The following is a 55,388-nucleotide window of genomic DNA, read 5'->3' as shown; positions in this document are numbered from 1 at the left end:
CGCAAGGGCGCCAGCAGCCCCTGCACCATCTGCCGCGCCACCAGCCGCAACTGTTCGGGATCGCGCTCGATCCGCCCGGTCAGCAGCCGCTGCCAGATGAACCCGGCCAGCATGTCCGCACACAGCCCCACATCGACATCGGGCCGCAACTCGCCCCGCTCGACGCCGCGCTGGAAAACTTTCCCGCTCTGGATGCGCCGCTCCGCTGAATATTCAACCAGCGCCGCCGCCGCCACCGCGTCGCGCTGCGCTTCGGCAATCACGAAGCGAAACACCTGTCCCGCGCCGGTGTCGCCCCAATGGGCAAACACCCCGGTCAGGAAGGCGAACACGTCACCCTCCACGGTGCCCGTATCCATATGAACCGAGGCGGGCTTGTGCCGGTGATAGACGTCAAGCAGCAAGGCCGTCTTGCCCGGCCACCACTTGTAGATGGTCGGCTTTCCCGCCCGCGCCCGCCTGGCCACGGCGTCGATGGAGAAGCCGGCGATCCCCTCCTCGGCCATGATCGCCTCGGCGGCTTCGAGAATGGCCTGTTCCGTCTCGGGGTTGCGGCGTGCGCCGATAGACCGGCGGCGCTCGTTGGTGTCTTCGTTCATGGCCCCAATATGGGTCAAAAGAAACGCGAAAGAAAGCACTTGAACGAAACGTGCCGTTCCGATACTTAACGGAACGTACCGTTTCTATTAGGAGCATCATAAATGCAACCCTCCCTTGCCTCCAGGCTGCGCATGGCACTGGTCATGAGCCTGGCCGTCTATCCCATCGTCACCGTCTATCTCTACATCCTGATGCCGCTGACTCCCGGCTGGGAAATGTGGCAGCGCAGCCTGGTGCTGGTCCCCTTCATGGCCACCACCATCGTCATGCTGATCGTGCCCTTCATCAGCCGGTATTTCGGCGCCTTCATCGCCGGCAAGAGGAAATCCACTGCCGCGACGGCCTGACGACCTCCAGCCATCGCTACGCCGGGAGCGCATCCGCCATTCCGGCGCCTGGGGCCCTTGGTCCCTCCCGCACTCGATCGTTACCCTCGGGCTTGACCCGAGGGTGACGCCCGGCGACCGGGCAGATTTCGTCCCTCGATAAAACTTGTCCCCGCCAGCTTCACCTGCTGCATACTGTTCCACGTTGCCCACGTCAGAGCCCAGTCATGACGAGTGATGGTCGTGGGAATTGTCGGGGAGGAGGGGTCGCCTTCCTCGTGCGGGTTGGAAACTCGGCAGCCGGGCCTGCAATAGTGGTACCGCCTGAACCGGACCTGCAAAAAATCCCGATATGGTGGCGAGGCAATTGCCTAACACTCAAACAATTGATCGAGGCAAGCGCCTCGCCACCATCGCTCTAGCCAGAGCGAACCCTGACAAAACGACAACCGCACGACAGGCGGCGCTTTGGCATGTCTTGCGATTGCCGTACGTTTCGGGCAAACCCTTGCCACGTCGCATGAGGACTTCACCATGGCTGCCCATCCGGTTTCCCCGCTCGCCCCCAAATCTTATCCGGACCTGCCGGCCATTGCCGGCGTGCGCTTTGTCACGGCCGCGGCGGGCATCAAGTACCAGAACCGCACCGATGTGCTGCTGATGGCGTTCGACGCCGGCACCACTGTCGCTGGCGTTCTCACCAGGTCGAAATGCTCCTCGGCGGCGGTGGATTGGTGCAAGGCCAAGCTGGCGGGCGGCCTGGCCCGGGGCCTCGTGGTCAATTCGGGCAATGCCAATGCCTTTACCGGCGCCAGGGGCGCCGCCAGCGTGCAACTGACGGCCGATTTTGCCGCCAAGGCACTGGGCTGCTCGACGGACGAGATCTTTCTGGCCTCCACCGGGGTGATCGGCGAGCCGCTCGACGCCAACAAATTTGCCGGCGTGCTCGACAGCATGGCGACGCAGCTCGGCACGACGCCCTGGATGGACCCAGCCAAGGCGATCATGACCACCGACACCTTTCCCAAGCTCAATGGCGCGATCCTCGAGATCGACGGGGTCGAGGTCAAGATCAACGGCATTGCCAAGGGATCGGGGATGATCGCGCCGGACATGGCCACCATGCTCAGCTTTGTGGTCACCGACATGCCGATTGCCGCCCCGGTGCTGCAGGCGCTGCTGGCCCGCCATGTCGCCACCAGCTTCAATGCCATCACGGTCGATAGCGACACCTCCACCTCGGACACGCTTCTGGCCTTTGCCACCGGCAAGGCGGCGGTCGAGCCGATCGAGAGTCTCAATGATCCGCGTGCGGAAGTCTTTGGCGAAGCGCTGCGCGATGTGCTGTTCGACCTGGCCATTCAGGTGGTGCGCGATGGCGAAGGCGCCACCAAGCAGGTCTGCATTCATGTCGAGGGCGCGGTGACTGACGCCAGCGCCTTCCGCATCGCCAAGTCGATCGCCGACTCGCCGCTGGTCAAGACGGCCATTGCCGGGGAAGACGCCAATTGGGGGCGCGTGGTGATGGCGGTGGGCAAGGCGGGCGAGCCGGCCGACCGCGACAGGCTGGCGATCCGCTTTGGCGACCTGCTGGTGGCCAGGGATGGTGAACGCGCCCCGATCTATGATGAGGCCGCCACCAGCGCCTATATGCGGGGCGAGGAGATCGAGATCACGGCCAGCCTGGGGCTCGGCACCGGCAAGGCGAGCGTCTACACCTGCGACCTGACCCATGGTTACATCACCATCAATGGCGATTACCGGAGCTAGCCATGGGCCTGCCTGACGCGAGCGTTCTTGAACGCGCCGGGCTCGCCGCCTGGCCCGGTATCGAAGTCGAGTGGGATGGCGGCTGGGTGCGCCGCGCCGCCAATGGCTATACCAAGCGGGCCAATTCGGTGCAGTGCCTCGACCCGAGCGATGAAGGCGACCTTGACGCCCGCATCGCCAATGCCGTGGATTGGTTCACCGCCCGCGGCCTGCCGCCGGTTTTCCGCATGACGCCGCTGGCGGGCCCCGGCCTCGCCACCGCGCTGGATGGCTTGGGCTGGCGGACCATCGACGCGAGCTATCTCTATGCCATGCAGCTTGCGGCCGGCGAACCCGATCCGCGCGGCCAGATCTACAAGGTGCGCGATCCGGCCTTTCTCGCCGTGCAGCAGCGGCTGGCGGGCTATGACGACGAACGGCTCGGCAAGCTTGATGCGCTGCTGGCCGCGATGACGGTGGAAGCCTGCGGCGTGGTACTGCATGATGACGATGGCGCGCCGGTCGCCACCGCCCTGATGGCCATCGCCGATGGCATTGTCGTTACCGGCAATGTGGTAACCGATGCCAGCCGGCGGCGCCGGGGCCATGCCGGTGCCATGATGCGCACCGGCCATGCCTGGGCCCATGCGGCCGGGGCGCGGGTCGCCGCGCTCAATGTGCAGGCGGACAATCTGGGGGCGCAGGCGCTCTATCAGAGCCTGGGCTATGCCCACCAATATGACTATCATTACCGACTGCCGGGGACCGCATGAGCCAATCGATACTTCTGGTCGTTGCCTGTGCGCTGGTTGATGCGGATCGCCGGGTGCTGATTGCGCGGCGTCCCGAGGGCAAGGCCATGGCCGGGCTCTGGGAGTTTCCCGGCGGCAAGGTCGAAGCGGGAGAAACGCCCGAAGCGGCGCTGATCCGTGAACTGGAAGAAGAGCTGGGTGTAGCGACCCAGACCGCCTGCCTGGCACCGGTTTCATTTGCCAGTCACTCTTACGAGAAATTTCACCTGTTGATGCCACTCTATGTGTGCCGGAAATGGCAGGGCACGCCGCAGGCCCGGGAGCATAGCGCGCTCAAATGGGTGCGCCCGCAGGCGCTGCGCGATTATCCCATGCCGCCGGCCGACGCGCCATTGATCGCCGCCTTGTGCGATCTGCTCTAGCGCAGCGCGGGATTGGAGCTTGGGGGAATGGACATGTTGGCAGGCAAGATCAGGACATTCCTCACCGAGGAATCGGGCGCGACCGCCATCGAATACGGGCTGCTCGCCATGCTGATCGCGGTGGCTATTATCGGCAGCTTCGCGGTGCTGGGCAATAGCCTGGAAGAGCTGTTCAACAATGGCGCGAGCGAAGCGCTGGCAGCCGCCAACGCCAAATAGCTATTGCAGGCTGACGACCTTGTACTGCTCGCCGACCGTAATCGGGTCGCCGGGATAGAGGTTGTTGATGATGTAGAACAGATCCGCACCGCGACTGAGCGCGTTCATCTGCTTGGCGAGGCTCTCGGCAGTGTCGCCGGCTTTGGCCCTGACAATGCGGATCGCCAGCTTGCGGATATTGGCCAGATCGCTGGCCGTGGTGCGGCGGAAGCTCTCCAGCGTGGCGGCGGCGCCCTGGGCAAATCGCGTGCTGTCGGCCTTGGCGGCGAAGATGAAGCGATAGACCTGACCGTCCAGCCGCATCACCGAGACGCGGAAGAACCACTGGTCAGTCTGGGCGACGCCCGAGGCCATGTCGATGCCATTGCGGGTCTGGCTGGTGACGCTGTCGGTCTTGAGCCCGGCGATCCAGCCCGATTTCAGATAATCTGTCAGCGCCACATTGGCTTGTACATCGGCGCTGTCAAAGCGCACGGCTTCGCCATCACCGGCTACCCCAACCACGGCGCTCTGCGCGTTCTGCAACGCATAGCCCTGTGGCACGGTGAAGGTGAATTTTGACGCCGGATGCACGAAGCGGCGACCGATGATGGAACCCTGGGCCGGGCTGTCGCCAAAGGTCAGACCGGCAATCGAGGCCAGATAGCCATCGCGATCGACCTCGCCCAAGCCAGCCTTGCCGAACATTGAGCTGGCGATGTCGATGGCCTTCTGAATGCGGGCCGGGGTGGAGGGATGGGAGGACAGGAACCCTTCAGTGCCCTGGCCGGCGCCCGCCGAGAAACTGGCAAAGCGACTCATAACCCCCAGGAAGCGGGCCGCGGCCTGCGGGTCATAGCCGGCCTTGCCGGAAAACTTGATGCCTTCCCGATCGGACTCGAGTTCCTGGCTCTGGCCAAAGGCGGCCAGGGATTCACGGGTGCGGTTGGCAGTGGCGTCGGTGGAGGTGTCGCCGCCAAAAACGCTGGTAATGACGCGATCAACGATTTCGGTGGTGCGGGTGCGGTCGGTGCGGGCCCGGGCATGGCGCAGGGTGACGTGGGCAATTTCATGGGCCAGCACGGCGGCCAGTTCACTGGTGTCGCTGGCCAGCGCCAGAATGCCGCGTGTCACGTAGATATAGCCGCCGGGCAGGGCGAAGGCGTTGACTTCGGACGTGTCGAGGATGGTCACCTGGAACTGCGCATTGGGCTGGTCAGCGGCCGCCAGCAGGCGTCCGACAATACGTGCCACCATGATTTCGGCGGGGCGATCGGAGTAGATGCCGCCATAGGCGGCGACGATGCGCGGATGTTCGCGGCGGCCGATCACCGCGTCATCGGGATCGGTACCCTCGGGCACCACGGTGGGCGCCGGGCGGTCGCCGGTCTGGCTCACGGCAATATTGGAACTGGTCAGAGTCGTGCAGGCCGACAGTGCCAGCAGCGACGCGGCCAGCAGACCGACGCGCAAACCCTTTGCGATATGCCCGGTACCCATCATTGTATCGCCAAGACCTCAAGCTGCTCGGGATGGGTAATTTCGATGCGTGGACCATCCCGGTCATCCACCCATCCGCGCACCCGCACCAGTGCGCCGTCCAGTATCAACGGATCAACGCCATCGGCAGTGAACAGTTTCACTGCGGGCGCTTCGATCACGGCGGTGAAGTCCTGTTTCCAGAACCGGCCGAAATTGAGGTAGATCCGTCCGCCGCGCTGCTCGGCCAACAGAACCCTGCCTTCGACAAGTTCGTAATGGCCTGCCCGGGTGAGCACGTCACCGGGCGCGGCCGCCGCACGTACGCTGTAATAGGGATCACGCCAGATGCCAAGGCCGGACAGGCGCGCACGGCCCTCGGCAGCGAACAACAAGTCGAGACATTGGCGATTGTCAGGAAACGAATAGACGCGCGCCAGCCCCAGCGCGACCATGGCCTGCTGCGCCCAGGCCGGGCCCTCTGGTGTGTCGACAAACACATGGGCCAGCTGGCGGTCGTAACGGTCGATGGTTTCGCCGCCAAAGCCCAGCTGCACGGTCTTGTTGAGAACCAGAAGCTCAAGTGCCTGCTTGGCCTCGGGGGCCAGTGGCCAGGTGTCAAAGTCATCGCGACCCAGCGCCAGCTTGGGCGCCTGGGTGCCGATCATGCGCACCACGCGTCCGTCATCAAGCACCACGGTATCGCCGTCGGTGACCTGAACGACCACGCCGCCGGGCACCATGGCCAGATCGGGACAGGCCAAGGCAGCAGTCGACACTGACGAGAGCGCCGCCAGCGTGGCAAGTTGAACAAGACTGGTTGTGCGCAAATCAGGCCCCGCAAACAATGGCTTCAGCATGCACGCAAATGCGGCAAAAATCATCACGGTCGACGCGGGCCTTCAAAACACTGTCAGCAGCGCGTCCGCTTGGTTGAGCCGGGCGGTCGGCACTGCTAAGGGGGGTGGGCTATGCCTGCCTTGTGTCGGAGTTGTTTGTCCTTGTCGTTTGTTCGGTCGTTTATTCGCCAGATTGCCCTTGTGGTCCTGTTTGCCGTGCTCAGCCTGGGGCGGGCCCAGGCCAATCCGATGTTGCTGGTCGATATGGAGACGCTTGAGGTGCTCTATGCTCAGGAGGCCGGCCAACCCTGGCACCCGGCCTCGCTGACCAAGCTGATGACGGCCTATGTGACCTTCGAGGAGATCGCCAAGGGCACGATCACGCTCGATACCCCGGTGCTGCTGTCCAAGCACGCCGTCAGCCAGGCACCCTCCCGCTCCGGGCTGGCGGTGGGCAGTGCGCTGACACTGAAGGACGCGCTGTATGTTCTCGTCGTCAAATCGGCCAATGACGTGGCCATGGCCATTGCCGAAACGGTTGGCGGCAGTGAGGCCGGGTTTGTCGCCAAGATGAACGATGTGGCCGCCCGCATGGGGTTGACCGCCACGCACTACACCAATCCGCACGGGTTGCATGACCCGGCCCAATTCAGCTCGGCGCGCGATATGGCGCTGCTCTCGCTCTATATCAGGCAGAGTTTTCCGCAATACATGCCAATGTTTGGTACCGAGGCGGTGAAGCTGGGTACGGCCGAGCTGGATTCCAATAATGACCTGCTGACCAAATTTGCCGGCACCACGGGGATGAAGACCGGCTTTGTCTGCGCCTCGGGGCTCAATATGGTGGCGACTGTCGAGCGCAATGGCCGCAATCTGCTGGCGGTCGTGCTGGGCGGCGCATCCGCCCGGGATCGCAATGAACGGGCCGCGGAGCTGTTGCTGAAGGGGTTTTCGGGCGCCGCCCAGCCGACCGGGCAGCAGGTGCTGACACTGGCCAACCAGCCTGGCGTGCCGCCGGTGAACATGCGCCCGAAGATTTGCGGCAAGGAAGCCAAGGCCTATGTGGCGGCGCAGGAGGCAGCGTTTCCGCTCGGGCTGAAGGGTCAGCCGAGCTATCTCAATGATCACGTGGCGCCGCGCGCCTATGTGGCGACCGATCTGGGGCGCATCGCCGTCGGGGTCAGCCTGCCGCGTCCACGCCCAGCCCATCTGCCGCGCTTTGCCGCGCCGGGCGATGACATGGCGCTGAGCGGGGATCTGCGGCCCAGCCTGGCAAGCACCAGTTCGCCGGCACCTTTTCCGCAGCCACGTCCCAATCGGCTCTAGGCTCTTGATGGGCCGGGTTTTCGACGCGCAGGAATGGCGCCAGCGTCGCTGAAATCCCGCTGGGGCCTAGCCCTTCACAATGGTGAAGCGGATGGTGTCCGCCGCCGCTTCGAGGCTGCAGGCGTGGCCGTGCTGACGGCAGAAGAGCGGGATATCGATCCGGGCCATCGGGTCGGTGGCCAGCACGGTCAGCGTGGCGCCCGAGACCATGCTCGCAAGACGCTTTTCCATTTTCAGTACCGGCAGCGGGCATTTGAGCCCGCATGCGTCGATGATGTCACTGGGCAAGAACCAGCACCCAATGCGTACCATAGGTCGAGCTGCCATTATAGTTGACGGCAATACCGGCCCTGGTGGCGCTGCTGGTCAGCCCTGCTGCGTCCGCTGGGTTGTTGCGCCAGCCCGAAAAGGTTTCCGCAAAGGTGGCGTAGCCGGCGCTCAGCTTCATGCCGGCCAGATCCTGCGGGGTCTGCGGCGGGGTGCCGGTGCGGGCATATTGGTCGGCCAGGGCCTGGGCGGTACCGTCGAGCCCGGCATCGGGCGTCAGCGCCGGCCGGCCCTGGGTGGCGCGATAGGCATTGATCATGGCAATGGCCTGGGCGCGGTCCAGGCTGGCGCCGGGCTGGTCCATGCGGGCTGACAGGCCCGGGGCCAAAGCCGCCGCCGAGCTGCCGCCCGCCATGCCGCCCATGGAGCAGGCCGAAATCGTCAGCGCGGCAAGAAGCGCCGCAAGCGGCAGAATGGCGGGTTTGATGTGTCGCAGAGCGGGCATGAAGCAATCCTGATGGCAAAAGTGGCTGGCAGGCCGATAAAGCGGCACCAAGGCCAAATCATGGTGCGGCAGCTCCATACACCACGACGCCCTGCTGACTGACAAATTGCGACATGCGGTGGTGATCTCGGCGGGATTCGAACCCACGACCCCAGGATTAGGAATCCTGTGCTCTATCCAACTGAGCTACGAGACCACGCCCGTTCGATAGCAAATGCCGTGCGTTGGGGAAACCCTGTTTGCGCGGGGGCGGTGTGCGGAACAGCGCCTGGGTCGGCCAGATTATTTTTTGCCTGCTGTCGGTCTGTGGGCGCCTGCTTCGTCATTGCATGACAATGGGCACCAGGAGAATTGGCAAATGAGCAGGCACTATGGGTGGGTAATCGTGGCGGGGGGAGCAGTGATCTCCTGTGTGGCGATGGGGTCGATGTTTGCGCTGCCGGTCTATCTGCAGCCAATTGCCGAGGAGACCGGCTGGTCGCGCGCCGGCATTTCCGGGGCGATGACGCTGGGTTTTCTGGTCATGGGGGTGGCCGGCTTCTTCTGGGGCTCTCTGAGCGACCGGATCGGGGCGCGGCCGGTGGTGCTGATCGGGACGGTGATGCTTGGCCTGGGTCTGCTGCTGGCCAGCCGCGCCAGCAGCCTGGTGATGTTCCAGCTCAGCTATGGTGTGCTGATCGGGGCCGCAGCGGGGGCGTTCTTTGCGCCGCTGATGGCCAATGTGATCGGCTGGTTCGAGACCAATCGGAGCCTGGCCGTGTCGCTGGTGTCGATTGGCGGTGGCGTGGCGCCGATGGTGGTGACGCCGCTGGCCAGCGTGCTGATCGGGATTTATGGCTGGCGCAGCGCCATGCTGATGATCGCGGTGGGCGCGGTGGTCATCATCGTGCCGGTGGCGCTGCTGCTGAAGCGGGCGCCACAAATCGGCGATGCGAACCTGGCGCTGCCCGAGACCGGGGCTGCGCTATCGGGCCAGTCCGGCAGGCTGCGGGCCATTTTCCGGACGCCGCAATTCATCGTGCTGGCCGGCACCTTCTTTTTGTGCTGCGCGGCGCATTCGGGGCCGATCTTTCACACTGTCAGCTACGCCATGATCTGTGGCGCGTCGGCACTGGCGGCGGCCAGCATCTATAGCGTGGAAGGGGTGGCGGGCCTGTTCGGGCGGCTGCTGTTTGGCCTGTCGGCGGACCGGCTGGGCGTCAAGCGGGTGATCATCGCCGGCCTGCTGCTGCAGTCGGCCGGCATTTTCGCCTATATCTATGTCACCCAGTTGCGCGAGTTCTACATGTTGGCGGCGGTGCTGGGCCTGGCCTATGGCGGGGTGATGCCCCTCTATGCGGTGCTGGCGCGCGAGTATTTTCCCGATCATGTGATGGGCACGGTGCTGGGCGGCATTACCATGACCTCGGCCATTGGCATGGCGTTTGGTCCGGTTGGTGGTGGCTGGATCTTCGACAATTTTGGCGATTACCAGTGGCTCTATATCAGCTCGGCGGCCATCGGCCTGGCGGCTGCCGCGCTTGCCCTGGCCTTCCCGCCGGTGCTCGCCGACCGGCCGGGCGCCCCACAACCGGCCTGATGGTCATTTTCCGCTACAGCAACGGTCCAGGCGGGCAGTGCTGCGGCAGAAACTGTGGTGTGACATGTCCGCCCCTAGGCACGGAAGGTAACCACGTCTATATTAGTGCCTGAGTTCCCAAATTGGAGGCACCGCAATGTCACTGCAAGACACGTCGCAACATTCCAACTGCACGGCCATGTCCGATGTCCTCAATCGCATCGGCGACAAATGGAGCGTGATGGTGGTGGGCATGCTGGGCCGTCAGGGTACGCTGCGGTTCAACGAGCTCAAGCGCCTGATCAATGGGGTCAGCCAGCGCATGCTGACGCTGACGCTGCGCAATCTGGAGCGCGATGGCCTGGTGACCCGAACCATCTATCCCGAGGTGCCGCCACGGGTGGAATATGCCCTGACCGAACTGGGCAAGACGCTGCAGCAGCCGATCAGCGCGCTGTGGGACTGGTCCTCGGAAAACCATGGCTCGATCATGGATGCGCGCGCCATTTACGATGCGCGCAGCGCCGCGGTGGCCGAGGACGCGCCGCGCAAGGTCGCCTATGTCGGCAGCGAGGGCCGGCTGGCCGGTGCCCGCTCGATTTAGCCGCTATGGGGCGTCGCGGCGCTTTGCCTTAGCGTGTGCGTGGGGCGGTACAGCCGATCTCGGCAACGTCACCATATCAGGGCCGCATTCTGGGGCGATGTCCGGATCGGTTCATGCTGGCGGATCGCTTCATGCTAAAAGTCCTGGACTATGGAGACGGCTGCTGTGGCTGACAATTGGACCCTCAAGGGTGTTTCACGCGACGATGAGCCGGACCAGCCCGATGCGATCGCGCCACATCCGGCCAGGCGAAGACTGCAACTGGGCAGTCTGGCGCCTCTGGCGGTGGGACTGATTGGCCTCGTCGCCCTGGGCACCACCGCCTGGGTCTATGCCGAGACACAGCGCGAAATCCGCCGCATCTCCAATGACATTGCCCAGATCCGGGTGAGCCTTGAACTTTATGGCCGGCAGCAATCGGGGAGTGGGGAACCAGCCGCTGCCGACAGTGCCGATAGCGCCGCACGCCTGCTCGATCTGTCCAATCGCCTGGCGCTGCTCGAGGCCAATCAGCGTAATGGCAGCACGGCTCCCCTGGCATCGGCACTCCCGGTCGTTCCGGCCCCTGCGGACGGTGCCGTTGCCAGCAGCGGCGATTGTCTGCCCGTCGGCATGCGGTTCATGGTGGCGGCAGGCGACAATTACGCGGTGTGCGGCACCACTGCCAAAATCGCCATTGCCGCGATCGACAATGGCTATATCACCCTGGCGGATGGCACCGTCATTGCCGAGGGTGGCACCATCAATCTGGCTGATAGCGAGTGCATGCTCGGGGTGATGCCCGGCGAGGGTGATGGCCTGAGCGGCTACGCCGAAATCCGGGTGGCCTGCTGAGGTCAGCCGGCAAGCGGCCTGGACCTAGCGGTTGAGCCTTGCCTGCGGCACCGGCGCTGGCTTGCCGCTCATGACCGCGGTGACCTGCTCGCCACCGCCAAACAGATTGCCCAACCCACCAAACAGATTGGTCACCGCGCCGTTGACGGCGCCATTCACGGCGGCACTGCGCTCCTTGAGGGCGGCTTCCTCGACGGTTTTCCGCTCGGCTGCGGCCAGGGAGGCGGCCAGGGCCCTTTCGTCGGCCAATTCCTTGGCGACCAGTGCGGCGCTGCGCGTCACGGGGGGGCATGCCCCCATCGGGTTCAGCACACCATTGCCGCTGGCGTTGAAGACATATTGGCGCTCGCAGACGTCCCAGACGGGCGGGTTCTTGTCGAGCTCGAACAGGTCATAGCCTTCCTTGATGTCCTTCCAGAACGCCAGATGCGGGCTGGTCGATTGCTTGGCCAGATTGGTGGGGGTCATCTTGAAGGGGAATATCTGCAGCTGGAAGCTGGAATTGCCGCCCTTGAAGCTCTCGCGGGCCAGCGCATAGATTTCGGCAATGCCGTGATCGGTCATGGCGTAGCAGCCGCGCGAAGAGCAGTCGCCATGCACCATCAACTGCGAGCCGGTGCGGCCGTGCACGCGGTCGAACTTGTTGGGAAAGCCGGTGTTGAAGGCCAGATAGTAGTTGGACTTCGGATTCATCAGGCCGGGCGTGATGGTGTAGAAGCCTTCCGGGCTCTGCCGGTCGCCTTCCTTGATCTTGGGCCCAAGATCGCCGGAAAAGGCACAGATTTCATACGTCTTGAACAGCTTGAACTGGCCGGCGCTGGTGCGCTTCCAGACTTCGAGCACCTGCTCCTGCTTGAAGATGCGGACCATCATGGCGGCGCCGGGCGAGGACCCCATCGCCTTGAGGGCGGAGACGACAGTGCCTTGCAAAGGCTGGTTGTGCCGGTTGCTCGATGATTTGGGCAGGAAGCCGCCGCAAGCGGCGAGGCCAAACACCACCCAGAGCAGGATCAGCACGGAACAGAATTTGCGTAGCATGATGGCGGTCACGATAGGGCAGCCCAATTGCGGGATCAGTGGCTGATCCATAGGGAACAGTGGTTACCCAAGCATGAGAAATGCTGGTGAATGAAGTGTTACCACGGCCGGAAATCCCCAGCTAGCGGGGGATGATCACACAGATGTGTGGCCGGGAAACCGCTGTGGGTGCACAGCGGCGGCGGTTTGGCCTGATTACAGCGCGGTGCCGATGGCCATGAACTTCTCGCGGCGGTGCTCGCGCAGTTCGAGGCGAGACTTGCCGGCGAAGTCGGCAAGGAATTTGGCCAGCGCCTCGCGGGTGGCGGCCATCACGGTTTCGGGGTGGCGGTGGGCGCCGCCCGTCGGCTCGGGAATAATGCCGTCAATCACGCCAAAGCCAAGCAGATCGGTGGCGGTGATCTTCATATTGGTGGCCGCGTCCTGGGCCCGGGCCGCGTCACGCCACAGAATGGTGGCGCCCCCTTCGGGCGAGATCACCGAATAGATGGCGTGTTCCAGCATCAGCACGCGATTGGCCGTGGCGATGGCAATAGCGCCGCCCGAACCGCCTTCGCCGATGACGACGGCGATATTGGGCACGCCCAGTTCGAGTGATTTTTCGGTGGAGCGGGCGATGGCTTCGGCCTGGCCGCGCTCTTCAGCGCCAATGCCGGGATAGGCGCCTGCGGTATCGACCAGCGAGATCACCGGAATGTTGAAGCGGTCGGCCAGTTCCATGATGCGAACGGCCTTGCGGTAGCCTTCGGGGCGGGCCATGCCGAAATTATGCTTGAGGCGGGTCTCGGTGGAATTGCCCTTCTCCTGGCCGATCACGGCCACGGGCTGGCCGTTGAACCGACCGAAGCCGGCCTGGATCGCGGAATCTTCAGCAAATTTGCGATCGCCGGCCATGGGCCGCCATTCGGTAATCAGGGTGTCGATATAGTCGGCGAAGTGCGGGCGCTGCGGATGGCGCGCCACCTGGGTCTTCTGCCAGGGCGTCAGCTTCTTGTAGATTTCAACCAGGGCCTCTTCGGCGCGGCTGGACAGGCGGGAGACCTCCTCGTCAATGCTCACGGCTTGATCGGCTGCGGCCATGGACTTGAGCTCGGCGATCTTGCCTTCAAGATCGGCTACCGGCTTTTCGAAATCGAGATAAGACTGCATTCCACCTGCCCGTTAAGGGTGCCATTGCTGGACCCGTGCATCAGGTCGCTGCTGTTGCGCCCTAAAGTGGCGGGAAAGTGACGATGGTGCAACGGCAAGTCAAGCGGAGACATGGCAAAACCCCGCATGCGGCGCTCGATGCTAACAGTCTGCTCCCCTATTGGGCCGATGGGCTAGGGCTGGTTGAGAGGGTGGTGGGTCTCCACCAGGGTACGCAATTTCTCGTCCAGCACGTGGGTATAGATCTGCGTGGTGGAAATATCGGCGTGGCCAAGCAGCATCTGCACCACACGCAAATCGGCGCCGCCGGCCAGCAAATGGCTGGCAAAGGCATGGCGCAACACATGGGGGGCGACCCGCGCGGCGCCGATTCCGGCGCGGCCGGCCAGGCCCTTGAGATCACGCGCAAATACCTGGCGCGACAGATAGCCCTCGGCGCCGCTGGCCGGGAACAGGAAGGGCCCCGGTTCGAGCGTGGCGAGATAGGCCTTGATGGCGTCGCGGGTCCGGTCGTTGAGCGGCACGATGCGCTCCTTGTTGCCCTTGCCGGTAACGGTGATGAAGCTGGTGTCGCGCATGACGGCGGCGCGGCGCAGGCTGACCAGTTCGGACACCCGCATGCCGGTGGCATAGAGCAGTTCGAGCAGCACATAAAGGCGCAGCGCCCCGGCCTGTTCGGCAGGCGTGCCCTCGGCATTGGCAGCGGCCTCGGCGCTGGTCAAAAGCTTCTCCACCTCGGCTACCGAGAGCACCTTGGGCAGGGCGCGCCGGGTCTTGGGGCTGGCGACAATGCGGGTGGGGTCGTCGCTACGCAGATTGTCGGCGCAGAGGAACTGGTGAAACTGGCGGATGGCCGACAGGCGCCGGGCGCTTGATGATGCCGACAGGCCCTGGGCATAGAGGCTGTCGAGATAGCGCGTCACGGCGTCGCGGTCGCCATTGAGCGGGGTCAGGCCCCGGCCGGCGAGAAAGCCGACATAATCGGTCAGGTCGCGGCGATAGGCGTCGATGGTGTTTTTGGCCGCCCCGCGCTCGGCGCTCATCATTTCGAGAAACGACGCTACCAGATGGCTCATGGGCTCCCCGGTTCCGTTGGGCTCTCCGGTTCCGTTGGGCTTTCCGGTTCGGTTTGGCTGGTCGGCCCGCTGGTGCCGGGGGTGCTGCCGGGCAGGACCGGCGCGCCGCCGCCGAGCAGGTCGCGGGCGGGAATGCGAATGGTGACCTGTTTGGGGGCCGGTTCGACAAACGACACCAGCGCCACCATGCCCGCATAAACAAGGCCAGCCAGAAACAGCAGCGTGATGATAAGGCGGATCAGGGTCGGCATGACGGTCCAATAAACTGCTTTTGCCTAAAATATGGCAGCAAATGGTTTCATTTCCGTAGGGATAAGGCAAGGATGCGCAAGTTCTTGACAGGAGCGGCTGCGGCAGGTTGATAGCGGCCAAATCAGGAGTGCCACTGCTTGACCCGACCCGATCCGGCATTGCGACAGGCCCGCGCCGAGGACCTTGCCGAACGCCTGGCCGGCCGGCCATTGGTGCTGGTGGGCATGATGGGCGCTGGCAAGACCACGGTCGGCCGCCGCCTCGCCACCCGCCTCAAGCGCCAGTTCCTCGACAGTGATGAGGAGATCGAGCGGGCGGCACAGATGAGTATCCCCGAGATTTTCGAGCAGCGCGGCGAGCCCGAATTCCGGGCCGGCGAAACCCGGGTCATTGCCCGGGTGCTCAAGACCGACAATGTGGTGCTGGCGACTGGCGGCGGGGCTTTTGTCAATGCCGAGACCCGTGCGCTGATCAAGGATCGGGCGATTTCGATCTGGCTCAAGGCCGAGATCGATATTCTGTTCGAGCGCGTGTCGCGCCGCGCCAACCGGCCGCTGCTGCAGACCGCCAATCCGCGGGCGACGCTGCAGAAACTGATCGATGACCGCTACCCGATCTATGCCGACGCCGACATCACGGTGGCCAGCCGCGATGTGCCGCAGGATGCGGTGGCCGGTGACGTGGTGGACGCGGTGCTGGCCTATCTCCAACAACAGGACGCCTGATGGCCGATATCGCGCATAGTGTTCATGTCGCCCTGGGCAGCCGCGCCTATGACATTCTGATTGGCGAGCACCTGCTCGATCAGGCCGGCACGATTCTCGCGGAGCGCTTTCCCGGGCGGCGCTATGGCATCATCACCGACGACAATGTCGCGGCGGCGCAGCTGCCCCGGTTGCTGGCTGCGCTCGACGCGGCCGGGCTGAGCCATGGTGAAATCGTGCTGCCGGCCGGCGAGGCCACCAAGTCCTGGGCGCTGCTCGGGCAGGCGGTGGACGGCATTCTGGCGGCGCGGCTGGAGCGCGGGGATCTGATCATCGCGCTGGGCGGCGGGGTGATCGGCGACCTGGCCGGGTTTGCCGCTTCCATTGCGCGACGCGGCATGGGTTTTGTGCAAATGCCGACATCGCTGCTGGCGCAGGTCGACAGCTCGGTGGGCGGCAAGACCGGGATCAATTCGCCGCATGGCAAGAATCTGATCGGGGCCTTCCACCAGCCCAGACTGGTGCTGGCGGACCTCTCCACGCTCGATACGCTCTCGCCCCGCCAGTTCGCTGCGGGCTATGCCGAAGTGGTCAAATACGGGCTGATTGACGACGAAGCGTTCTTTTTCTGGCTCGAAGCCAATCTGGCCGAAATCTTTGCCGGCGGTCCAGCCCGCGGCGAAGCCATTGCCCGCTGCTGCGCGCACAAGGCGCGGGTGGTGATCGAGGACGAAACCGAGCAGGGCGTGCGCGCGCTGCTCAATCTGGGCCATACGTTCGGGCATGCGCTGGAACAGGATACGGGCTATTCTGATCGCCTGTTGCATGGTGAGGGTGTGGCCATCGGTATGGCATTGGCGCATGGCTTTTCCGCCCAGCAGGGTCTGGCACCCAGCCAGGACACCGGTCGCATTGTCGCGCATTTGCAAAAAGCCGGGCTGCCCACCACATTGGCAGATATCCCGGGCACGCTGGGCAGCACCGACGCCCTGATGGCAGCCATTGCCCAGGACAAGAAAGTCAGTCGCGGCGCGTTGACCTTCATCCTCACAAGGGGCATTGGTCAGGCCTTCATCGCCAAGGATGTCGACCCAAAGGCAGTTGCTGGTTTTTTGAATGATAGGCGCGGCTAGGCTTTGTCTGCTACAGGATATGGTCCGGCCGATGGCAGCACCTCGATGGTGAGGGCGTGAACCCGGTCCTTGAGTTCGGCATCAAGCGTTTCCATCACCGCGCGGTGTTGCGCGACGCGGCTTAGCCCGTCAAAATGGGCGGTCGCGATTCTGACACGAAAATGGGTTTCACCCCCTTCGCGCCAGCCGGCATGACCATGATGGAGCATCGATTCGTCGATCACATCGAGGAAGGCAGGGTCAAACCTGCTGGTGAGCTTGGCGGCTATCTTGTCTGTAGCGGACATCGGGCTGACACTTTCTGAATGAACTGAGGCAAGTAATTAGGCGCAATGAAATCGCAATCCAAGCTCTTCGATACTATTCGCATCCGGCCGCGCCGCGAGGAAAAGCCCGCGCCCATTGAACACGTCTGTGAATGGGAAGGCTGCGACAAGGCCGGCGAGTACAAGGCACCCAAAGGGGCACGTGGCCAGGGCCAGTACCACCAGTTCTGCCTTGAGCATGTCCGCCACTACAACACGTCGTTCAACTTCTTTGCCGGCATGGAAAAGGACGAGCTGGACACGGCGCTCCATGCCCCCCCCAAGGCAGAAAGCCGCTCCAGCTTTGCCACCGGCAATCCCGGCGTGCGACCGCGCGCTGCCGCCACTGCCGGCATGCGGCCGGGGGATCGCTATGGTGATCCGTTCGGGGTGTTCGCCAAATATCGCCATCGTCAGGCCCAGCGGCCGGCCGAGGAGCGGGTCAAGCCGCTCAACGAGAATGATCGGCGGGCGCTGGAAACGCTGGGGATCGTCGGCGTGGCCAAGACCGAACAGATCAAGAGCGCCTACAAGACACTGGTCAAGATCCACCACCCCGATGCCAATGGCGGCGACAAATCGTCCGAAGAGCGGCTGCGCACCATCATCGCGGCCTATAGCCACCTGAAAAAAATGGGCTTTATCGGCAACTAGGCTTGCCGGTGCGGTGGCTACCGCATCTGCCACAATGCTGCTATAGAGCGCCCGAGTTTTCTGCCCTCCTGCTTTGATTTTTCGCCAAGAGCTTTGCCATGACTGACTACACCAATCTGCCCGACACCGAATATTCGGCTCGGGAGCTGTTCGGCATTGATACCGACATGAAGGTGATGGGTTACAAGGTTGCCGACAGCCATGTGCCGCCGATCGATCCGGACTATCTGTTCGATCGCAACACGACACTGGCAATTCTGGCCGGCTTTGCCTTCAACCGCCGTGTCATGGTGCAGGGCTATCACGGCACGGGTAAATCCACCCATATCGAGCAGGTCGCGGCGCGGCTGAAATGGCCGCTGGTGCGCGTCAATCTGGACAGTCACGTGTCGCGCATCGATCTGGTGGGCAAGGATGCCATCGTGCTCAAGGATGGCAAGCAGATCACCGAATTCCGTGACGGCATCCTGCCCTGGGCGGTGCAGAACAATGTGGCGCTGGTGTTTGACGAATATGACGCGGGTCGTCCCGATGTGATGTTCGTGATCCAGCGCGTGCTCGAAGTGGCCGGTCGGCTGACCCTGCTCGACCAGAATCGCGTGATCGTGCCGCATCCGGCGTTCCGGCTGTTCTCGACCACCAATACCATTGGTCTGGGCGATACGTCGGGCCTCTATCACGGCACCCAGCAGATCAACCAGGGTCAGATGGACCGCTGGAGCCTGGTCACCACGCTGAACTATCTGCCGCACGACAAGGAAGTCGGCATCGTGCTGGCCAAGAACAAATCCTATGCCGAGACCGAAAAAGGCAAAAAGCTGGTCTCCAACATGGTGCGGCTGGCCGATCTGACGCGCTCGGCGTTCATCAATGGGGATCTGTCCACCGTGATGAGCCCGCGCACCGTGATCACCTGGGCCGAGAATGCCCAGATCTTCGGCGGCGATGTCGGCTTTGCCTTCCGCCTGACCTTCCTCAACAAGTGCGATGAACTTGAACGCCCCGTAGTGGCCGAGTTCTATCAGCGCGTGTTCGGCGAAGACCTGCCCGAATCTTCGGCCAATCTGGCGGTAACCGCCTGATCTAGCCACGACCGCGCCCTTCGACAGGCTCAGGGCGCGGTCTACTATGAATTCTGCGACTTTTTAGTAGACCTCATGGTGAGCCTGTCGAACCACGGGGTCGTGGCACGATGGGCGAGCGGCCCTTCCGGGATATCATGGCACAACCACCGCGCAACAAAGCCAACAAGCCTGACCAGACCCAGCTGTTCAAATCGGCCATGGGGGCAACGGTGCGCGCCATTGGCGCCAAGCCCGATCTGGAGGTGACCTTCACATCCGACCGCCCCTTGCTGACCAGCGACAAGGCGCGGCTGGCCAATTTGCCCCGGCTGCCGACCCGGCGCGATATCGCCATTGCCCGCGGGCAGGGCGACGCCATGGCGATGCGGCTGGCCAGCCATGATCCGGAGGCGCACCGCAAGCGCGCGCCGATGGACCCTACTGCCCGCGCCGCGTTCGATGCGCTGGAGCAGGCCCGCGTCGAGGCGCTGGGCTGCGTGCGGATGCCCGGCATGGTCGGCAATATCAGCGAGATGCTGGAAGACCGGCTGTTCCGCGCCAATTTCGCCGAGGTCGACGACAAGGGCGACGCGCCGATTGCCGAGGCCCTGGGACTGCTGCTGCGGGAAAAACTGGCCGGTGTGCCGGTGCCGCCCTCGGGCCATGCGCTGGTCGATCTGTGGCGCAAGGAGATCGAGGAAAAGGGTGGCAAGTCACTGGAAGATCTGCTGACCCGCTACGAAAACCAGGATGAGTTCTCCAAGGTGGCCAAGATGCTGCTGCGCGATCTCAATCTGGTGCCCGAGAGCGAGTTGAACGACCCTGAGGACGGCGACGAGAACGAGGGCGATGATCAGCAGCCCGATCAGGGCGAAAATTCGGACCAGGCCCCTGAACAGGGCGAAGGCGAGAACGACAGCCAGGACAGCGAGCAGGACGAGCAGGCCGGCGACAGCGAGGAAGCTGGCGATGTCGACGGCATGGATTCGGACATGGCCGATAGTGATGAAGACGCCAGTGCCGATGCCGGTGAAGATGCGCCGATGCCGCCCCCGGGCAAGGATGGCGGCACCGAGCTTTCCAATCAGTTCAATTACAAGGTGTTCACCACCAAATTCGACGAGATCGTCAAGGCGTCTGAGCTGTGCCCGCCCGATGAGCTCGATCAGTTGCGGGCCCTGCTCGACAAGCAGCTGGAAAGCCTGGCGGGCGCGGTGGCGCGGCTGGCCAACAAGCTGCAGCGGCGGCTGATGGCCAAGCAGAATCGCAGCTGGCAGTTCGACCTTGAAGAGGGCCTGCTCGATACGGCACGGCTGACGCGCGTGGTCACCGATCCGATGCAGGCGCTCAGCTTCAAGGTCGAGAACGACACCGATTTCCGCGATACCGTGGTGACGCTGCTGATCGATAATTCGGGTTCGATGCGAGGCCGGCCGATCACCATCGCTGCGATCTGCGGCGACATTCTCGCGCGCACGCTGGAGCGCTGCGGCGTCAAGGTTGAAATTCTCGGCTTCACCACGCGCGCCTGGAAGGGCGGCAAGAGCCGCGAAGCCTGGCTCGAAGCGGGCCGGCCAGCCAATCCGGGGCGCGTCAATGATGTGCGCCACATCATCTACAAGGCCGCTGACGAGCCATGGCGCCATGCACGGCGCAATCTCGGGCTGATGATGCGCGAGGGGCTGCTGAAGGAAAACATCGATGGCGAGGCGCTCGAATGGGCGCGCAAACGCCTGATGGCCCGTCCCGAATCCCGTCGCATCATGATGGTGATCTCCGATGGCGCGCCGGTCGATGACAGCACGCAGTCGGTCAATGCGGGCAATTATCTGGAAGCCCATCTGCGTCAGGTCATTGAGGATATCGAGACCCGCTCGCCCATCCAATTGGTGGCAGTGGGCATTGGCCATGACGTGACGCGCTATTATCGCCGCGCCGTGACGCTGCTGGATGCCGAGGAACTGGCCGGGGCGCTGACCGATGAGCTGGCGGCGCTGTTCGATGAGCAATTGCCCGCCCAAACGCGTCGGCGCGGCCGGCGATGAGGGCCCTCCACGTCAGCCTGGCACTGGCCCTGCTGGCGGGAACCCCACCGCTGACCGCCGCCGAAGTGGCGGTTCGCGCCACGCAGATCAGCAGTTTTGGCGAGACGGTGCTGGATGGGACATTTGGCCAGCTGATCTTCCGCGGTGGCCTGGCGCTGGTGGCGCAGGACGACACGTTTGGCGGCTTGTCGGGGCTGACGTCGACCGGGTCGAATCAGCAGGTCAGTTTCGTGACCGACCGAGGCAGTTTCGTTGCCGGACAACTGGCCTATGATGAATCCGGGCGACTGTTCGGGCTGATCGGGGTGACAGTGGAGCCGATGCAGAACTCCCAGGGCGATCCGCTACCGCGCCAATATGCCAAGGACGCCGAGGGCATTGATACGATCTATCGCAATGGCGAACCGGTCGCCGTACGGGTGGTGTTTGAGCATCTGACGCGGGTGGCCGATTTCGACCTGATCGAGGGGGTCCCGGGGGGGCCGGCGCGCGAGGTCAGCATTCCCCAATGGCTGACCGATCTACGTACCAATGCGTCGCTGGAATCGGTTTGCGTGGCGCCGCCAGCCTCGCCAATTGCCGGATCGACCCTGCTGCTGACTGAAGATCACGACGATGGTGCCGGCCATCACAGCGGCTGGCTGCTGGGACAGGCTGACAAGGGGCCGATCAGCTACCAGAAGGACCCCGTGGTCTATCCCACTGCCTGCGCCTTCCTGCCCAATGGCGATTTGCTGGTGCTTGAACGGGGCGTCTCGATGCTGAGCTTTGCGATGACCTTGCGGCGGGTGGCGGCGGCCGATGTCCGTCCGGGGGCGGTGATGGCCGGGGAGTTGCTGCTGGCGGCCAATGGCAGCGAAATCGACAATATGGAAGCGCTGGCCGTGCACACCGCGCCGGATGGCGAGGTGCGGATACTGATCGGCTCGGACAATAATTTCAACGACTGGCAGCGCAGCCTGCTGCTCGAATTTGCCCTGCCGAACTGAGCGGGGCGGCATTTGGCCGCAGCACGGTCGCACGCAGCCGCCGTCGCGACGGTGGCGGATGGGTCACTGATTCGTAGTTTTTGATTTTGCTGAATTTTTGTGCTATGGTCCGACCAGATGCAGTTCAGCCCGTCACCCAGCCCGTGCCGTCAGGCGCGATTTTTTTGACAACATCGTAGGATGCATGCGCTCCGGGGAAAAGCGGACCTGGCGCGCTTGGGGTTTGCCTGCGCGCGGCGTTCCGTTAGAGCGCCAACAAGTAGCAATGGACGGTCCTGTCCGCAAGGAACTGTCCATTTGGGGTGTCAACAAGGAGTTCCATGAATATGGTAGTCAAGAAGTCACAGCAGCGGCTTGGGTTCAAGACGGGCGAATATGTCGTCTATCCGGCGCATGGCGTCGGCGTCATTGTCTCCATTGAGGAGCAGGAAGTCGCCGGTCTGGTGCTTGAGTTGTTCGTCATCAGCTTTGAGCAGGACAAGCTGACTTTGCGCGTTCCCGTTGCCAAGATCAAGTCCGTCGGCATGCGCAAACTGGCCGATGAAGATCTGGTCACCCATGCCCTGACCACGGTTACCGGTCGGGCCCGCGTCAAGCGCACCATGTGGTCGCGTCGCGCCCAGGAATACGAAGCCAAGATCAATTCGGGCGATCTGATCGCCATCTCTGAAGTCGTGCGCGATCTGTTCCGCTCCGAAGAACAGCCTGAGCAGTCCTATTCGGAACGCCAGCTGTTCGAGCAGGCCATGGACCGCATGAGCCGCGAAATCGGTGTCGTCAACAAGTTGACGCTGACCGAAGCCGTGCAGTTGATCGAAAAGAACCTTGCCAAGTCGCCCAAGCGGACCAAGGACGCTGCGGCCGAAACTGACGAGGAAGCTGCCGCCTGAACGGGCAGCGCTTCGCAACAGACTTGAGAAGGCCGGTGGAGACACCGGCCTTTTTGCTGTCCGGAAATGGCGCGGAGCTGACCGTACGAATGCGGGCATGTTGGCCGGAAGTGCGGTGTCGGATCCTATGCCGTGCGGTTGCTAAACCTGGCCCAGAACATCGCCCAGCCGCGTCGTGGCGCTGCCGGGTTTGAGTGGCTTCTGCTGGCTATCATGGGGGGCCCAGCCGGAGAGCCAGACGATTTCCAGCGTCGCCCGGATCCGCCCATCGGGATCGGAATCGCGCTCTGCATAGGCCTGTGCTGCTGCGGCCAACAGCGCCGGTGAGGCCATGCGGCGGGGGCGGTCGAGCAGCGGGTTGGCAGCGCCGAGCGCCTTGATTTCGGCCATCAGCGCCAGGGGGGTGGGGTAGCGTACGATATGGGTCTCGACGTCAGCCACCGGCAGCGCCAGCCCGGCACGCTGCAGCAAGGCGCCGCCGTCGCGCACCTGCAGCATGGGGGCAATGCGGGCCGATGCGCCGCCATACACCATTGCATCTGCGGCCAAAAAAGCTTCGCGCAGTTCGGTCAGTGTGTCGCCACCCAGGGTGGCAACCAGCAGCAGACCATCGGGCGCCAGCCGGGCGCGCAGGCGAGCGAGATAGCCCGGGACATCATTGACGGCCTGCAGGTGCAGGATGGAGACGATCAGATTGTAGTCATCGCCCGTCAGCGCCGGCACATCATCCTCACCAGCAAAGGCGGCGTAACGCTCGAAGGCAAACCGGGCACTGGCGGCCTGGCCAAAGGAAGGCAGTTTATCGATATCGGGGCCGATGATGGCGGCGCGGGGAAAGTCACGGATCAGGGCGGCGAGGCGATCCTCGAGGTCGGCCAGCACCAGATCGGTGACAAAATTGCCGAGCTCAGTGCGGCGCGCCAGATGCTGGCTGATGAGCGGGGTATCGAAAATACGCGGTGGCTGGCTCATGATGACTTGCGGCCGTTTGCTGACGTGGCACTATGGTGGCGTTATGCAGAGCGCTGACGGGCTTGTCAAAAGCGAGGGATGGCGCCGCCGCCTTGCTGTCGGGGCGCGGTTGCTGGGTCATGGCTTGCTCGATCTGGTGTATCCCCCGGTTTGCCTCAATTGCGATGCGCCGACGGCGACACCCGACACGTTGTGCCCACTCTGCTTTGCCCAATTGCGGCCGATCACCGCGCCGCTGTGTCCGCGCCTGGGGCTGCCGTTTGCGGTGTCGCTGGGTGGCGAGTCGCTGTCCGCCGAGGCATTGGCCGATCCGCCCCCATTCGGTCGGGCGCGGGCGGCGGTGATCTACAATGATGTGGCCGGCACGATCGTGTCGCGGCTCAAATATGGCGATAGACCCGAGTTGGCGCGGTTCTGCGCACGGCTGATGGCCGGCGCCGGCCATGAATTATGGGCAGACCAGCCGGTTTTGGTGCCGGTGCCGCTGCATCGGGCACGGCAACGGGCGCGGCGATACAACCAATCCGGCGAACTGGCCGTGCTGCTGGGGCAGTTCACGGGGCTGGCGGTTGATGCGAGCCTGGTGCAGCGGATCCGCAAGACCAGGCAACAGGTTGGGCTCAGTGGTGACGGCCGGCAGCGCAATGTTGCCGGAGCATTCGCCGTCCCGCCCGAGGCGATGATCCGGCTAGCGGGCCGGCGGGTGGTACTGGTCGACGATGTCTACACCACCGGCGCCACGACCAAGGCCGCAACGCGCGCTTTGCTCAAGTCCGGCGCGGCAGTTGTCGACGTCGTGACATTCGCCCGCGTTGTTATTGGTGCCGACTTGCCCATATAAGAGAGCAAACACCCGTATTTCTGGGAGAAATTTCAATTGGCTACCATCGAAGTCTATACCACGCCCACCTGCCCCTATTGCCACGCCGCCAAGGCACTGCTGGCGGACAAGGGCGTCGATTTCACCGAGATCACGGTGCTCGATCCGGCGCAGCGTGAAAGCATGACGCAGCGCGCCAATGGTCGTCGTACCGTGCCGCAGATCTTTATCGATAGCGCCCATATTGGCGGCTATGACGACATGGCCGCACTCGACCGTCGGGGTGGTCTTGATCCGCTGCTGAAGCGCTAGTTTGCCGATGAAAATTGCCGCCATCCAGATGCGTTCTGGGCCCGACCCCAAGGTCAATCTCGCCGCGCTGGAGCCATTGCTGGCCGAGGCGGCGGCGGCGGGCGCGCGCTATGTGCTGACGCCTGAGGTGACGATGGCCTTTGCGGAAAACCGCGCCGGGCTGGCCGAGGTGGCGGCGCCGTTTGACGCCGATCCGCAATTGCAACGCGTCGGTGAACTGGCCGCGCAGCATGGCATGTATGTCCATGTCGGCTCGCTGGCGGTGCCGGTGGAAGACGGGCGTTTCGCCAACCGCTCGGTGCTGTTCGGACCTGATGGGGCGACCATTGCCACCTATGACAAGATCCATCTGTTTGACGCCACGATCGCCGGGCTCAATGCCTATCGGGAAAGCGACACCTATCGCGGCGGCGAGATAGCGGTGACGGCGCCGGTGGATGAATTTATCCTGGGCATGGCGATCTGCTACGACATGCGCTTTCCTCAGCTGTTTCATGCCTTGGCCCAGGCTGGGGCCGGTCTGATGGCCGTGCCGGCCGCGTTCACGGTACCGACCGGTCAGGCCCATTGGCACGTGCTGCTCCGCGCTCGGGCGATCGAGACTGGATCCTATGTGATAGCGGCGGCGCAGGGCGGTCAGCATGCCAATGGCCGGGAGACCTATGGGCATTCCCTCATTATCGACCCCTGGGGGCGCATAGTGGCCGAACTCGACCACGATGCCCCCGGCATTCTCGTGGCGGACATCGCCGCCGATCAGGTCGCTGATGCCCGTGCCCGCATTCCAGCTCTGGCCAATACGCGTCCGTTTGCCGGACCCCAAGCATTGCCGCTCTAGGCGTGCGCCTTCTATAGTCGAGACAGTGGGCCATCGGGCCCGAGAGAAATCTGATCGTGATCCAGTATGCCCTGCAATGTTCAAACGGCCACCAGTTCGACGCCTGGTTCGGCAACGCTGCGGCGTTTGATGACCAGCAGCGCCGAGGCCTCGTCACCTGTGTGGTGTGTGGTGACGGAGCGGTTGAGAAGGCGCTGATGGCCCCAGCCCTGACCCGCCCTGCTGGGGACAAGGTGGCCGTCAGTGCAGGGCATCCGGACGCGGCCAAGATCCGCGAATTGTTGCGGGCCTATCGGCACAAGGTTACCAGCGAGGCCGACTATGTTGGCAACAAGTTTGCCGAAGAGGCGCGCAAGATCCATTTTGAAGAGGTTGAGGCGCGCGGTATCTATGGCGAGGCGACGCGTGATGAGGTCGTCGGGTTGGCCGAGGATGGTATCGAGTTCCTGCCGCTGCCCGACCTGCCCGAAGAGCACAACTAGACCCGATCGACGCCGGGTCCGCCGCTGAGCCCCACGCTCGATCTGTGCACCGTTCCAGGCGTCCGACGCCACTGGATGGCGCGCGACCCCACTAATCATCAGGAACAGAACAGATCCGGGAACTTCTTGGCCAGCTTGGGCACTGCGTTCAATACTTCATGCAAATGTACCCGCATCGCCTCATCAGCCAAACTCGCATCGCCCGCCTCAATTGCATCGACGATGCGTCGGTGCTGGTCCACGATGACGTCAAGGGGCGTTGCGTCGGGTAGAGACAGGAAGCGGACGCGATCCATCTGAGCTCTCAGATTCTCCAGAACCCGCCAGGCGTGTTCCCGGTTCGCCAGACCAGCAATGGTCTGGTGGAAGGCCTCGTCAAGTCGCAGAAAGTTCAGATTGTCGGCTTCATCAAGCGCGGCCTGTTCGGCAATGATTGATCGCAGCTTCTGAACATCGGCCGGCGTTGCCTGCCTGGCGGCCTGATGCACGATGGCAATTTCTATGGCCTCACGCAGAAAGCGCGCGTTCTCGACCTCCGCCAGCGAGATCAGTTTAACAAACGTGCCGCGCTGCGGTCGAATTTCGACCAGCCCGACCTCGGCCAGTTTGATGAACGCTTCGCGCACCGGCTGTCGCGAGACGCCCAACTGGCGGGCCACTTCGACCTCGGACAGCGGACTTCCCGGCCGCAATTGCAGTTGGACGATTGCCTGGCGCAAGGCGTTAAAGGCCCGGTTTCCGGCCGTTGCTGCCCGGATCTGGAGGTCATCATCGGCCAGGGTACTAAGAAAATCTGTGCTCATATTGACACCTGCAATACTACCATACTAGCCTACTAGCAAGCGGTTGAGGAACGGCCGCAGGAGGAACCCATGAAACATACCCTGACAAGCGCACTATTTGTTGCCGGATTCGTAATTGCATCCGGCATACCGGTTTTTGCAGCAGACCACACGTTGAGCGTCAACACGGCGCTGGCGACGTCTGATCCTCTCTACAAGGGTCTGGAGAGCTTCCGCGATGGCGTGGCAGCGGCGAGCGACGGCAAGATTGAAATCAAGCTGTTTCCCAATTCCCAGCTCGGCCCTGATGAGGACGTGCTTGAGCAAGCGCGTGCTGGCGCGCCGGTTGCCGTGATCGTCGATGGCGGGCGCCTGGCCACCTATGTCAACGAGTTCGGCGTGCTCGGTGCGCCCTATCTGGCCAATGGCTATGATGGCATTCGCAAGGTCGTCACCTCGGATCTGTTTGAAGGTTGGGTCGGCAAGCTGCAGGACGAAGCCCAGCTTCAGGTTCTCAGCTTCAACTGGTGGCAAGGCGAGCGCCAGCTCTGGACAAGAAAGAGCATTGCTACGCCCGACGACCTTGCCGGCCTGCGCATGCGCACGCCCGGGGCGCCGGTCTGGATGGAGACGGTAGCCGCAATGGGGGCTGTTGCCACGCCGATGCCTTTCGCCGATGTCTATTCGGCGCTGCAGCAGCACGTGATCGACGCGGTAGAAGCTCAGCTTCCCGCCGGTCAGGGCTCCAAGCTGTTCGAGGTCACCGATCACCTGACCAAGACCGCCCATATCAACCTGATCACCGGCATGGTGACCAGCGGAGAATGGTTTGACGGGCTCCCGGCCGAGCTGCAGGTCGTGTTGCGTGAGGAAGCGCTCAAGGCTGGCGACGTCGGCTCCTATGGCACGCGGGACTCGCTGGCGCAGATTGAAGAGGAGCTCAAGGCAGCCGGCATGACGGTTGAAGAGGTCGATGTCGACGTGTTCCGCAAGGCAACGGCGGGCGTTTACGACAAGCTTGGCTATGGCGAATTGCGCGATACCGTTCAGGCTATCGCCGCTCAATAGTCCTGAAACCTCTCAAGGCCCCGGGACATCGGTCCCGGGGCCAGGATATTTGATATGTTAAAGCGCCTCACGCAGTTTGAATTTCTGGTCGCTGCCCTGCTGCTGCTCATCATTTGCTGTCTCGTGTTTGGCGCCGCTGTCATGCGGTTTTTCGGCCACCCCCTGATCTGGTCAGTGGATATGGCCCAGTTGCTGTTCATCTGGCTCTGCATGATTGGCGCCACCCGTGCCATGCGGGACAAAGCCCATATCGGGATCGATCTGGTGGTTCGCTACTTGCCGCGCCGGGCCCGGTTCTGGCTGGAAATGGCGATGTCAGTGGTGATCCTGGTATTTTTTGGCTTTCTGACCAGCGAGGGGACGCGGCTGACATTGATGAATCAGGAGCGGCGGTTCGGCGACAGCGGGCTGAGCTATGGCTGGGTGACGGCTGCGGTGCCGGTCGGCTGCGTGATGCTGGGGATCGCCCTGATCTACAATATGTGGCGGGCCTGGACGCAGCGCCGCGACGGGCAATCGCTGGTGTACTCGCGCTCTGCCGCTGAAGCCAGCATTACGGAAATATAACATGGCCCTGATTTCGATACTGTTTTTTGTGCTGATGTTTCTCGGCGCGCCAGTGGCGTTCGCCATCGGCATATCCGGCTTCACGTTCTTCATGACCGAGCAGTCGATGCCGATCTCTATCGCGGTGCAGAAAATTGCCACGATGAGCCAGAGTTTTCCATTGCTGGCAGTGCCGTTCTTCGTCTTTTCCGGTCACCTGATGAATGAGAGCGGCATTACCGACCGTCTGTTCAAATTCGCCCATATCTCGGTGGGCTGGATGGCCGGCGGGCTGGGTCAGATTGCTATCGTTCTGTCGACCCTGATGGGCGGCGTTTCAGGATCAGCGGTGGCCGATGCCGCGATGGAGGCCCGCATTCTGGGGCCATCCATGATTGCCAGGGGTTACAGCAAGGGCTTTTCAGCGGCCGTGATTGCCGTCGGCTCGCTGATCACCGCCACCATCCCACCCTCGATCGGGCTCATCCTTTATGGCTATGTCGGCAATGTCTCGATTGGGCGGCTGTTTCTGGCGGGTGTCATTCCAGGGTTGCTGATGATGGTCGGCCTGATGCTGACGACCTATTTGATCGCCAAGCGCCGCGGCTATGTGGTGGCCGAAGCCAAAAGGCCGACTCTGAAGGCGCTGGGCAGTGCGGCGTGGGGGGCGAAATGGGCCTTGCTGTTTCCCGTAGCCCTGCTGGTGACCATTCGCGGCGGCGTGTTCACGCCGTCGGAAGTGGGCGCCTTCGCCGTGGTTTACGCGGTGGTCGTGGGCACGGTTCTGCATCAGGAACTGAGCTTTGAGAAGTTCAAGCGCGCCATTTCCCATGCCGTGGCCGATATCGGCCTGATCATGATCATTATTCTGATGTCGGGCATGGTTGGCTTCGCCATAATCTACCTGCAGGTGCCGCAGGGCATTTCAAGCTGGATGCTCACCGGCATCAGTGAGCCCAATCTCATCATCCTGATGGTGCTGTTCTTCCTCCTGATTGCCGGTTTCTTTGTCGAAAGCACCGTGCTGGTGCTGCTGCTGACACCCATCTTTGTGCCCGTTGTCACCGCTGCTGGTATCGACCCCGTGCATTTTGGCATCCTGATGATGTCAATTGTCACGCTTGGGGGCATGACCCCGCCGGTCGGGGTCGCCATGTTCGCGGTGTGCTCGCTGATGAACGTCAAGATCGAGGAGTACACGATCGAGGCTCTGCCCTTCATCGCAACCGTGTTGGCGCTGATTATCGCCCTGCTGTTTCTGCCCGGCGTGGTGTTGTGGCTGCCCAACCTTGCCTTTGGCGGCTAGATTGAAGGATACCCCATGAGACAGACATGGCGCTGGTTTGGCCCGCCGGACCTGACCACCATCGATGACGTCGTGCAGACCGGCGCGGAGGGCGTCGTTACGGCCCTGCACCATGTCCCCTATGGTGCAGTGTGGACACCCCAGGAAATCGCCCTGCGGCAGCAGCAAGTCGCAACGCGCCGCGACGGCACACCCTCCGGTCTGGCGTGGGAGGTGGTGGAAAGCCTGCCGGTCTCCGAGGCCATCAAGCAGCAGGAAGGTGCCTGGCGCGAGCACATCGCCAACTACAAGACGTCGTTGCAGAACATTGCCGCCGCCGGCATTGAGGTGGTTTGCTACAATTTCATGCCGGTGCTGGATTGGAGCCGCACCGATCTGCGCCACCGCCTGCCGTCAGGGGCGACCTGCATGCGGTTCGATATCAATGATTTTGCGGCTTTCGACATTCATATCCTGGCGCGGCCGGGCGCGGTCGAGGATTTCCCCGAGTCCGTGGTGGCGATGGCGGCGCAGCGCTTTGGGGCCATGAGCGAGGCACAGCGTCTGGCGATCGGGCGAAATGTAACGATGGGCCTGCCGGGCGCCACGGCTGGACTGACGCTTGATGAGATGCGGGCGCACCTCATCGCTTATGACGGCATCACGCCGGACCGGTTGCGGCAGCACTTTGTGGATTTCCTCAGCGAGATCGTGCCGGTTGCCGAACAGCTTGGCGTGCGGCTCTGCTGTCATCCGGACGACCCACCATTTGCCTTGCTGGGATTGCCGCGCATCATGTCGACCGAGGCCGACTATCAGACCATTCTTGCAGCGGTAGACAGTCCGGCCAATGGGATGACGCTATGCTCGGGTTCGCTCGGCGCACGCTCCGACAACGACTTGCCCGGCATGATGCGACGGTTGGGGAGCAAGGTGCATTTTATCCACTTGCGCAATGTGAAACGCGAGACGGCGGCCCAGTTCGGCTCCTTCTTTGAAGCTGAGCATCTCAATGGCGATGTCGATATGGTCGCCCTGATTGCCGAGATTGTCGCGGAGGAGCGCTCCCGCAAGGCTCAAGGCCGCAGCGACGCTTCCATCCCAATGCGACCCGATCACGGCCAGGACATTCTCGATGATCTCAACCGTTCAGCGCAGCCGGGCTACCCCACGATCGGGCGTTTGAAGGGGCTGGCGGAGCTGCGAGGAGTATTTGCTGCGCTGGAGCGACAGCAATAGCAATAGCCCTGGCCTTCAAGTTTCCGGTATTTCGAGTCGCTCAACCACGGACACGACGAAATCGTAGGTTTTCCGATCTTCCATAATGGCGAAATCGATGTTGCCATTTTTGAGGTTCTCAAGAAGGGCATTGCGCGCCGCTATGGCGACGTCCTTGTCACTAGTTTCTTCTATATATTTCAGCAGGAACCCCAAGCTGAGGTAGAGCGAATTGACGGCTATCTTGATTACTTCAAGATCAGCGCCAGAGGGGACTTCACTGTCATCGGTCATTTTCTATCCTGATCAAGATCGCCGGGCCAACCCGGCGAAATTGCGTGGGATTGGAGAGCGGCAGCAAGAGTGGCCTGCTAGCAAAATGGCCGGGAGCGCCATTTGTTCCCCTCAGGCAATCCCGGTCATGTGTGAGGCAAGCAGATCTCGGCCTGGGACAGATCGCCGGGTTGGCAAAAGCGGCTCTTGCAGCCGCCCTGGTGGGTGTCTGTAGCCACATCGGTGCCAAAAACCGCCATTGGGGAAGAAAATACGCAAATACGCCGTTGTCCGGCTCGCACATTTTCACCCATCCCTGCTAAGGGACCCACATCCGATGATTTTGCATCTCCATCTGACCAATTCCACGCCGATCGGCTTCTGGCCCGGCGCGAGTATGAACCGCGAGGCTACCTTGTCCATGATCGATGAAAAGCTTGTAACCATTTTTGACCAGCTGGTCCGCAGGAACGCGGGCGAGGTTGAGTTCCATCAGGCCGTTCGGGAGGTTATGGAGTGTCTGGGAAGCGTGATCGCCAAACACCCGGACTATCTCGATCAGGCGCTGATCGAACGCATCTGTGAGCCCGAGCGCCAGATTATCTTCCGGGTGCCGTGGGTGGATGACAAGGGACAGGTTACGATCAACCGTGGATTTCGCGTGCAGTTCAATTCCGCGCTCGGCCCCTACAAGGGCGGCATCCGCTTTCATCCATCGGTCAATCTCAGCATTATCAAATTTCTGGGGTTTGAACAGACGCTCAAGAACGCGCTGACCGGTTTGCCGATCGGCGGCGGTAAAGGCGGGTCGGACTTCGATCCCAAAGGCCGATCGGACGGCGAAGTCATGCGGTTCTGCCAGTCGTTCATGACCGAGCTGCACCGCCACATCGGCGAATATACCGACGTTCCTGCAGGCGACATCGGCGTCGGCGGGCGCGAAATCGGCTATATGTTCGGGCAGTATAAGCGCCTGACCAACCGCTATGAGGCCGGCGTGCTGACCGGCAAGGGCCTGCACTATGGTGGGTCACGGGCGCGCACGGAAGCGACTGGTTACGGCAATACCTACTTCGTCCAGGCAATGCTGGGGACTAGGAACCAGAGCTTTGACGGCAAGAAGGTCGTTGTCTCAGGCTCGGGCAATGTCGCCGTGTACACCGTCGAGAAGGTGCAGTCGTTCGGCGGCAAGGTGATCGCGGTTTCTGACAGCTCCGGCTATGTCGTTGACGAGGCCGGGATCGATCTGGAATTGATGAAGGAGGTCAAGGAAGTGCGCCGGGGCCGCATCGCCGACTATGTCCGGTTGAAGGGCGAAGGGCGGAGTGCCCATTTCGTTGCGGTGGGCGAGGATTCGATCTGGAATGTTCCCTGTGACGTGGCCATGCCATCGGCAACGCAGAACGAACTGACCGGCAAGGATGCGCGCGCGCTGTTGAGCAATGGCGTCGTTGCCGTGGGTGAAGGCGCCAACATGCCATGCACCCCCGAGGCGATGCGGATTTTCCAGGAAGCGGGCGTGATGTTTGCTCCCGGCAAGGCCGCCAATGCCGGCGGTGTCGCCACTTCCGCGCTGGAAATGCAGCAGAATGCATCGCGCGACAGCTGGACGTTTGAGCAGACGGAAACACGGCTGGCCAGCATCATGCGCAACATCCATGACATCTGCGCCGATACCGCTGAAGAATATGGCGCGCCCGGCAATTATGTCCTGGGTGCCAATATTGGCGGCTTCATCAGGGTGGCCGACACCATGCGGTCGCTTGGCGTCATCTAGCTTTGAACGCGTTCGGCGCATGATTGCGCCGAACATTGCGGGCAGCAGGCCAGATCAGATGCCTGCTGGCAGCAGGTGATGGCTCGGCCCGCGGATTTCTCCGCTGGATCGCATCGGCATCAAGGGGTGTAGGGTTAAGGTCGGTTCGATAGGGAGGGTGGAATCCCCGCTATCGAACCTAACCAGCGGGCAATCTTGGCAGACCGCCTTCGGCTGAGCGAGCGTCTAGCACGCGATCAGAGATGTGTCACGACAATGTCGTCAGGCCCGCAGGCAATCTGCGGGCCGATTGCTTCATGTGTCTAGGTCGCCGAGATCGCGCACCGCACCGCGCGCAGCGGAGGTGGCGAAGGCAGCGTAGGCGCGCAGCGCCTGGGTGACATTGCGCTTGCGCGGCAGCGCTGGCTTCCAGCCGAGCTTGTCCTGTTCCTGGCGACGCCTGGCCAGTTCGGCCTCGTTGACCAGCAGGGTAATGGAACGGTTGGGGATATCGATCTCGATGGTGTCGCCTTCACGCACCAGGCCAATGGTGCCGCCTTCGGCCGCCTCAGGCGAAACATGGCCGATCGAGAGGCCCGAGGTGCCGCCCGAGAAGCGACCATCGGTGAGCAGGGCGCAAGCCTTGCCCATGCCCTTGGATTTCAGATAGCTCGTGGGATAGAGCATTTCCTGCATGCCGGGGCCGCCGCGCGGGCCCTCATAGCGGATGACCAGCACGTCGCCTTGCTTGATCTGATTGGACAGGATGGCCTTGACGGTGTCGTCCTGGCTCTCAAACACCCGGGCGGGGCCGGTGAATTTGAGAATGGATTCGTCGACGCCCGCAGTCTTCACGATGCAACCATCAAGGGCGATATTGCCCTTGAGGACAGCGAGACCGCCATCCTTGGAATAGGCGGCATCGGCCGAGCGGATGACGCCGTTCTGGCGATCCAGATCGAGCTCGGTCCAGCGGTTGGACTGGCTGAAGGCCTGGGTGGTGCGAACACCGCCTGGCGCGGCCATGAAGAAGTTGCGCACGCTCTCGGAATTGGTGCGGGAGATGTCCCATTTGTCGATCGCATCGCCGATGGTCGGCATGTGGATGGTCGGCTCATTGCGGTTGATCAGGTTGGCACGGTCGAGCTGACCGAGAATGGCCATGATGCCGCCGGCGCGGTGCACGTCTTCCATATGCACATCGGCCTTGGCTGGCGCGACCTTGGAGAGCACTGGGACACGACGGCTGAGCTGATCGATATCGTCCATGGTGAAATCGACGCCGCCTTCGTGGGCGGCTGCCAGAATATGCAGCACGGTATTGGTAGAGCCGCCCATGGCGATATCGAGCGTCATGGCATTTTCGAAGGCGGCCTTGGTGGCGATGGAGCGGGGAAGCACCGAGGCATCGTCCTGCTCGTACCAACGCTTGGCGATGTCGACGATGACGCGACCGGCTTCTTCAAACAAGTGCTTGCGATCGGAATGGGTGGCCAGGGTCGAGCCATTGCCGGGCAGGCTGAGGCCGAGCGCTTCGGTGAGGCAGTTCATCGAATTGGCGGTGAACATGCCCGAGCAGGAACCGCAGGTGGGGCAGGCGGCCTCTTCGACGGCCTGAACTTCCTCATCAGAATAGTTGTCGTCGGCGGCCATCACCATGGCGTCAACCAGATCGAGCGCCTGCAGCTTGCCCTTGAGCATGGCCTTGCCGGCTTCCATCGGGCCACCGGAGACAAATACCACCGGAATATTGATCCGCATGGCGGCATTGAGCATGCCGGGGGTGATCTTGTCGCAATTGGAGATGCAGACCATGGCGTCGGCGCAATGGGCGTTGACCATGTATTCCACCGAGTCGGCGATTAGGTCGCGGCTGGGCAGCGAATACAACATGCCGTCATGGCCCATGGCGATGCCGTCATCGACCGCAATGGTGTTGAACTCCTTGGCGACGCCGCCGGCCGCCTCGATCTCGCGGGCAACCAGCTGGCCGAGGTCCTTGAGGTGGACATGGCCGGGCACGAACTGGGTGAAGGAATTGACCACGGCGATGATGGGCTTGCCGAAATCGCCATCCTTCATGCCCGTGGCGCGCCAGAGGCCACGCGCGCCGGCCATGTTGCGGCCATGGGTGGTGGTGCGGGAACGATAAACAGGCATGGCGGCATCCTCGAAAGTCAGTGCGCTCTGTGGGTTAGCGCGGTTGCAACTGTTTAAACCCATTCCAAAGCTGGATCAATGAAAAACCGTACCGTACCGTACGGTACAGGAAATGGCGGTAGTGACGACTATCGGCCAGTGATCGGGAACGCCAGACTGCTCTCACCAGTCCGCTCGGATTGGCTCGGGCTGCATCGAAGTCGCGCGCCATGCGTTGCAGATGCAAACAGACACGGAGTGCAACGATGAAGGACGCCAATAGGAGTTTTCGCCAGGTGCCCGTTGGTGCTGCGACACCGCAATCGGTCACGGTGGGTATTGATAGCGATGGCGCAGCAGGCCACAAGGCTGCCGTCTGGTGGGAGGCCGTCGCAGACGTCGACGCCGACAAGACCGACTTTATCGACGTGGCTGCGGCGCTTGACGCTGCCGAGGGCGCACGGGCCTTGCACGGATTTTCCGAAGTGGTCGTCATGCTGCAGGACGGCGTGAAGTGGCAATCGGGCTGGGGCGAACTGCGCGCACTTAAAACCGACAATGAACCGCTCGGTGACGTCAGCGGCGTCGGGCTCTCTGATGCGGAGAGCTTTGAGCTGGCCGCTGACATTGAAGCGGAACGGGATGCCTGATTTTCTCGTGCCGTCTCAGGCTGCCGGCCGCTCCGCCATCACCATGTAGTTGATCGCCATGTCGGATGACTGGCGCCATTCATCGGCCAGCGGATGAAACACCACGCCGGTTTCGGCAGTGACCGTCAGCCCATTGCGGGTAAGGAGCGCCTTGATTTCGTCGGGGGTGAGAAACTTGTTCCAGTCATGGGTGCCCACCGGCAGCCAGCGCAGGATGCGTTCGGCGCCAACAATGGCAAAGGCATAGGCGCGGGCGGTGCGATTGAGGGTGGCCGTCAGCATTAGGCCGCCTGGTTTAACCAGGTCGGCGCAGCTCTTCATGTAGAGCGGTACATTATCGACATGCTCGACCACTTCCATGTTGAGCACCATGTCGAATGTCTTGCCCTGCGCGGCGAGCGCTTCGCTGGTGGTGGCCTGGTAGTCGATATCCAGCCCCGATGTTTTGGCGTGCAGTGTCGCAATGGCAATATTGCGCTCGGCAGCATCAATGCCGGTGACGGTCGCTCCCAGCCGGGCCAGCGGTTCGCAGAGCAGGCCGCCGCCACAGCCGACGTCGAGAATGCTCAATCCCTCGAAGGGTCGCATGGCGGTGCCATCGAGGCCGAAATGGGCCAGCAGGTGCTCGCGGATATAGCTCATGCGCACGGGGTTGAATTTGTGCAGTGGCTTGAACTTTCCCTTGGGGTCCCACCACTCCTCGGCCATCGCGGTGAACTTGGCGATTTCGGCTTCGTTGATGGTCGTGGTCATAGCGGGACTCCGGTGTTGGGGCATATGAGCCCGCCAGCGCCCAGGAGGCAAGGCGGTGCGCGGTCGCAGGGGGATGGGCTGATCACGCCGCACGACCGCAGCGCAAGGGCACAGACAGGCCAAAGCGCCGCCTGACTGCGGTTTTCGCGGCGACGGTAATGGGCGGCCTTTGGCTCGATCCAGTTTACTACTCAGGGAGCCAAAGGCCGCCCATCACGGATCTGGAGTTTCCTCACCGGGTCCGGATCAAGCGGGACTAGTGTTGCAAGCCCGGTTGCCGACTGTCTGCCCGGCCAAACGGCCCCCCGTCTCCAGCCTTCCCGCCCGGCCCTGCGTCGGGGCCGCGTGTTGGCGGGAACGGCACAACTATGCGGGACGGAATGGGCACCGGGGATAAGATTTTTGCGGGAGGCGTTCAGAAGTTTCTGGGGCGCTCGGAATAGACCCCAGCAACCGGCAGAAACCGACCCCAACTCAGTCATAAGAGGAGTGCGAGGGCATCCCAAAAGCAGTCATAATGTGCGTTATGGCAGTGGCAAAGTGTGTAACATCGACTACGGAACGAACGCTTTCTGCAGCATCGACTTTTCAAAAATGCACGCCTGTTCCCGGCCGACATTCGACTCGATCTCCGTCCATCCAAGGCCGTTGTAGAAGGGGCGAAGCTCCGGCACACAACATAGATACAGCACATCTTCGCCTCTTTCGGCGGCAAGCCGCTCGGCCGCATTGACGAGTGCCGACCCCATTCGATGTTCACGATATTCCGGATCTACCCAAACATCAGCAATCCAAGGCGTTAGGTCTGGTCGTTCGACCATGTCTGAGGCGATCACCGAAACAGTGCCGACAAATTCCCGCCCAGCATGCGCCACCAGCGTGAACTCATCTTCGGATGCGATAATGCTCTCAAGGTTCCGGATGACTTGCTCACGAGACAGCCCCCTGTCTTTCGACCAGGCAGTCCATATGCGATCCGCTACGGTGCTCAGCAGATCGGTTTTTTTCTCGAAGGTTCGCAAAAGCTATATCGGGCATTCGGTCGCTCATATTGTTTCCAGATCGACGGGTCATAATTCAAGATGTGCCAGTGTTCAGCGCTCAGCTGCCCCCGAGCACCATCCTCCGAGGTATTTTCATCTGCGCGTCACTGTGCAAGCGGGGGTCCTGCGTCTGCAGTCGTCCACAGACGGCCTCCGCTGGCCCTTGCTACGGCCAAGTCCATTTCCAAGTGCGCCCACCTACTACGTAGGCCCCATGCCCTGCCCGCCAGAGCAGCGCGTGCCAATGCACGCTTCATTGCATCGCCACCAGCATGGCGCCACCGCCGATGAGGGCAACACCAAGCCAGTTATGCGGCGCCAGCTTCTCGCCCAGGAAGACCACGGCGAAGACTGCAACGAGGACCACGCTCAACTTGTCGATGGGTGCCACCTGAGAGGCATTGCCCAATTTGAGCGCGCGGAAGTAGCAGATCCAGGAAAAGCCCGTAGCGAGGCCGGAGAGCACCAGGAAGGTCCAGGTTTTCGCGGACACGGTGTCCGGCGCCTGCCAATGCCCGGTGGCGAAGACGATGCCGCCGGCGGCAATCAGAATAACGATGGTACGGATGAAGGTGGCAAAGTCGGAATTGACGTTCTCAATGCCGATCTTGGCAAAGATGGCGGTCAGAGCGGCGAACGTGGCGGACAGCAGCGCCCAGAATTGCCAGGAATTGAGCAGAGAATTCATTGTCGCACCCCTTTGGCTCCAGGCTCGATGACCGAGTCTGTCAGTCATGATTGGGCGGATTTCACCTGCAACTCAAGCCAGGTCCGCTCTTCCGCTGCTCCCTGTGTGATAAGGTATAGCGACGCTGACCAGAGGCGAACGGCATTGTTTTGACGATCTATGCCAGGCCCGGTCATCTATAGGCAGTCGGGTAGTTGCCGGGTTGACCTCGCATAGCGCGCTCCGGCGCCCCCAGGGGGTTGCACAGAGCGCATCAGCCCGCCCCAACCCAGCGCGCGTCACCCTCGGGCTTGACCCGAGGGTTCTGTCCTGACGGGGCGTCGGGCAAGTGTAACACCCTCGGGTCAAGCCCGAGGATGACGGCCAGGGGGCCTTGGGCCGCTGAGGGTCGACGCTTGGATCGACGGACTATCCCGCAATGTGCTGGCTGTTCGCGACCCCACTTCGGTCGTTCGCGCTCGCACGGCAATCCGCCGAAAGCTGCCTTTGGCCTGAGTCTGGTCGATTTAGGGACAGAACATGGTAAGATACGCGATATCGAAGCCACCCTCGGAGCAATTGTATAAAGATGACGCGTCTGCCTCCCTTTGCTGAAAGGCATTTTGCGGCGATGGTCTCGGAATACGATGGCCTCTGCCACGGGGTGGAAGAGGACGAGAGCGGCTGGGACTACTTGGTGGAGCTGCCCGCGCGAGAGTACGACGGGGCGGCGGATAGCCAGCCTCCTCGCCAGCGCGCTTTTGTTCAAGTGAAATCGATTCAGGGAGCCAAAGCCTCTGTTCCGATCACACTCTCAAATCTTCTCAAGTCCGCTCAGGATCCAAACCCTTGGTTCATCGTCCTTATCAAGAAGCGGCAGGGAACGCCGGTACTCTACATCAAACACTTTTGGAAGCATCTCATTGCCAGCAGCTTGATAGCCATCCGAAAGGCTGAGGTGGAAGGCGCCAAGTTAAACAAGCGTACCATGTCGGTCTCGTTTTCAGAGGACGACATCGTAACCCACGACTTTATCAGATGGATGCAGGATCGCATTGACGAGTCGGACGACTACCTGGTCGAGAAGCGCAGTTTCTACACTAATGTTGGGCATGAAAATGGATACGGCACTGGGCGGATGCTCTTTACCGACCACACCACCGACGAGATTTTTAAGGAGTTCCTCGGGATGGGAAACGGCCTTAGAATCTCTAGCTTTGAGTACGTTCCCGAACGCTTCTCTCTACCCGACTATTCGCGCAAAATCTCGGAGACGGGTGGCACCGTCCATATCACAGCCCAGCCTCAGGGCACTTGCGAAGTGCGGTTCCGCTCTTCACCTATCGACCCGGCGTTCAGCATGACCGGAACGATGTATTCAGTGCCATTCGCGCCGGACGCACCCATTCGTGTGTCGGCGCCCCCGGTCGAACTCCTATTCAGTCCAAAGCGGGTAAGCCTGGACATGGCGATGAGGTTCGGGGAACCTCTGCCCCTTGATCACTGGCACGCATATTCCCGGTTGAAGCTATGGTCGATGAAGGGGCCGCTGCAGGTTGAGCTATGGAGAAACGGCCGAAAGCACGATGCCTCTATCCTTATCGATAGGCAAACGGGCCAGAATTTGGATTGGGACAAGCTCTACGGCTTATCGGAGACGATAAGGGCTATTGCTGCCGACAGGAAAGTCACCGACCTGTCGTTCTCTCTCCCAGATATCAACGCTCACATAAGTGACCTCGGCTATCTTTTCCAGAGCAGAGCTCCATCTGTCAGATTCGAGTGTGAAGCGCATGCGCCGCTGAAGCTGGGTGTGACGTCATTTTTGCACTACTCGCTAGCGGACCTAGCAGGCTGGACGTTTGGACATCTTATCCGGCGGACAGTGTTGAAAGACGTGATCGACGGAGACAGGCGGATCATCACCGCCGGCCCTTTCAAGATACTCGAAACATACGCTTTTAGGGATGCAGGTCCCGAGGAGCGAGCTCTCGTCCAGGATGACTACATGCGCGTGCTGACTGCGTTGGAGAAAACAGAACACCCCCTGGGCTTCGGAGAGTTTGGAACTTATGTTCGGCAACTGCACTCGCTACCAGAAATCCCAACCGAAACGAGTTGATGTTACCTCCGTTCGTCCAAAAGCCGCCAGTCCGCAATCCACCCCTTCCACCCCCTCTCCGCCTCGCCCAATCCCTTCACTTTCGCCATTCCCGTTGATCCCGCCGCGCCTTTGTGGCATTGCAGCGCGCAAGAGAAGCGTACCGGCGGGTTCTGCCGGAGGAACGGGGTAGGGTCTTGGCCCGGATAGTCGTCAAGTTCGGTGGAACATCGGTTGCCACTGTTGAGCGTATTCGGCAGGCCGCACGCCATGTAAAGCGTGAGATCGATGCCGGTCATCAGGTTGCTGTGGTGGTTTCGGCCATGAGTGGCAAGACCAATGAGCTGGTTGGCTGGGTCAATGAAGCCAGTTCGCTGCATGATGCGCGCGAATATGATGCCGTGGTGGCCTCGGGCGAGCAGGTTACTGCCGGACTGATGGCCATCGTGCTCTCGGAAATGGGCATCCAGTCGCGGTCGTTTTCCGGCTGGCAGGTGCCCATCTATACCGATGACGCGCATGGCGCGGCGCGGATCACCGAGATTGACCCCACCGAACTCAACAAGCGGCTGAACGATGGCTGGGTCCCGGTGATCACCGGGTTTCAGGGCATTTCCCCGCATGGCCGGGTGACCACGCTGGGGCGAGGCGGCTCGGACACCTCAGCGGTTGCCGTGGCAGCGGCGATCAAGGCGGATCGCTGCGATATCTATACCGATGTAGACGGCGTCTACACCACGGACCCCCGCATTGTTCCCAAGGCGCAACGGCTGACCAAGATTTCCTTTGAGGAAATGCTGGAAATGGCATCGCTGGGTGCCAAGGTGCTGATGATCCGCTCGGTCGAGATGGCGATGGCCTACAAGGTGCCGCTATTGGTGCGGTCCAGTTTTGATGACCCCGATGCGCCACAGTTGGCGCCCGATGGTTCGCCCGGAGTCCCCGGTACGCTGGTATGCGATGAGGATGAGATCATGGAAAAGCAGATCGTTTCGGGCGTGACGCTCGCCAAGGCCGAGGCCAAGATCACCCTGCGCGACGTCAAGGACAATCCCGGTGTCGCCGCCGAGATCTTTGGCACGCTGGCCGATCAGGGCATTATCGTCGATATGATCGTGCAGAACATCGCCGATGACGGGGCGACGACCGATATCACTTTCACCGTCCCCGACAGTGAATATGACCGGGCGATCAAGACCCTCAAGGATGCCGGCGAGCGCATTGAATATGCCCGGATATCGGGTTCCAAGGGCGGCGCCAAGGTCTCGGTTGTGGGTGTCGGCATGCGCAGCCATGCCGGTGTTGCATCCTCGATGTTCAGGGCATTGGCCGACAAGGGCATCAACATCCAGCTGATCACCACATCAGAAATCAAGACCTCAGTATTGATTGATGAGCAATATGCTGAGCTTGCGGTTCGGGCGCTGCATACTTATTACGGGTTGGACAAGAAGGACGCATAAGCTCGCTCGAGGGGGTTGAGCCGCGTCCACTATAGGGGGGCGGCTTTGCGGGCTGTCTAAGGGTTTATGGTGACGAGTACAGGCGGCCCACGCGTGTTGCTGCGGCAATTGCGCGAGACGATGGCGGAGCAACTGGCTTCGCAGGCGCGGCTCGACAAGATCGTTGGCTTGATTGCCGACAATATGCACGCCGATGTGTGCTCGTTCTATGTGCTGCGCGACGACGGCGCCCTCGAACTTTTCGCCTCAAAGGGCCTGGCGGCCGAATCAGTACATATGACGACCCTGCGCCTGGGTGAGGGGCTGGTCGGCCAGATTGCGGCTGATGCCGAGCCGCTCAATCTGGACGATGCCACCAGCCATCCTTCCTTTGCCTATCGCCCCGAAACCGGCGAAGAGCGCTACAATGCCTTTCTGGGGGTGCCGGTGCTGCGGGCCGGGCAGACGCTGGGTGTTCTGGTTGTGCAGAATGTCGAGCGCCGCCATTATGGGGAAGATGAAATCGAGGCGATGCTGACTACGGCCACAATTCTGGCCGAGATGGTCGCCACCTCCGATTTTGACAATCTGATCAAGCCGGGGTCCGACATCGATCTCAGGCGACCGCGCATGTTTACTGGCGTCAGCTTCACCGACGGCATCGCTCTGGGCAAGGTGGTGCTGCACGATCCGCGTGTGGTGGTCACCAATTTCATTGCCGACGATACCGATGCCGAAAAGCTGCGCCTGGAGACGGCGCTCGAAAAGATGCGGATGTCGATCGATGTGATGCTGGACCATGGCGACATGGCCGGCCCAACCGACCACCGTGAAATTCTTGAAACCTACCGCATGTTTGCCAATGACCGGGGCTGGGTACACCGGCTGACCGAGGCGATCGAAAACGGGCTGTCGGCGGAAGCGGCCGTTGAGCGGGTGCAGAACGATACGCGCGCGCGCATGCTGCGCCAGACCGACCCCTATATTCGCGACCGGCTGCACGATCTGGACGATCTGGCCAATCGGCTATTGCGCGTGCTGACGGGCGACGGTCACGCGTTGTCGCGCAAGGTGCTGCCAGACAATGCCATTCTGGTGGCCCGCAATATGGGTCCGGCCGAACTGCTCGAGTATGACCGCACCAAGCTGCGCGGCATCGTGCTGGAGGAGGGGGGGAGCACCGCCCATGTGGCTATCGTGGCGCGCTCGCTGGGCATGGTGGCCGTGGGGCAGGCGCAGTCGATCGTCTCGATGTGCGAAACCGGCGACGATATCATTCTGGACGGCACGGCGGGCATTGTGCATTTGCGGCCCACCCCGGACATCGAGCAGGCCTATATCGACAAGGTGAAGGTCTCGGCCAAACGCCGGGCGCACTATGCAGCCCTCAAGGACAAGCCATCGATTACCCGTGATGGGGTGGCGATCGCACTGCTGCACAATTCGGGGCTGGTTGCGGACCTGCCCATGCTCGACGATACGGGTGCGGTCGGTGTGGGGCTGTTCCGCACCGAATTGCAGTTCATGATCGCCAGCAAACTGCCCAAGCTGAGCGAGCAGGCAGAGCTCTACGCCGAAGCCATGGCGATCGCCGGGGACCGGCCCGTGGTGTTTCGTCTGCTCGATATCGGCGGCGACAAGGTGCTGCCCTATCAGCGCTCGATGACCGAGGAAAATCCCGCCATGGGGTTCCGCTCGATCCGGCTGGGGCTGGAGCGGCCAGGCCTGCTGCGGACGCAGATCCGGGCGCTGCTGCTGGCCGCCAATGGGCGCCCGCTCAAGATCCTGGTGCCGATGGTCACCGAGACGTTTGAGTTCGTGCGGACGCGGCTGGTGGTGGACAAGGAAGTCGACCGGCTGCGCCGTGCCGGCGCGCCCCTGCCGAGCCGGCTGGAACTGGGCGTGATGGTTGAAGTGCCATCGCTGCTGTTCGAACTCGACCAATTGCTGCCGCTGGCCGATTTCGTCTCGATCGGATCGAATGACCTGGTGCAGTTCCTGACTGCATCGGATCGCGCCAATCCGCGCGTGGCCAAGGTCTATGACCCCATTGGCATGCCGCGTCTGCGGGCCATACGCCTGGTGGTCGATGCGGCGCGGCGCTACAATATTCCGATCACCATGTGTGGCGAACTGGCCGGCAAGCCGCTCGAAGCGCTGGCGCTGATGGCGGTGGGCATGACCCGGCTGTCGATGGGGCCGGCCTCAATCGGGCCGATCAAGGAGCTGATACTCAATCTTGACCTCGAGCCGATCCGGCAATCGGTCAATGCCGCCCTCAGCGATGGTGCCGACGGGATCTCGATCCGGCAATTGCTGCAGGAATGGATCGACAAGCAGAAGCTGCCGGTTTGATCTCAGGCCTGATGGCTCTGCCCTTGCAGTTGCGCCGCGTTGACCCTAAAGCGTGGCTGCGCAAGACTTGAAAGACCCGATCCATGGCCTCTCTTCCCCAGGACAAGCTCGACGCCCTCGAGACCCGGTTTCAATATGTTGAAGCGGCGCTTTCGGGCGGGGCCGGGCCCGATGAATTCGTCAAGTTCAGCAAGGAACATGCCGAACTGGCGCCGCTGGTGGAACAGATCCGCGCCTATTCCAAGGCGCTGAAGGATCGCAAGGAGGCCGAGGCGCTGCTCAAGGGCGGCGACAAGGAAATGGCCGAAATGGCGCAGGCCGAGATCGAGGAACTCGACGAGACGATCGAGGCCCTGTTCCAGACCGTGCGCATTCTGTTGCTGCCCAAGGATGAGGCCGACGAAAAGTCGGTCATTCTGGAAATCCGCGGCGGCACGGGCGGCGACGAAGCCGCGCTGTTCGCTGGTGACCTGTTCCGCATGTATGAGCGCTATGCGGCCAATCACGGCTGGAAAGTCACGGTGATGGAAGAAAGCCCCGGCGAAATGGGGGGCTTCAAGGAAATCATCGCCAATGTGTCGGGCAAGGGCGTCTATGCGCGCCTGAAATATGAGAGTGGCGTGCATCGCGTGCAGCGGGTGCCGGCGACCGAGGGTTCGGGCCGCATCCACACCTCGGCCGCCACGGTGGCGGTGCTGCCCGAAGTTGAAGACATCGACATCGACATCCGTCCTGAAGATATCCGCATCGACACCATGCGCGCTTCCGGCGCGGGTGGGCAGCACGTCAATACGACCGATTCGGCGGTGCGGCTGACCCATATTCCCACCGGCCTGGTGGTGACCTCGGCGATGAAGAGCCAGCATCAGAACCGGGCCCAGGCTATGGTGGTACTGCGCTCGCGGCTGTATGAAATGCAGCGCGAGGAGCGCGACAGCGCACGCTCGGCCGAGCGCAAGGGCCAGGTCGGGTCGGGCGATCGTTCAGAGCGCATTCGCACCTATAACTTCCCGCAGGGCCGGGTCACCGATCACCGGATCAATCTGACGCTGTACAAGCTCGATAAGGTGATTTCAGGCGAGGCGCTGGATGAGCTGATCGAGGCGCTGATCACCGAAAGCCAGGCGGCGCAGCTGTCGGCCATGGAACAATCCAACTGAGCCAGGCGCCGACCATTGGCGCGCTCTGGCGCGGCTGGCGCGACGTGTTGAGCCGGCTGGGTTTCGCCACGGCGGCGCTGGATGCCAAGCTGCTGACCCAGCATGGGCTCGGCCTGGGTGCGCTGGAGCTGGCTACCCAGGAGAATGAAACCGTCGATGAGAGCGGCGCGGCGCGGGTCGCGGACCTGCTGCAACGCCGCATGACCGGCGAGTCGGTGGCCCGGATTATCGGTGTCCGCGCGTTTTACGGGCTGGATTTTGAGCTCAATGCGGCAACACTGGAGCCGCGTCCCGATACAGAATTGCTGGTCGATCTGGCCCTTGCGGCCATGCCGGCGGGCGGGACTGTGCTCGATCTGGGAACCGGCACAGGCTGCATTGCCATCGCGGTGCTGGCCAATATGGCGGGCATCCGTGCTGTTGGCGTTGACCTGAGCCCGCTGGCGCTGCAGGCCGCGCAGGCCAATGCCGCGCGGCATGGCGTGGCGGAACGCCTGACGCTGCTCGAGGGCAGCTGGTTTGAGCCGCTTCCAGCGCAACGGTTTGAGCTGATTGTGGCCAACCCACCCTATATCGCCTCGGCGGTGGTCGCGACGCTGGCCGGCGAGGTGCGCGATTTTGATCCGCAACTGGCGCTCGATGGTGGGCCCGATGGGCTGGCGCCCTATCGGATCATTGCCCGGCATGCCGGAAGATTTCTGCAGGAAAACGGGCAAGTGCTGGTGGAGATCGGCCATGATCAGGGGGCCTCGGTAAGCGCGCTGTTTCTCGAAGCGGGCTACGAGGATGTCAGCGTGCGGCAGGATCTGGCGGGGCTTGATCGCGTGGTCTGCGTGCGCCATATGTGAGCTGGCATTGAGTGCAGTTTTTAACAGCGCGCAATTAATGCTGGCAAAGCCGACGCGAACACTATAGTTTACCCGTGCTGTCAACGGCGCTTCATGAGCGCCACGGCGACATGCCACCCGACACTTCCAGATGCTGCACACGGCAGCGCGGTTCCAGCAGAGGCTGGAATAACGCAGGATGGGTCAGGAGCGCCGTCAGACGGTTTCGGTCTTCATGAAGCCATTTAGAGCCCCACGACAGAAGATATTGATCTTCGCGGGGAGCTGCCCGATCAGGCACGATGCCGATCCGCCAGCAGTGTGACGCTTATTTTTCTAGAGTTAGATAAAGCGACCAGATGAGACCCAGCAACCAGAATAACAAGAACCGCCAGCGTGGCCGGAACGGTGGACGCAAGCACGTCAATCCATTGTCGCGCAATTTCGAAAGCAACGGCCCGGATGTGAAGGTGCGCGGCAACGCGGCCCATGTGGCAGAGAAATATCTGCAGCTGGCCCGTGATGCGCAATCGAGTGGCGACTCGGTGATGGCGGAGAACTATCTCCAGCACGCCGAGCATTATTTCCGCATTGTTTCGAGCGCCCATCAGGCCCAGAGCGGGGTGCGTCCCGACGGCGATGATGGCGATTTCGATGACGACATGCCCGAGATGAACTCGCGCTTTGCCTCGCCGCAGCCGCAGCCGTCGCCGCAGTCGCAGTCCCAACAGGATGGCGATGAGCAGGGCGATGGCGAGCAGCGTCAGTCGCGCCAGGAGCGCGCCGAGGGTGAACGCCCGCCCCGCCCCGACCGCAGCCGTCCCCGCCCAGATCGCGAGCGGCCCGACCGGGAACGCCCCGCCGCCGCTGCGCCTGAAGGCGAGGCGCCTGCCGGTGGCCAGCCAGCCGCCCAGAGCGCAGATGTTCCCGCCGCTGAGGCTGATGCTGAAGCTGGCGAGGCGCGCAAGCCGCGTGAGCGGCGTCCGCGGCGTCGCCGGCCTGCCGGTGGTGACGCCGGTGCCGACCCGGCCAGCGCCGACCAGCCTGAAATTGGTGAACTGCCGGCGTTTCTGACCGCAGGCAGCACCAACGCGGCCGAATAGGCTGGCGACAGATTGATCAAAGGCCGGGCAGCGATGCCCGGCCTTTTTGCGTTAATCGTGGGAAGCCCGGGTCAGGGAAGCAATGGACTTGCTGCCAGCTCGCGCGTCCGACCCAGGCCATAGCGGGCCAGAATGGAGTCGATCCACAATCCCGGCGTCCCATGCGGGCGTTGATGCGGCGCGAACGGCAGCATGACTGAATCCAGCTCTTCCATCACGGTGAGCAGCTTGCCCATCTGCGCTTCGGAAAGCGTTGGCATTTGACCGTGATCGGTCATCGCCAGCACCTCGGCGCGGCGGCAGGTCTTGGTGATGGCGTGGTAGGCGTCAGCGTGGCGCAGGCAGACGCCGTAGCCGCCATCAAGCCAATCCTGCCACTCGGATCGAGCAGCCAACGTTGCCGCAGCCGGGTCAAACGTGCCGGCCAGGTAGACCTGTGGATAGCCAAGGTGTCCAGCCGGCTCGGCCGCCAGACGCGTGACGAAGTCGTTGACGAAATGGGTCTCGAAGGCACAGGCGCAAGCATTCGGCGACAGCGCTTGAGCGCGGCGTACCCACCATGCAGCGGCCGGTGCATACCAGTGGATGGGTGTGCCGCTGGGCGGCCCGGCGTGGCTGCCGCCGATAGGGCTTGAGAATGCGCCATTGGGCCAGAGGGAGTAGATCGGCCCAGGAATCGCCCGCGCTTCAATCAGCGCAATGACTCGAGCCTCAACGACGCCACCAAGCGCTGCCAACTCGCCCAGCGCTACGAAATGGCGTTTCAGGTAGTGGGTTAGCTGCGCAATGTCGCTGATTTCACTCATGAGCGTCCTGTCTTCCAAATTTGCAGGAAGGAGGACTTTTGTTCAAGGCAAATGTACCTACATATCTCGTGGTGATGGAGCAGCGCTGCTGGTCAGGCGTTTCATCAATCGACGCTTCCGCCGCTTGTTGGGTGCCTTCGGGGCCGGCAGCGGACGAGATCAGGAGAGTTGCATGAATATCGAGAAATATACCGAACGGGCCCGCGGCTTCATTCAGAGTGCCCAGACCATGGCGTTGGGCAAGGGGCATCAGCAGTTTGCGCCGATCCATCTGCTCAAGGTGCTGCTTGATGATGACCAGGGCATGGCCAATGGCTTGATCGACCGGGCCGGTGGCGACGCCAAGAGCGCGCGAGCGGCCGTTGAAGCGGCCATGACGAAGATTCCCAGCGTGTCAGGCGATGGCTCGCAACTCTATCTCAGCCGTGAACTGGCGCGGGTTTTTGATACCGCCGAGAGCGCGGCGCAGAAGGCCGGGGACAGCTATGTCACGGTCGAGCGGTTGCTGCTCGCCCTGGTGGTCGAGAAAGACAATGATGCGGGCAAGATCCTGGCTTCGGTCGGGGTGACGCCGCAGGGGCTGAACACGGCCATCGAGGAAATCCGCAAGGGTCGCACCGCGGACTCGGCGTCGGCCGAGAACAGCTATGATGCGCTCAAGAAATATGCGCGCGACCTGACCGAGGATGTGCGCGAGGGCAAGCTCGACCCGGTGATCGGCCGGGACGAAGAAATTCGCCGTACCATTCAGGTGCTGAGCCGTCGCACCAAGAACAATCCGGTGTTGATTGGCGAGCCTGGGGTCGGCAAGACAGCGATCGCCGAAGGTCTGGCTATCCGCATCGTCAATGGCGACGTACCCGAATCGCTGAAGAACAAGTCGCTGCTGTCGCTCGATATGGGGGCATTGATTGCCGGCGCGAAATATCGTGGTGAGTTCGAGGAGCGCCTCAAGGCAGTGCTGAACGAGGTCACCTCCTCGGACGGGCAGATCATCCTGTTCATCGACGAAATGCACACGCTGGTTGGCGCGGGCAAGAGCGATGGCGCGATGGACGCATCCAATCTGCTCAAGCCCGCTTTGGCGCGTGGTGAGTTGCACTGTGTTGGTGCCACAACGCTGGACGAATACCGCAAGCATGTCGAGAAGGACCCGGCATTGGCCCGTCGCTTCCAGCCGGTGTTTGTGGACGAGCCGACGGTGGAAGACACCATTTCGATCCTGCGTGGACTCAAGGAAAAATATGAGTTGCACCACGGCATAAGGATTTCGGATTCGGCACTGGTGAGCGCGGCAACGCTATCGAGCCGCTACATTGCCGACCGCTTCCTGCCTGACAAGGCCATCGATCTGATGGACGAGGCCGCCGCGCGCCTGCGCATGGCGGTGGACAGCAAGCCCGAGGCGCTGGACGAGCTTGATCGCCGCATCATGCAGCTCAAGATCGAGCGTGAGGCTTTGCGCAAGGAAGAGGATGAAGGCTCGCGGCTGCGCCTCGAGCGGCTGGAAACCGAACTGGGTGGTCTCGAAGAGCAGGCACAGGGTCTGTCGGCCAAATGGCTGGCGGAAAAGGAGCGCCTGCAGGGCAGCCAGAAGCTCAAGGAAGAGCTGGATGGCGCACGCAGCCAACTGGAAATCGCACAGCGGCAGGGTGATCTGGCCAAGGCCGGTGAACTGGCCTATGGCGTCATTCCTGACCTCGAAAAGCGGATCGCGTCGGCGGAAGACAGCAATAGCGACGGCACGCCTGACCCGTTGATGGCGGCCGAAGTGGTGACGCCGAGCGATATCGCCCAGGTGGTCAGCCGCTGGACCGGCATTCCGGTGGACCGGATGCTGGAAGGCGAACGCGAAAAGCTGATGCATATGGAAAGCTCGCTGGGCGCCAGAGTGATCGGGCAAGCCGAAGCCGTGGCCGCCGTTTCCAGAGCGGTGCGCCGCTCGCGGGCGGGCCTGCAGGACCCGAACCGGCCGATTGGCTCGTTCATGTTTCTGGGGCCAACCGGCGTCGGCAAGACCGAGCTGACCAAGAGTCTGGCCCAGTTCCTGTTCGATGACGACACCGCCATGGTGCGGCTCGATATGAGCGAGTTCATGGAGAAGCACTCCGTGGCCCGGCTGATCGGGGCGCCTCCTGGTTATGTCGGCTATGAGGAGGGCGGCGTGCTGACCGAAGCGGTGCGGCGTCGCCCCTATCAGGTCGTGCTATTCGACGAGATCGAAAAGGCCCATCCCGACGTGTTCAACGTCTTGCTGCAGGTGCTCGATGATGGCCGGCTTACCGACGGACAGGGCCGCACGGTTGATTTCCGCAATACGGTGATCATCCTGACCTCCAATCTGGGCTCGGAATATCTGGTCGAGCTCAAGGACGGGGACTCGGTGGAACTGGTGCGCGGCAAGGTGCTGGACATGGTCAAGGCATCGTTCCGGCCCGAATTCCTCAACCGCATCGATGAAATCCTGCTGTTTCATCGCCTGGGTCGCGAACATATGGGCGCGATTGTCGACGTCCAGTTCGGCCGGCTACAGGAGCTGCTCAAGGAGCGTGACATCACGCTGCAGCTCACCCCGGCGGCCCGCGACTGGCTGGCCAATGAAGGCTATGACCCCGCCTATGGTGCCCGCCCGCTCAAGCGCGCCCTGCAACGCGCCGTGCAGGACGGTCTGGCCGAGGAAATCCTGGCTGGCCGGGTCCACGATGGCAGCCGGGTGGTGGTCGATGCCGATGACGACGGCATCGTGCTGCGGCCCGATGATCTGGCGGATGCCGCCGCATAACTATGAAAGGCCGGTTGAAAGACCGGCCTTTTTCTTGCGCTGCCGGCACTATCGGTCTAGAACAAAGACGGAACAAATGAGGTGGACCGATGAACGAGCAGATCGACTATGTGGAGTTTCCGTCCGGCGACCGAGCGGCAACCAGCGCATTCTTCACGGCGGCGTTTGGCTGGGACATGACCAGCTATGGTCCGGACTATGATGGGCTGAACGGCGCGGGAATTGATGGGGGCATTGATCAGGGTGCGGGCAGGGTGGCGGCGACCATGGTCATCGTGCGCAGCGACGATCTTGACGACGCGGAGCGCCGGGTCATTGCGGCAGGTGGCGTGATCACCAGGGCCCAGTTTGATTTCCCCGGCGGCCGGCGGTTTCATTTCCGCGAGCCGGGCGGCAATGAGATGGCGGTGTGGATCAGCCGCGACTAAGCTGGGCGTGGATTGAAGCGGGGAGCGAGCATGGCCCGGGCTGGCGCAGCGGATGAAGCGGGCTTTTGCCCGCAGGCGCAGCGGCGCTATGTGTTGATCGCTGCCATTCTGGCCTCCAGCATGGCCTTTATCGATGGCTCGGTGCTCTCGATTGCCATTCCCGCCCTGCGCGCCGATCTGAACGCCACCCTGGCTGACGCCCAATGGGTGTCGAATGGCTATCTGCTGCTGCTGGGTGCGCTGCTGTTGCTGGGGGGTGCGGCGGGCGACCGCTTCGGGCTGCGCCGCGTCTTCGGCCTGGGGATTGCGATATTTGTCGCCGCTTCAGTGGTCTGCGCGCTGGCGCCGATGATCGGGGTGCTGATCGGGGCCCGGGTGGTGCAGGGGTTTGGCGCGGCGCTGATGATCCCGGGCAGTCTGGCCATCATCGCCAAGGCCTATCCCAGGGCCGAGCGCGGGCGGGCCATCGGCATCTGGGCGGCGGCCTCCTCGCTGACCACCATCATGGGACCGGTACTGGGCGGCCTGGTGTTGACCCTGCTGGGGGACTGGAGCTGGCGATTGCTGTTTGCCATCAATCTGCCGCTGGGCGCCATTGCCCTGGCCCTATTGCTGCTGCGCGTGCCGGCCGATCAGGCCAGTGCCCGGCACAAGCTCGATCTTGTCGGGGCGGGGCTGGCCAGCCTGGGACTGATGCTGGTGGCCTTCGGGCTGACGGGGAGTGGCAGCGAAAGCGTGCCGCCGCTGTCCCACATCTTGGCCTATTGCGGCGGCGGCGCCGTGCTGCTGGCCGGATTCGTGTGGTGGGAGGGGGTCGCTCGCGATCCCATGCTGCCCTTGCGGTTGTTCGCCATCAGGCAGTTTTCCGGGGCCAATGGCCTGACCTTTCTCCTTTATTTCGCCCTGACCGGCGTCACCTTTTATCTGCCGATGACGCTGATTGCCGGCTGGGGCAGTTCGCCGGCGCAGGTGTCGCTGGTCATGCTGCCGTTTGGACTGGCGATTTCGCTGCTGTCGGGACTGAGCGGGCAGTGGGCCGACAGGTTCGGCGCCGGCCCGCCCATCACCCTGGGTTCGCTGCTGGTGGGGCTGGCCTTTGCCGGGCTGGCCATCACCGCGCCATTGCAGCAGCTCTGGCTGGCGGTGCTGCCGCTGCTGGCGCTGGCGGGGGTGGGCATGGCGCTGGTGGTGTCGCCCCTGTCCACAGCGGTGATGACGGCGGTGGACGATGACGATACCGGCATTGCCTCAGGCACCAATAATGCCGTCTCTCGCGTGGCCGGCCTGGTTGCGGTAGCGGCGATGGGGATGCTGGCGGCGCTGGTGTTCGAGCGGGCGCTTGGCGGCGCCGCAGAGCTGCCGGTGTTTTTCGGGCTGCCGGCCAGTGGCCTCAACGCCGGCGAAGAAATCCTGCGGCAGGCGGCCACCAACACCGCCTTTGCCGCCATTGCCTACCTCAATGGCGGGCTCTGCCTGGCGGCCGCGCTCGTGGCCTGGCTGACGCTGGAGCGCAAAGGCTAATTGGCGGCCGCCACCGTGATCGGGGCGGCCTGGCGTTCCATCAGGTCATCGATCTGCGCCATGGTGCGGGAAAATTCGCCCTGGTAGCGCTGGGCCAGGATATTGTCCTTGGGCAGCTTGACGCTGAGCGGATCGACCAGATTGCCGTTGATCTTGATCTCAAAGTGCAGATGGGGACCGGTCGACTGGCCGGTGGAGCCGACATAGCCGATGATCTGGCCCTGGCGCACGCGGCTGCCCACCGACAGCCCCTCGACATAGCGCGACATGTGGCCATAGGCGGTCTCATAGCCGTTGACGTGCTGCAGCTCGATCTTGTTGCCGTAACCTGATTGCCATTTGTAATATTTGATCACGCCATCGCCGGCGGCATAGATGGGGGTGCCGGTGCGGGCCGCAAGATCGACGCCGGTGTGCAGGCGTCGCGACTTGAAGATGGGATGAATGCGGTAGCCAAAGCGCGAGCGCAGCACGCCGCCGCCTTCGAGCGGCCGGCGGGTCAGGAAGCGCTTGCCGGTTTCGCCATCGGGATCATAAAAATCCACTGCGCCGTCTTCCGTGCCGAAGCGGTAGAGTTTGCGGGTGGTATTGCCCAGGGTCAGGGCGACATAGAGCAATTCACTATTGCCGTCGGCAGTGGGGGCGGTTTTCAGCACCTCAATGCCATCGCCGGCACTGATCTTTTTCGTCATGTCCACGTCATAGGCATACATGCCGATGATGCGCTCAATGGTGTTGTCGTCCAGCTCGTGTTTGCGGCCGGTTTCCCAGATCGAGCGATAGACGCTGGGCAGGTTGGCAACGTTGATTTCCTCGGTGTCTTCCTCGGGGAAATCGATGAAGTCCGGCTCGATCCCCAACACATACTGGCCGGTATCGGTCAGGGCGACGGTGGCCTCATGGGTATAGCTGTCCTCGGACTGTGGTTCGTACAGGCTCAGACGATAGGGCACCAGGCTGGTCGCTTCGCGGCTGAGCGGGCCATAAAGAATGCGCAGCCGGGTTTGGCTGGGCAGTTCGGTGGCGGGCAGCACATTGCGCAAGGCGTCGATCACCAGGGCGGACTGGTTGGCAGAAAAACCGTTCTTGCCCAGCACTTCGGGGAGCGATGTGGCATCGCGCAGCGTCAGGAAGCGTTCCGAACGCCCCAGTCCGGCGCCGGAGGCGGCCGTCGACTTGGGCACCACGGTGACGTTCTCGGCAATGCCGCCAATGGTGCCAGCATCGGTGGCCAGCCCCAGGTCACGCACGCTGGGACCGAGCGCGGCATAGGCCATGGTCGGCACGCCGCCGACAATGGAGGTGCTGGAGTCGATAAGCCGGCGCACGAAGTCGGCGGCGCCCTGATCGGAAATGGCTTGGGGCGGCACGAAGGTCATCGGCATGTCGGCCAGGCTGACGGCGACCTCGCCTTCGACTTCGGCGCCATAGACATCGGTATTGATCTCGATGGCGTCGGCGGCACTGGCTACCGACTGGGTGGCATTGAGAATGGCCACCGGATCGTAGGCGGGAATACCGTCCGACAGGGAGGTGGCGGCAGTCGCCAGCGTGGCGCGAATGCGCATGAAGGGCTGATTGCGGATCATGTCGCGACCGTCAACGGTCTCGCGAATCGAGGCTTCGATGATTTCAAGATCGGAGCGCGTCGCGGCAACCGGGCGGATCCGGGAGGACTTGGCGGACATGTCGGTGGCGACAGGGCCCTCAACACGGGGGCGCGACAATTGCAGCGCCTCATAGGCCGTCGAGAAGGTGTCCTGCCCCTGGAAGGAGACGTAGAGCGCTGCGCCCATCAGCATCACGCTGGTCAACCCCGTCATCACCGTGCCGGTCAGCCAGGCAAAGCTGAGCTCGCGTCCATGGGGGATTTCGCCATCGGTCGACTGGGTCGTCAGTGCGGGGCAGTCCTGGAAGCCAGTTGCCTTGAGCAAGGCGGCGTGGCGATTTCTTTGCGCTGCGTTCAACGCCCCATCCTTTGGTCTGTCATTGCAGATCCCCTGCCGGTCGAATTGCCGGCTCGTAACCCTCTGGCGCCTGTGCGCTCGCATGTGTGCGCGGAGTCTATATCAATCAGATGCCTCGTATCGATAGAAAATGCGGCAAAACTGCGGGTTTGTCCGTAGTGGATATGGTGGGGTGGAAACTGCGGCGGAATGTGGGCCGATCCCGCGGCTGTCGAGCTCAGGGGATAGCGCCCATAATCACTGCTGGTTTGGTCGGGTTTTCCACACGGTCGAGGTCAGGGCGTCAGAAAATGACGGTTTTGTCGTTTTGAGGGGTTTACAGGCAAAAGGGCCGCCCCTATAACCCGGTCATCGCTTCAGGGCGCGGCGCCGCAAGGCACTAAGGACTGAGGCAAACCACTGAAATCACTAAGCAATTAGAGACGAAAGTGGTTCGGGATTTGGACCGGATTGAGGCAACTCAGAACGGTCTGGAAACTGAAAATAGGGTGTTGACAGTTCTTACGGACTTGCCTACAACCCGCCCACTGGACG

54 protein-coding genes and 1 tRNA gene (1 of these 55 running past the window's edge) are annotated in these 55,388 nt (G+C 62.5%); 35 read left to right on the top strand and 20 right to left on the bottom strand.

All coding sequences use genetic code 11. The features are described from left to right. Positions 1-599 carry the 5' portion of a TetR/AcrR family transcriptional regulator gene (locus tag ABFY71_RS15290; protein WP_347946844.1) on the bottom strand. The gene continues 49 nt to the left of window position 1, outside the view, so the window shows 599 of its 648 coding nt (coding positions 1-599); the start codon lies at positions 597-599; the stop codon falls past the left edge of the window. Between the two features lie 102 nt (positions 600-701). Between ABFY71_RS15290 and ABFY71_RS15285 the strand changes: the two genes are divergently transcribed. The 5 genes from ABFY71_RS15285 to ABFY71_RS15265 all read left to right on the top strand — a co-directional run bounded on the left by ABFY71_RS15285 (position 702) and on the right by ABFY71_RS15265 (position 4,068). Then, positions 702-947 carry a putative antibiotic biosynthesis monooxygenase gene (locus ABFY71_RS15285; RefSeq protein WP_347946843.1) on the top strand — a complete coding sequence of 82 codons (246 nt, stop codon included), beginning with the start codon at positions 702-704 and terminating at the stop codon, positions 945-947. Positions 948-1,460: 513 nt separating this feature from the next. Then, positions 1,461-2,696: a bifunctional glutamate N-acetyltransferase/amino-acid acetyltransferase ArgJ gene (gene argJ / locus ABFY71_RS15280; protein ID WP_347946842.1), complete on the top strand. Its 1,236-nt coding sequence runs from the start codon at positions 1,461-1,463 to the stop codon at positions 2,694-2,696. 2 nt (positions 2,697-2,698) lie between these two features. Next, complete coding sequence (locus tag ABFY71_RS15275) at positions 2,699-3,448, top strand: GNAT family N-acetyltransferase (protein WP_347946841.1); 750 nt, start codon at positions 2,699-2,701, stop codon at positions 3,446-3,448. Further along, positions 3,445-3,849 carry an 8-oxo-dGTP diphosphatase MutT gene (gene mutT, locus ABFY71_RS15270; protein ID WP_305576391.1) on the top strand — a complete coding sequence of 135 codons (405 nt, stop codon included), beginning with the start codon at positions 3,445-3,447 and terminating at the stop codon, positions 3,847-3,849. Before ABFY71_RS15275 ends, mutT begins: the two co-directional genes overlap by 4 nt. Before the next feature lie 27 nt (positions 3,850-3,876). Continuing rightward, the gene (locus tag ABFY71_RS15265; protein ID WP_305576389.1) at positions 3,877-4,068 is read left to right on the top strand and encodes a Flp family type IVb pilin; all 192 of its coding nucleotides are present in this window, start codon (positions 3,877-3,879) and stop codon (positions 4,066-4,068) included. On the opposite strand, the gene ABFY71_RS15260 is transcribed toward ABFY71_RS15265, so the two are convergent. Both ABFY71_RS15260 and ABFY71_RS15255 read right to left on the bottom strand, forming a co-directional pair. After that, complete coding sequence (locus tag ABFY71_RS15260; RefSeq protein ID WP_347946840.1) at positions 4,069-5,550, bottom strand: M48 family metalloprotease; 1,482 nt, start codon at positions 5,548-5,550, stop codon at positions 4,069-4,071. Further along, positions 5,547-6,356, bottom strand: a complete 810-nt coding sequence (locus ABFY71_RS15255; RefSeq protein ID WP_347946839.1) for a thermonuclease family protein — start codon at positions 6,354-6,356, stop codon at positions 5,547-5,549. Before ABFY71_RS15255 ends, ABFY71_RS15260 begins: the two co-directional genes overlap by 4 nt. Positions 6,357-6,527: 171 nt before the next feature. On the opposite strand from ABFY71_RS15255, the gene ABFY71_RS15250 reads away from it, so the two are divergent. Further along, complete coding sequence (locus ABFY71_RS15250) at positions 6,528-7,691, top strand: D-alanyl-D-alanine carboxypeptidase family protein (protein ID WP_347946838.1); 1,164 nt, start codon at positions 6,528-6,530, stop codon at positions 7,689-7,691. A 66-nt stretch (positions 7,692-7,757) separates the two neighbouring features. Here ABFY71_RS15250 and ABFY71_RS15245 read toward each other — a convergent pair whose 3' ends face one another. The 3 genes from ABFY71_RS15245 to ABFY71_RS15235 all read right to left on the bottom strand — a co-directional run bounded on the left by ABFY71_RS15245 (position 7,758) and on the right by ABFY71_RS15235 (position 8,659). Then, the gene (locus tag ABFY71_RS15245) at positions 7,758-8,003 is read right to left on the bottom strand and encodes a sulfurtransferase TusA family protein (protein WP_347946837.1); all 246 of its coding nucleotides are present in this window, start codon (positions 8,001-8,003) and stop codon (positions 7,758-7,760) included. Then, positions 7,969-8,463 carry a CAP domain-containing protein gene (locus ABFY71_RS15240; protein WP_305576379.1) on the bottom strand — a complete coding sequence of 165 codons (495 nt, stop codon included), beginning with the start codon at positions 8,461-8,463 and terminating at the stop codon, positions 7,969-7,971. Before ABFY71_RS15240 ends, ABFY71_RS15245 begins: the two co-directional genes overlap by 35 nt. Positions 8,464-8,582: 119 nt before the next feature. After that, positions 8,583-8,659, bottom strand: a tRNA-Arg gene (locus tag ABFY71_RS15235). Positions 8,660-8,821: 162 nt separating this feature from the next. On the opposite strand from ABFY71_RS15235, the gene ABFY71_RS15230 reads away from it, so the two are divergent. The 3 genes from ABFY71_RS15230 to ABFY71_RS15220 all read left to right on the top strand — a co-directional run bounded on the left by ABFY71_RS15230 (position 8,822) and on the right by ABFY71_RS15220 (position 11,459). Continuing rightward, positions 8,822-10,042 carry an MFS transporter gene (locus tag ABFY71_RS15230; protein WP_347946836.1) on the top strand — a complete coding sequence of 407 codons (1,221 nt, stop codon included), beginning with the start codon at positions 8,822-8,824 and terminating at the stop codon, positions 10,040-10,042. A 136-nt stretch (positions 10,043-10,178) separates the two neighbouring features. Next, a complete protein-coding gene (locus tag ABFY71_RS15225) occupies positions 10,179-10,625 on the top strand; it encodes a winged helix-turn-helix transcriptional regulator (RefSeq protein ID WP_347946835.1) in 447 nt (148 codons plus the stop codon). 165 nt (positions 10,626-10,790) lie between these two features. Next, positions 10,791-11,459, top strand: a complete 669-nt coding sequence (locus ABFY71_RS15220; RefSeq protein WP_347946834.1) for a hypothetical protein — start codon at positions 10,791-10,793, stop codon at positions 11,457-11,459. 24 nt (positions 11,460-11,483) lie between these two features. On the opposite strand, the gene ABFY71_RS15215 is transcribed toward ABFY71_RS15220, so the two are convergent. From ABFY71_RS15215 to ABFY71_RS15200, 4 genes are all read right to left on the bottom strand, one after another. Next, positions 11,484-12,497 (bottom strand): L,D-transpeptidase family protein, encoded by a 1,014-nt coding sequence (locus tag ABFY71_RS15215; protein ID WP_347946833.1) that lies wholly within the window; start codon positions 12,495-12,497, stop codon positions 11,484-11,486. Between the two features lie 195 nt (positions 12,498-12,692). Next, a complete protein-coding gene (locus ABFY71_RS15210) occupies positions 12,693-13,646 on the bottom strand; it encodes an acetyl-CoA carboxylase carboxyltransferase subunit alpha (RefSeq protein ID WP_347946832.1) in 954 nt (317 codons plus the stop codon). Positions 13,647-13,819: 173 nt separating this feature from the next. Continuing rightward, on the bottom strand, positions 13,820-14,722 hold the full coding sequence (locus tag ABFY71_RS15205; RefSeq protein ID WP_347946831.1) for a site-specific tyrosine recombinase XerD: 903 nt from the start codon (positions 14,720-14,722) through the stop codon (positions 13,820-13,822). Beyond that, positions 14,719-14,973: a hypothetical protein gene (locus ABFY71_RS15200; protein ID WP_347946830.1), complete on the bottom strand. Its 255-nt coding sequence runs from the start codon at positions 14,971-14,973 to the stop codon at positions 14,719-14,721. Before ABFY71_RS15200 ends, ABFY71_RS15205 begins: the two co-directional genes overlap by 4 nt. Before the next feature lie 138 nt (positions 14,974-15,111). Here ABFY71_RS15200 and ABFY71_RS15195 point away from each other — a divergent pair, with 138 nt between their 5' ends. Together ABFY71_RS15195 and aroB are read left to right on the top strand one after the other, a co-directional pair. Continuing rightward, entirely contained in the window at positions 15,112-15,699 is a 588-nt protein-coding gene (locus tag ABFY71_RS15195) for a shikimate kinase (protein ID WP_347946829.1), read from the top strand. Next, entirely contained in the window at positions 15,699-16,811 is a 1,113-nt protein-coding gene (gene aroB, locus ABFY71_RS15190) for a 3-dehydroquinate synthase (protein ID WP_347946828.1), read from the top strand. The genes ABFY71_RS15195 and aroB overlap by 1 nt, the downstream gene beginning before the upstream one ends. Here the strand turns inward: aroB and ABFY71_RS15185 are convergent. Then, positions 16,808-17,098 (bottom strand): BolA family protein, encoded by a 291-nt coding sequence (locus tag ABFY71_RS15185; RefSeq protein ID WP_347946827.1) that lies wholly within the window; start codon positions 17,096-17,098, stop codon positions 16,808-16,810. The genes aroB and ABFY71_RS15185 overlap by 4 nt on opposite strands. Positions 17,099-17,143: 45 nt before the next feature. On the opposite strand from ABFY71_RS15185, the gene ABFY71_RS15180 reads away from it, so the two are divergent. The 5 genes from ABFY71_RS15180 to ABFY71_RS15160 all read left to right on the top strand — a co-directional run bounded on the left by ABFY71_RS15180 (position 17,144) and on the right by ABFY71_RS15160 (position 22,758). After that, positions 17,144-17,770 carry a J domain-containing protein gene (locus ABFY71_RS15180; protein WP_347946826.1) on the top strand — a complete coding sequence of 209 codons (627 nt, stop codon included), beginning with the start codon at positions 17,144-17,146 and terminating at the stop codon, positions 17,768-17,770. A 98-nt stretch (positions 17,771-17,868) separates the two neighbouring features. Beyond that, entirely contained in the window at positions 17,869-18,852 is a 984-nt protein-coding gene (cobS, locus tag ABFY71_RS15175; protein ID WP_305579103.1) for a cobaltochelatase subunit CobS, read from the top strand. Between the two features lie 137 nt (positions 18,853-18,989). Then, positions 18,990-20,879 carry a cobaltochelatase subunit CobT gene (gene cobT / locus ABFY71_RS15170; RefSeq protein WP_347946825.1) on the top strand — a complete coding sequence of 630 codons (1,890 nt, stop codon included), beginning with the start codon at positions 18,990-18,992 and terminating at the stop codon, positions 20,877-20,879. Beyond that, entirely contained in the window at positions 20,876-21,868 is a 993-nt protein-coding gene (locus tag ABFY71_RS15165; RefSeq protein ID WP_347946824.1) for an esterase-like activity of phytase family protein, read from the top strand. The genes cobT and ABFY71_RS15165 overlap by 4 nt, the downstream gene beginning before the upstream one ends. 326 nt (positions 21,869-22,194) lie before the next feature. Then, positions 22,195-22,758, top strand: coding sequence for a CarD family transcriptional regulator (locus ABFY71_RS15160; protein WP_347946823.1), 564 nt, complete (start codon positions 22,195-22,197; stop codon positions 22,756-22,758). 141 nt (positions 22,759-22,899) lie between these two features. On the opposite strand, the gene ABFY71_RS15155 is transcribed toward ABFY71_RS15160, so the two are convergent. Continuing rightward, on the bottom strand, positions 22,900-23,730 hold the full coding sequence (locus ABFY71_RS15155) for a methyltransferase domain-containing protein (RefSeq protein WP_347946822.1): 831 nt from the start codon (positions 23,728-23,730) through the stop codon (positions 22,900-22,902). Positions 23,731-23,773: 43 nt separating this feature from the next. On the opposite strand from ABFY71_RS15155, the gene ABFY71_RS15150 reads away from it, so the two are divergent. From ABFY71_RS15150 to ABFY71_RS15135, 4 genes are read left to right on the top strand one after another with little or no spacing between them, the layout of a single operon-like run. Next, the gene (locus ABFY71_RS15150) at positions 23,774-24,571 is read left to right on the top strand and encodes a ComF family protein (protein ID WP_347946821.1); all 798 of its coding nucleotides are present in this window, start codon (positions 23,774-23,776) and stop codon (positions 24,569-24,571) included. 36 nt (positions 24,572-24,607) lie between these two features. After that, on the top strand, positions 24,608-24,862 hold the full coding sequence (grxC, locus tag ABFY71_RS15145; RefSeq protein WP_305579093.1) for a glutaredoxin 3: 255 nt from the start codon (positions 24,608-24,610) through the stop codon (positions 24,860-24,862). A 7-nt stretch (positions 24,863-24,869) separates the two neighbouring features. Next, complete coding sequence (locus ABFY71_RS15140; protein WP_347946902.1) at positions 24,870-25,700, top strand: carbon-nitrogen hydrolase family protein; 831 nt, start codon at positions 24,870-24,872, stop codon at positions 25,698-25,700. 56 nt (positions 25,701-25,756) lie between these two features. Then, positions 25,757-26,182: a DUF1178 family protein gene (locus tag ABFY71_RS15135; protein ID WP_347946820.1), complete on the top strand. Its 426-nt coding sequence runs from the start codon at positions 25,757-25,759 to the stop codon at positions 26,180-26,182. A gap of 98 nt (positions 26,183-26,280) precedes the next feature. Here the strand turns inward: ABFY71_RS15135 and ABFY71_RS15130 are convergent, their stop codons facing one another. After that, the gene (locus ABFY71_RS15130; protein ID WP_347946819.1) at positions 26,281-26,985 is read right to left on the bottom strand and encodes a GntR family transcriptional regulator; all 705 of its coding nucleotides are present in this window, start codon (positions 26,983-26,985) and stop codon (positions 26,281-26,283) included. A gap of 69 nt (positions 26,986-27,054) precedes the next feature. Between ABFY71_RS15130 and ABFY71_RS15125 the strand changes: the two genes are divergently transcribed. The 4 genes from ABFY71_RS15125 to uxuA are packed head-to-tail and all read left to right on the top strand — an operon-like array spanning position 27,055 to position 31,102. Further along, a complete protein-coding gene (locus tag ABFY71_RS15125; protein ID WP_347946818.1) occupies positions 27,055-28,032 on the top strand; it encodes a C4-dicarboxylate TRAP transporter substrate-binding protein in 978 nt (325 codons plus the stop codon). Between the two features lie 54 nt (positions 28,033-28,086). After that, positions 28,087-28,599, top strand: a complete 513-nt coding sequence (locus tag ABFY71_RS15120; RefSeq protein WP_347946817.1) for a TRAP transporter small permease — start codon at positions 28,087-28,089, stop codon at positions 28,597-28,599. A 1-nt stretch (position 28,600) separates the two neighbouring features. Further along, positions 28,601-29,884: a TRAP transporter large permease gene (locus tag ABFY71_RS15115; protein ID WP_305579083.1), complete on the top strand. Its 1,284-nt coding sequence runs from the start codon at positions 28,601-28,603 to the stop codon at positions 29,882-29,884. A 15-nt stretch (positions 29,885-29,899) separates the two neighbouring features. Further along, positions 29,900-31,102 (top strand): mannonate dehydratase, encoded by a 1,203-nt coding sequence (uxuA, locus tag ABFY71_RS15110; RefSeq protein ID WP_347946816.1) that lies wholly within the window; start codon positions 29,900-29,902, stop codon positions 31,100-31,102. A gap of 15 nt (positions 31,103-31,117) precedes the next feature. On the opposite strand, the gene ABFY71_RS15105 is transcribed toward uxuA, so the two are convergent. Beyond that, positions 31,118-31,375: a hypothetical protein gene (locus ABFY71_RS15105; protein ID WP_347946815.1), complete on the bottom strand. Its 258-nt coding sequence runs from the start codon at positions 31,373-31,375 to the stop codon at positions 31,118-31,120. A gap of 400 nt (positions 31,376-31,775) precedes the next feature. Between ABFY71_RS15105 and gdhA the strand changes: the two genes are divergently transcribed. Next, complete coding sequence (gene gdhA, locus ABFY71_RS15100; protein WP_347946901.1) at positions 31,776-33,131, top strand: NADP-specific glutamate dehydrogenase; 1,356 nt, start codon at positions 31,776-31,778, stop codon at positions 33,129-33,131. Positions 33,132-33,425: 294 nt separating this feature from the next. On the opposite strand, the gene ilvD is transcribed toward gdhA, so the two are convergent. Then, on the bottom strand, positions 33,426-35,270 hold the full coding sequence (gene ilvD, locus ABFY71_RS15095) for a dihydroxy-acid dehydratase (RefSeq protein WP_347946814.1): 1,845 nt from the start codon (positions 35,268-35,270) through the stop codon (positions 33,426-33,428). Between the two features lie 245 nt (positions 35,271-35,515). Between ilvD and ABFY71_RS15090 the strand changes: the two genes are divergently transcribed. Next, positions 35,516-35,899: a hypothetical protein gene (locus tag ABFY71_RS15090; RefSeq protein WP_347946813.1), complete on the top strand. Its 384-nt coding sequence runs from the start codon at positions 35,516-35,518 to the stop codon at positions 35,897-35,899. 15 nt (positions 35,900-35,914) lie between these two features. Here ABFY71_RS15090 and ubiG read toward each other — a convergent pair whose 3' ends face one another. The 3 genes from ubiG to ABFY71_RS15070 form a co-directional block, all read right to left on the bottom strand. Next, entirely contained in the window at positions 35,915-36,652 is a 738-nt protein-coding gene (gene ubiG, locus ABFY71_RS15085) for a bifunctional 2-polyprenyl-6-hydroxyphenol methylase/3-demethylubiquinol 3-O-methyltransferase UbiG (RefSeq protein WP_347946812.1), read from the bottom strand. Positions 36,653-37,206: 554 nt separating this feature from the next. Further along, entirely contained in the window at positions 37,207-37,674 is a 468-nt protein-coding gene (locus ABFY71_RS15080) for a GNAT family N-acetyltransferase (protein WP_347946811.1), read from the bottom strand. A gap of 274 nt (positions 37,675-37,948) precedes the next feature. Next, positions 37,949-38,383: an EamA family transporter gene (locus ABFY71_RS15070; RefSeq protein WP_347946810.1), complete on the bottom strand. Its 435-nt coding sequence runs from the start codon at positions 38,381-38,383 to the stop codon at positions 37,949-37,951. A gap of 568 nt (positions 38,384-38,951) precedes the next feature. On the opposite strand from ABFY71_RS15070, the gene ABFY71_RS15065 reads away from it, so the two are divergent. From ABFY71_RS15065 to ABFY71_RS15040, 6 genes are all read left to right on the top strand, one after another. Continuing rightward, positions 38,952-40,484, top strand: coding sequence for a hypothetical protein (locus ABFY71_RS15065; RefSeq protein ID WP_347946809.1), 1,533 nt, complete (start codon positions 38,952-38,954; stop codon positions 40,482-40,484). A 176-nt stretch (positions 40,485-40,660) separates the two neighbouring features. Next, a complete protein-coding gene (locus tag ABFY71_RS15060; protein ID WP_305578916.1) occupies positions 40,661-41,926 on the top strand; it encodes an aspartate kinase in 1,266 nt (421 codons plus the stop codon). Between the two features lie 66 nt (positions 41,927-41,992). Continuing rightward, positions 41,993-44,260 (top strand): phosphoenolpyruvate--protein phosphotransferase, encoded by a 2,268-nt coding sequence (ptsP, locus tag ABFY71_RS15055; protein WP_347946808.1) that lies wholly within the window; start codon positions 41,993-41,995, stop codon positions 44,258-44,260. Between the two features lie 83 nt (positions 44,261-44,343). After that, positions 44,344-45,420, top strand: coding sequence for a peptide chain release factor 1 (gene prfA / locus ABFY71_RS15050; protein WP_305578912.1), 1,077 nt, complete (start codon positions 44,344-44,346; stop codon positions 45,418-45,420). Continuing rightward, the gene (gene prmC, locus ABFY71_RS15045) at positions 45,411-46,268 is read left to right on the top strand and encodes a peptide chain release factor N(5)-glutamine methyltransferase (protein WP_347946900.1); all 858 of its coding nucleotides are present in this window, start codon (positions 45,411-45,413) and stop codon (positions 46,266-46,268) included. Before prfA ends, prmC begins: the two co-directional genes overlap by 10 nt. A 338-nt stretch (positions 46,269-46,606) precedes the next feature. After that, a complete protein-coding gene (locus tag ABFY71_RS15040) occupies positions 46,607-47,350 on the top strand; it encodes a DUF4167 domain-containing protein (RefSeq protein ID WP_347946807.1) in 744 nt (247 codons plus the stop codon). 71 nt (positions 47,351-47,421) lie between these two features. On the opposite strand, the gene ABFY71_RS15035 is transcribed toward ABFY71_RS15040, so the two are convergent. Next, complete coding sequence (locus tag ABFY71_RS15035; protein WP_347946806.1) at positions 47,422-48,156, bottom strand: DUF6058 family natural product biosynthesis protein; 735 nt, start codon at positions 48,154-48,156, stop codon at positions 47,422-47,424. A 172-nt stretch (positions 48,157-48,328) separates the two neighbouring features. Here ABFY71_RS15035 and clpB point away from each other — a divergent pair, with 172 nt between their 5' ends. The 3 genes from clpB (at position 48,329) to ABFY71_RS15020 (ending at position 52,887) form a co-directional block, all read left to right on the top strand. Beyond that, complete coding sequence (gene clpB / locus ABFY71_RS15030) at positions 48,329-50,938, top strand: ATP-dependent chaperone ClpB (RefSeq protein ID WP_347946805.1); 2,610 nt, start codon at positions 48,329-48,331, stop codon at positions 50,936-50,938. An 89-nt stretch (positions 50,939-51,027) separates the two neighbouring features. Then, positions 51,028-51,366: a VOC family protein gene (locus ABFY71_RS15025; protein WP_347946804.1), complete on the top strand. Its 339-nt coding sequence runs from the start codon at positions 51,028-51,030 to the stop codon at positions 51,364-51,366. 30 nt (positions 51,367-51,396) lie between these two features. Beyond that, a complete protein-coding gene (locus ABFY71_RS15020) occupies positions 51,397-52,887 on the top strand; it encodes an MFS transporter (protein ID WP_347946803.1) in 1,491 nt (496 codons plus the stop codon). Here the strand turns inward: ABFY71_RS15020 and ABFY71_RS15015 are convergent. After that, on the bottom strand, positions 52,884-54,854 hold the full coding sequence (locus tag ABFY71_RS15015) for a M23 family metallopeptidase (protein ID WP_347946802.1): 1,971 nt from the start codon (positions 54,852-54,854) through the stop codon (positions 52,884-52,886). The two genes, ABFY71_RS15020 and ABFY71_RS15015, sit on opposite strands and share 4 nt — an antisense overlap. Positions 54,855-55,388 lie beyond the last annotated feature (534 nt).

This window comes from Devosia alba (assembly GCF_039938915.1).
GTDB classification, from domain to species: domain Bacteria; phylum Pseudomonadota; class Alphaproteobacteria; order Rhizobiales; family Devosiaceae; genus Devosia; species Devosia alba.
This window is presented reverse-complemented; position numbering and strand designations above follow the sequence as displayed.

Excerpts from the sequence above, each read along its gene's own strand:
- ABFY71_RS15245 (WP_347946837.1), bottom strand. The coding sequence starts at position 8,003 with ATGGTACGCATTGGGTGCTGGTTCTTGCCCAGTGACATCATCGACGCA.
- ABFY71_RS15105 (WP_347946815.1), bottom strand. The coding sequence starts at position 31,375 with ATGACCGATGACAGTGAAGTCCCCTCTGGCGCTGATCTTGAAGTAATC.
- ABFY71_RS15230 (WP_347946836.1), top strand. The coding sequence starts at position 8,822 with ATGAGCAGGCACTATGGGTGGGTAATCGTGGCGGGGGGAGCAGTGATC.
- ABFY71_RS15140 (WP_347946902.1), top strand. The coding sequence starts at position 24,870 with ATGAAAATTGCCGCCATCCAGATGCGTTCTGGGCCCGACCCCAAGGTC.
- ilvD (WP_347946814.1), bottom strand. The coding sequence starts at position 35,270 with ATGCCTGTTTATCGTTCCCGCACCACCACCCATGGCCGCAACATGGCC.
- uxuA (WP_347946816.1), top strand. The coding sequence starts at position 29,900 with ATGAGACAGACATGGCGCTGGTTTGGCCCGCCGGACCTGACCACCATC.
- ABFY71_RS15115 (WP_305579083.1), top strand. The coding sequence starts at position 28,601 with ATGGCCCTGATTTCGATACTGTTTTTTGTGCTGATGTTTCTCGGCGCG.
- ABFY71_RS15125 (WP_347946818.1), top strand. The coding sequence starts at position 27,055 with ATGAAACATACCCTGACAAGCGCACTATTTGTTGCCGGATTCGTAATT.
- ABFY71_RS15205 (WP_347946831.1), bottom strand. The coding sequence starts at position 14,722 with ATGAGCCATCTGGTAGCGTCGTTTCTCGAAATGATGAGCGCCGAGCGC.
- prfA (WP_305578912.1), top strand. The coding sequence starts at position 44,344 with ATGGCCTCTCTTCCCCAGGACAAGCTCGACGCCCTCGAGACCCGGTTT.
- ABFY71_RS15240 (WP_305576379.1), bottom strand. The coding sequence starts at position 8,463 with ATGCCCGCTCTGCGACACATCAAACCCGCCATTCTGCCGCTTGCGGCG.
- ABFY71_RS15165 (WP_347946824.1), top strand. The coding sequence starts at position 20,876 with ATGAGGGCCCTCCACGTCAGCCTGGCACTGGCCCTGCTGGCGGGAACC.
- ABFY71_RS15210 (WP_347946832.1), bottom strand. The coding sequence starts at position 13,646 with ATGCAGTCTTATCTCGATTTCGAAAAGCCGGTAGCCGATCTTGAAGGC.
- ABFY71_RS15020 (WP_347946803.1), top strand. The coding sequence starts at position 51,397 with ATGGCCCGGGCTGGCGCAGCGGATGAAGCGGGCTTTTGCCCGCAGGCG.
- argJ (WP_347946842.1), top strand. The coding sequence starts at position 1,461 with ATGGCTGCCCATCCGGTTTCCCCGCTCGCCCCCAAATCTTATCCGGAC.
- ABFY71_RS15065 (WP_347946809.1), top strand. The coding sequence starts at position 38,952 with ATGACGCGTCTGCCTCCCTTTGCTGAAAGGCATTTTGCGGCGATGGTC.
- aroB (WP_347946828.1), top strand. The coding sequence starts at position 15,699 with ATGGCCGATATCGCGCATAGTGTTCATGTCGCCCTGGGCAGCCGCGCC.
- ABFY71_RS15040 (WP_347946807.1), top strand. The coding sequence starts at position 46,607 with ATGAGACCCAGCAACCAGAATAACAAGAACCGCCAGCGTGGCCGGAAC.
- ABFY71_RS15215 (WP_347946833.1), bottom strand. The coding sequence starts at position 12,497 with ATGCTACGCAAATTCTGTTCCGTGCTGATCCTGCTCTGGGTGGTGTTT.
- ABFY71_RS15275 (WP_347946841.1), top strand. The coding sequence starts at position 2,699 with ATGGGCCTGCCTGACGCGAGCGTTCTTGAACGCGCCGGGCTCGCCGCC.
- ABFY71_RS15025 (WP_347946804.1), top strand. The coding sequence starts at position 51,028 with ATGAACGAGCAGATCGACTATGTGGAGTTTCCGTCCGGCGACCGAGCG.
- ubiG (WP_347946812.1), bottom strand. The coding sequence starts at position 36,652 with ATGACCACGACCATCAACGAAGCCGAAATCGCCAAGTTCACCGCGATG.
- ABFY71_RS15200 (WP_347946830.1), bottom strand. The coding sequence starts at position 14,973 with ATGCCGACCCTGATCCGCCTTATCATCACGCTGCTGTTTCTGGCTGGC.
- ABFY71_RS15265 (WP_305576389.1), top strand. The coding sequence starts at position 3,877 with ATGGACATGTTGGCAGGCAAGATCAGGACATTCCTCACCGAGGAATCG.
- ABFY71_RS15150 (WP_347946821.1), top strand. The coding sequence starts at position 23,774 with ATGCAGAGCGCTGACGGGCTTGTCAAAAGCGAGGGATGGCGCCGCCGC.
- ABFY71_RS15285 (WP_347946843.1), top strand. The coding sequence starts at position 702 with ATGCAACCCTCCCTTGCCTCCAGGCTGCGCATGGCACTGGTCATGAGC.
- ABFY71_RS15090 (WP_347946813.1), top strand. The coding sequence starts at position 35,516 with ATGAAGGACGCCAATAGGAGTTTTCGCCAGGTGCCCGTTGGTGCTGCG.
- ABFY71_RS15160 (WP_347946823.1), top strand. The coding sequence starts at position 22,195 with ATGGTAGTCAAGAAGTCACAGCAGCGGCTTGGGTTCAAGACGGGCGAA.
- mutT (WP_305576391.1), top strand. The coding sequence starts at position 3,445 with ATGAGCCAATCGATACTTCTGGTCGTTGCCTGTGCGCTGGTTGATGCG.
- ABFY71_RS15035 (WP_347946806.1), bottom strand. The coding sequence starts at position 48,156 with ATGAGTGAAATCAGCGACATTGCGCAGCTAACCCACTACCTGAAACGC.
- cobT (WP_347946825.1), top strand. The coding sequence starts at position 18,990 with ATGGCACAACCACCGCGCAACAAAGCCAACAAGCCTGACCAGACCCAG.
- ABFY71_RS15225 (WP_347946835.1), top strand. The coding sequence starts at position 10,179 with ATGTCACTGCAAGACACGTCGCAACATTCCAACTGCACGGCCATGTCC.
- ABFY71_RS15120 (WP_347946817.1), top strand. The coding sequence starts at position 28,087 with ATGTTAAAGCGCCTCACGCAGTTTGAATTTCTGGTCGCTGCCCTGCTG.
- clpB (WP_347946805.1), top strand. The coding sequence starts at position 48,329 with ATGAATATCGAGAAATATACCGAACGGGCCCGCGGCTTCATTCAGAGT.
- ABFY71_RS15070 (WP_347946810.1), bottom strand. The coding sequence starts at position 38,383 with ATGAATTCTCTGCTCAATTCCTGGCAATTCTGGGCGCTGCTGTCCGCC.
- ABFY71_RS15130 (WP_347946819.1), bottom strand. The coding sequence starts at position 26,985 with ATGAGCACAGATTTTCTTAGTACCCTGGCCGATGATGACCTCCAGATC.
- ptsP (WP_347946808.1), top strand. The coding sequence starts at position 41,993 with ATGGTGACGAGTACAGGCGGCCCACGCGTGTTGCTGCGGCAATTGCGC.
- ABFY71_RS15185 (WP_347946827.1), bottom strand. The coding sequence starts at position 17,098 with ATGTCCGCTACAGACAAGATAGCCGCCAAGCTCACCAGCAGGTTTGAC.
- cobS (WP_305579103.1), top strand. The coding sequence starts at position 17,869 with ATGACTGACTACACCAATCTGCCCGACACCGAATATTCGGCTCGGGAG.
- gdhA (WP_347946901.1), top strand. The coding sequence starts at position 31,776 with ATGATCGATGAAAAGCTTGTAACCATTTTTGACCAGCTGGTCCGCAGG.
- ABFY71_RS15180 (WP_347946826.1), top strand. The coding sequence starts at position 17,144 with ATGAAATCGCAATCCAAGCTCTTCGATACTATTCGCATCCGGCCGCGC.
- ABFY71_RS15155 (WP_347946822.1), bottom strand. The coding sequence starts at position 23,730 with ATGAGCCAGCCACCGCGTATTTTCGATACCCCGCTCATCAGCCAGCAT.
- ABFY71_RS15260 (WP_347946840.1), bottom strand. The coding sequence starts at position 5,550 with ATGATGGGTACCGGGCATATCGCAAAGGGTTTGCGCGTCGGTCTGCTG.